The organism is Streptomyces sp. NPDC026515, assembly GCF_055567595.1.
Genome location: NZ_JBVHQD010000016.1, coordinates 56,556 through 110,834 on the forward strand (window position 1 = coordinate 56,556; position 54,279 = coordinate 110,834).

Annotated in this window: 58 protein-coding genes, 1 pseudogene and 1 riboswitch (2 of these 60 running past the window's edge); of the genes and pseudogenes, 26 read left to right on the forward strand and 33 right to left on the reverse strand. The window is 72.0% G+C overall.

The features are described 5' to 3' along the window. A protein-coding gene (locus tag ACZ4O3_RS29915; protein ID WP_467725183.1) for an FAD-dependent monooxygenase crosses the window boundary here: on the forward strand, positions 1-15 show its 3' portion. The gene continues 1,365 nt to the left of window position 1, outside the view; 15 of the gene's 1,380 nt are visible here — the last part of the coding sequence; the start codon falls outside the window, past its left edge; its stop codon occupies positions 13-15. Between the two features lie 246 nt (positions 16-261). Here ACZ4O3_RS29915 and leuE read toward each other — a convergent pair whose 3' ends face one another. Both leuE and ACZ4O3_RS29925 read right to left on the reverse strand, forming a co-directional pair. After that, positions 262-918: a leucine efflux protein LeuE gene (gene leuE, locus ACZ4O3_RS29920; RefSeq protein ID WP_467725185.1), complete on the reverse strand. Its 657-nt coding sequence runs from the start codon at positions 916-918 to the stop codon at positions 262-264. A 100-nt stretch (positions 919-1,018) separates the two neighbouring features. Further along, complete coding sequence (locus ACZ4O3_RS29925) at positions 1,019-2,599, reverse strand: acyl-CoA mutase large subunit family protein (protein ID WP_384989292.1); 1,581 nt, start codon at positions 2,597-2,599, stop codon at positions 1,019-1,021. A 99-nt stretch (positions 2,600-2,698) separates the two neighbouring features. On the opposite strand from ACZ4O3_RS29925, the gene ACZ4O3_RS29930 reads away from it, so the two are divergent. Then, positions 2,699-3,598: a L,D-transpeptidase family protein gene (locus ACZ4O3_RS29930; RefSeq protein ID WP_467725187.1), complete on the forward strand. Its 900-nt coding sequence runs from the start codon at positions 2,699-2,701 to the stop codon at positions 3,596-3,598. Positions 3,599-3,815: 217 nt separating this feature from the next. Here the strand turns inward: ACZ4O3_RS29930 and ACZ4O3_RS29935 are convergent, their stop codons facing one another. Together ACZ4O3_RS29935 and ACZ4O3_RS29940 are read right to left on the reverse strand one after the other, a co-directional pair. Beyond that, entirely contained in the window at positions 3,816-4,868 is a 1,053-nt protein-coding gene (locus ACZ4O3_RS29935) for a coiled-coil domain-containing protein (protein WP_467725189.1), read from the reverse strand. After that, positions 4,868-5,533, reverse strand: a complete 666-nt coding sequence (locus ACZ4O3_RS29940; protein ID WP_362729551.1) for an RNA polymerase sigma factor — start codon at positions 5,531-5,533, stop codon at positions 4,868-4,870. The genes ACZ4O3_RS29935 and ACZ4O3_RS29940 overlap by 1 nt, the downstream gene beginning before the upstream one ends. 466 nt (positions 5,534-5,999) lie before the next feature. Between ACZ4O3_RS29940 and sigK the strand changes: the two genes are divergently transcribed. Then, positions 6,000-6,584, forward strand: coding sequence for an ECF RNA polymerase sigma factor SigK (sigK, locus tag ACZ4O3_RS29945; protein ID WP_362729549.1), 585 nt, complete (start codon positions 6,000-6,002; stop codon positions 6,582-6,584). A gap of 23 nt (positions 6,585-6,607) precedes the next feature. Continuing rightward, entirely contained in the window at positions 6,608-7,342 is a 735-nt protein-coding gene (locus tag ACZ4O3_RS29950) for an anti-sigma factor (protein WP_467725323.1), read from the forward strand. Between the two features lie 33 nt (positions 7,343-7,375). Here ACZ4O3_RS29950 and ACZ4O3_RS29955 read toward each other — a convergent pair whose 3' ends face one another. From ACZ4O3_RS29955 to ACZ4O3_RS29965, 3 genes and pseudogenes are all read right to left on the reverse strand, one after another. Beyond that, positions 7,376-7,723: a hypothetical protein gene (locus ACZ4O3_RS29955; protein ID WP_467725192.1), complete on the reverse strand. Its 348-nt coding sequence runs from the start codon at positions 7,721-7,723 to the stop codon at positions 7,376-7,378. 171 nt (positions 7,724-7,894) lie between these two features. Beyond that, on the reverse strand, positions 7,895-8,056 hold the full coding sequence (locus ACZ4O3_RS29960; protein ID WP_467725193.1) for a hypothetical protein: 162 nt from the start codon (positions 8,054-8,056) through the stop codon (positions 7,895-7,897). Positions 8,057-8,112: 56 nt separating this feature from the next. Further along, positions 8,113-8,427: pseudogene (locus tag ACZ4O3_RS29965) on the reverse strand (RNA polymerase sigma factor); the annotation flags it as partial. A 274-nt stretch (positions 8,428-8,701) separates the two neighbouring features. Between ACZ4O3_RS29965 and ACZ4O3_RS29970 the strand changes: the two are divergent. Continuing rightward, positions 8,702-10,300 (forward strand): sulfite oxidase, encoded by a 1,599-nt coding sequence (locus ACZ4O3_RS29970; protein ID WP_467725195.1) that lies wholly within the window; start codon positions 8,702-8,704, stop codon positions 10,298-10,300. Positions 10,301-10,361: 61 nt separating this feature from the next. Beyond that, on the forward strand, positions 10,362-11,018 hold the full coding sequence (locus ACZ4O3_RS29975; RefSeq protein WP_467725197.1) for a fasciclin domain-containing protein: 657 nt from the start codon (positions 10,362-10,364) through the stop codon (positions 11,016-11,018). A 243-nt stretch (positions 11,019-11,261) separates the two neighbouring features. On the opposite strand, the gene ACZ4O3_RS29980 is transcribed toward ACZ4O3_RS29975, so the two are convergent. From ACZ4O3_RS29980 to ACZ4O3_RS30015, 8 genes are all read right to left on the reverse strand, one after another. Beyond that, on the reverse strand, positions 11,262-12,617 hold the full coding sequence (locus ACZ4O3_RS29980; protein ID WP_467725199.1) for a class I SAM-dependent methyltransferase: 1,356 nt from the start codon (positions 12,615-12,617) through the stop codon (positions 11,262-11,264). Next, complete coding sequence (locus ACZ4O3_RS29985; protein WP_467725201.1) at positions 12,614-13,348, reverse strand: DUF1365 domain-containing protein; 735 nt, start codon at positions 13,346-13,348, stop codon at positions 12,614-12,616. Before ACZ4O3_RS29985 ends, ACZ4O3_RS29980 begins: the two co-directional genes overlap by 4 nt. Then, positions 13,345-14,658, reverse strand: coding sequence for an NAD(P)/FAD-dependent oxidoreductase (locus tag ACZ4O3_RS29990; protein ID WP_362727950.1), 1,314 nt, complete (start codon positions 14,656-14,658; stop codon positions 13,345-13,347). The genes ACZ4O3_RS29985 and ACZ4O3_RS29990 overlap by 4 nt, the downstream gene beginning before the upstream one ends. 179 nt (positions 14,659-14,837) lie before the next feature. Beyond that, entirely contained in the window at positions 14,838-16,310 is a 1,473-nt protein-coding gene (locus tag ACZ4O3_RS29995; RefSeq protein ID WP_362727948.1) for an MFS transporter, read from the reverse strand. A gap of 117 nt (positions 16,311-16,427) precedes the next feature. Further along, positions 16,428-16,808, reverse strand: a complete 381-nt coding sequence (locus ACZ4O3_RS30000) for a hypothetical protein (protein WP_362727946.1) — start codon at positions 16,806-16,808, stop codon at positions 16,428-16,430. A 194-nt stretch (positions 16,809-17,002) separates the two neighbouring features. Beyond that, a complete protein-coding gene (locus ACZ4O3_RS30005; RefSeq protein WP_384989301.1) occupies positions 17,003-17,542 on the reverse strand; it encodes a hypothetical protein in 540 nt (179 codons plus the stop codon). 163 nt (positions 17,543-17,705) lie between these two features. Then, positions 17,706-18,488, reverse strand: a complete 783-nt coding sequence (locus tag ACZ4O3_RS30010) for a DUF4328 domain-containing protein (RefSeq protein ID WP_467725203.1) — start codon at positions 18,486-18,488, stop codon at positions 17,706-17,708. Between the two features lie 76 nt (positions 18,489-18,564). After that, a complete protein-coding gene (locus tag ACZ4O3_RS30015; RefSeq protein WP_467725324.1) occupies positions 18,565-20,187 on the reverse strand; it encodes a beta-N-acetylhexosaminidase in 1,623 nt (540 codons plus the stop codon). A 191-nt stretch (positions 20,188-20,378) separates the two neighbouring features. On the opposite strand from ACZ4O3_RS30015, the gene ACZ4O3_RS30020 reads away from it, so the two are divergent. From ACZ4O3_RS30020 to ACZ4O3_RS30040, 5 genes are all read left to right on the forward strand, one after another. After that, a complete protein-coding gene (locus ACZ4O3_RS30020; RefSeq protein ID WP_467725205.1) occupies positions 20,379-20,951 on the forward strand; it encodes a 2-oxo-4-hydroxy-4-carboxy-5-ureidoimidazoline decarboxylase in 573 nt (190 codons plus the stop codon). A gap of 187 nt (positions 20,952-21,138) precedes the next feature. Further along, entirely contained in the window at positions 21,139-21,519 is a 381-nt protein-coding gene (gene sdhC, locus ACZ4O3_RS30025; protein WP_071659649.1) for a succinate dehydrogenase, cytochrome b556 subunit, read from the forward strand. 5 nt (positions 21,520-21,524) lie between these two features. Further along, complete coding sequence (locus ACZ4O3_RS30030; RefSeq protein ID WP_362714425.1) at positions 21,525-22,007, forward strand: succinate dehydrogenase hydrophobic membrane anchor subunit; 483 nt, start codon at positions 21,525-21,527, stop codon at positions 22,005-22,007. Between the two features lie 19 nt (positions 22,008-22,026). Continuing rightward, entirely contained in the window at positions 22,027-23,781 is a 1,755-nt protein-coding gene (gene sdhA, locus ACZ4O3_RS30035; RefSeq protein ID WP_362714426.1) for a succinate dehydrogenase flavoprotein subunit, read from the forward strand. Further along, the gene (locus tag ACZ4O3_RS30040) at positions 23,781-24,560 is read left to right on the forward strand and encodes a succinate dehydrogenase iron-sulfur subunit (protein WP_362714428.1); all 780 of its coding nucleotides are present in this window, start codon (positions 23,781-23,783) and stop codon (positions 24,558-24,560) included. Before sdhA ends, ACZ4O3_RS30040 begins: the two co-directional genes overlap by 1 nt. Positions 24,561-24,621: 61 nt before the next feature. Here ACZ4O3_RS30040 and ACZ4O3_RS30045 read toward each other — a convergent pair whose 3' ends face one another. Then, on the reverse strand, positions 24,622-25,056 hold the full coding sequence (locus ACZ4O3_RS30045; RefSeq protein ID WP_467725206.1) for a hypothetical protein: 435 nt from the start codon (positions 25,054-25,056) through the stop codon (positions 24,622-24,624). Between the two features lie 133 nt (positions 25,057-25,189). Here ACZ4O3_RS30045 and ACZ4O3_RS30050 point away from each other — a divergent pair, with 133 nt between their 5' ends. The 6 genes from ACZ4O3_RS30050 (at position 25,190) to ACZ4O3_RS30075 (ending at position 27,901) form a co-directional block, all read left to right on the forward strand. After that, positions 25,190-25,600, forward strand: coding sequence for a VOC family protein (locus tag ACZ4O3_RS30050; RefSeq protein ID WP_362714432.1), 411 nt, complete (start codon positions 25,190-25,192; stop codon positions 25,598-25,600). A 94-nt stretch (positions 25,601-25,694) separates the two neighbouring features. Continuing rightward, complete coding sequence (locus tag ACZ4O3_RS30055) at positions 25,695-26,102, forward strand: hypothetical protein (RefSeq protein ID WP_362714433.1); 408 nt, start codon at positions 25,695-25,697, stop codon at positions 26,100-26,102. Next, positions 26,099-26,593 carry a thiol-disulfide oxidoreductase DCC family protein gene (locus tag ACZ4O3_RS30060; RefSeq protein ID WP_362714435.1) on the forward strand — a complete coding sequence of 165 codons (495 nt, stop codon included), beginning with the start codon at positions 26,099-26,101 and terminating at the stop codon, positions 26,591-26,593. Before ACZ4O3_RS30055 ends, ACZ4O3_RS30060 begins: the two co-directional genes overlap by 4 nt. 9 nt (positions 26,594-26,602) lie before the next feature. Further along, a complete protein-coding gene (locus tag ACZ4O3_RS30065; RefSeq protein ID WP_384989312.1) occupies positions 26,603-27,343 on the forward strand; it encodes a TetR family transcriptional regulator in 741 nt (246 codons plus the stop codon). 89 nt (positions 27,344-27,432) lie between these two features. After that, positions 27,433-27,558, forward strand: a complete 126-nt coding sequence (locus tag ACZ4O3_RS30070; RefSeq protein ID WP_467725207.1) for a hypothetical protein — start codon at positions 27,433-27,435, stop codon at positions 27,556-27,558. 43 nt (positions 27,559-27,601) lie between these two features. After that, positions 27,602-27,901 (forward strand): hypothetical protein, encoded by a 300-nt coding sequence (locus tag ACZ4O3_RS30075; protein ID WP_467725209.1) that lies wholly within the window; start codon positions 27,602-27,604, stop codon positions 27,899-27,901. Here ACZ4O3_RS30075 and ACZ4O3_RS30080 read toward each other — a convergent pair. Then, a complete protein-coding gene (locus ACZ4O3_RS30080; RefSeq protein ID WP_467725326.1) occupies positions 27,894-30,302 on the reverse strand; it encodes an MMPL family transporter in 2,409 nt (802 codons plus the stop codon). The genes ACZ4O3_RS30075 and ACZ4O3_RS30080 overlap by 8 nt on opposite strands. A 176-nt stretch (positions 30,303-30,478) precedes the next feature. On the opposite strand from ACZ4O3_RS30080, the gene ACZ4O3_RS30085 reads away from it, so the two are divergent. Continuing rightward, positions 30,479-31,168, forward strand: coding sequence for a response regulator transcription factor (locus ACZ4O3_RS30085; protein ID WP_362714439.1), 690 nt, complete (start codon positions 30,479-30,481; stop codon positions 31,166-31,168). Then, positions 31,165-32,601, forward strand: coding sequence for a sensor histidine kinase (locus ACZ4O3_RS30090; protein WP_467725211.1), 1,437 nt, complete (start codon positions 31,165-31,167; stop codon positions 32,599-32,601). Before ACZ4O3_RS30085 ends, ACZ4O3_RS30090 begins: the two co-directional genes overlap by 4 nt. A 322-nt stretch (positions 32,602-32,923) precedes the next feature. Here ACZ4O3_RS30090 and ACZ4O3_RS30095 read toward each other — a convergent pair whose 3' ends face one another. The 3 genes from ACZ4O3_RS30095 to ACZ4O3_RS30105 form a co-directional block, all read right to left on the reverse strand. Further along, on the reverse strand, positions 32,924-34,465 hold the full coding sequence (locus tag ACZ4O3_RS30095; RefSeq protein ID WP_467725212.1) for an ABC transporter substrate-binding protein: 1,542 nt from the start codon (positions 34,463-34,465) through the stop codon (positions 32,924-32,926). Positions 34,466-34,681: 216 nt separating this feature from the next. Beyond that, positions 34,682-35,896 carry a metallophosphoesterase gene (locus ACZ4O3_RS30100; protein WP_362714445.1) on the reverse strand — a complete coding sequence of 405 codons (1,215 nt, stop codon included), beginning with the start codon at positions 35,894-35,896 and terminating at the stop codon, positions 34,682-34,684. A gap of 16 nt (positions 35,897-35,912) precedes the next feature. Further along, on the reverse strand, positions 35,913-36,152 hold the full coding sequence (locus tag ACZ4O3_RS30105) for an SCO4848 family membrane protein (protein WP_362714450.1): 240 nt from the start codon (positions 36,150-36,152) through the stop codon (positions 35,913-35,915). Positions 36,153-36,243: 91 nt separating this feature from the next. On the opposite strand from ACZ4O3_RS30105, the gene ACZ4O3_RS30110 reads away from it, so the two are divergent. Further along, a complete protein-coding gene (locus tag ACZ4O3_RS30110) occupies positions 36,244-37,530 on the forward strand; it encodes a D-alanyl-D-alanine carboxypeptidase family protein (protein WP_467725214.1) in 1,287 nt (428 codons plus the stop codon). Here ACZ4O3_RS30110 and ACZ4O3_RS30115 read toward each other — a convergent pair. From ACZ4O3_RS30115 to ACZ4O3_RS30130, 4 genes are read right to left on the reverse strand one after another with little or no spacing between them, the layout of a single operon-like run. Continuing rightward, positions 37,478-38,383 carry a YihY/virulence factor BrkB family protein gene (locus tag ACZ4O3_RS30115; protein ID WP_467725215.1) on the reverse strand — a complete coding sequence of 302 codons (906 nt, stop codon included), beginning with the start codon at positions 38,381-38,383 and terminating at the stop codon, positions 37,478-37,480. The two genes, ACZ4O3_RS30110 and ACZ4O3_RS30115, sit on opposite strands and share 53 nt — an antisense overlap. Then, positions 38,371-38,796 (reverse strand): GtrA family protein, encoded by a 426-nt coding sequence (locus ACZ4O3_RS30120; RefSeq protein ID WP_362714456.1) that lies wholly within the window; start codon positions 38,794-38,796, stop codon positions 38,371-38,373. The genes ACZ4O3_RS30115 and ACZ4O3_RS30120 overlap by 13 nt, the downstream gene beginning before the upstream one ends. After that, positions 38,793-39,818 (reverse strand): decaprenyl-phosphate phosphoribosyltransferase, encoded by a 1,026-nt coding sequence (locus tag ACZ4O3_RS30125; RefSeq protein ID WP_467725216.1) that lies wholly within the window; start codon positions 39,816-39,818, stop codon positions 38,793-38,795. The genes ACZ4O3_RS30120 and ACZ4O3_RS30125 overlap by 4 nt, the downstream gene beginning before the upstream one ends. Further along, the gene (locus ACZ4O3_RS30130) at positions 39,815-40,339 is read right to left on the reverse strand and encodes a phosphatase PAP2 family protein (protein ID WP_384989329.1); all 525 of its coding nucleotides are present in this window, start codon (positions 40,337-40,339) and stop codon (positions 39,815-39,817) included. Before ACZ4O3_RS30130 ends, ACZ4O3_RS30125 begins: the two co-directional genes overlap by 4 nt. 159 nt (positions 40,340-40,498) lie before the next feature. On the opposite strand from ACZ4O3_RS30130, the gene ACZ4O3_RS30135 reads away from it, so the two are divergent. After that, positions 40,499-41,899: an FAD-binding oxidoreductase gene (locus ACZ4O3_RS30135; protein ID WP_362721022.1), complete on the forward strand. Its 1,401-nt coding sequence runs from the start codon at positions 40,499-40,501 to the stop codon at positions 41,897-41,899. A gap of 15 nt (positions 41,900-41,914) precedes the next feature. After that, entirely contained in the window at positions 41,915-42,670 is a 756-nt protein-coding gene (locus ACZ4O3_RS30140) for a decaprenylphospho-beta-D-erythro-pentofuranosid-2-ulose 2-reductase (RefSeq protein WP_467725219.1), read from the forward strand. 7 nt (positions 42,671-42,677) lie between these two features. On the opposite strand, the gene ACZ4O3_RS30145 is transcribed toward ACZ4O3_RS30140, so the two are convergent. The 3 genes from ACZ4O3_RS30145 to ACZ4O3_RS30155 form a co-directional block, all read right to left on the reverse strand. Beyond that, positions 42,678-43,256, reverse strand: a complete 579-nt coding sequence (locus ACZ4O3_RS30145; protein ID WP_467725221.1) for a 2'-5' RNA ligase family protein — start codon at positions 43,254-43,256, stop codon at positions 42,678-42,680. A gap of 208 nt (positions 43,257-43,464) precedes the next feature. Then, complete coding sequence (gene trpS, locus ACZ4O3_RS30150) at positions 43,465-44,478, reverse strand: tryptophan--tRNA ligase (RefSeq protein WP_362721003.1); 1,014 nt, start codon at positions 44,476-44,478, stop codon at positions 43,465-43,467. A gap of 122 nt (positions 44,479-44,600) precedes the next feature. Continuing rightward, on the reverse strand, positions 44,601-46,097 hold the full coding sequence (locus tag ACZ4O3_RS30155; protein WP_467725222.1) for a glycine hydroxymethyltransferase: 1,497 nt from the start codon (positions 46,095-46,097) through the stop codon (positions 44,601-44,603). Continuing rightward, positions 46,079-46,168, reverse strand: a riboswitch (ZMP/ZTP riboswitch). (Overlaps the previous gene by 19 nt.) A 406-nt stretch (positions 46,169-46,574) precedes the next feature. On the opposite strand from ACZ4O3_RS30155, the gene ACZ4O3_RS30160 reads away from it, so the two are divergent. The 3 genes from ACZ4O3_RS30160 (at position 46,575) to ACZ4O3_RS30170 (ending at position 48,263) form a co-directional block, all read left to right on the forward strand. Continuing rightward, the gene (locus tag ACZ4O3_RS30160; protein WP_362721025.1) at positions 46,575-47,429 is read left to right on the forward strand and encodes a hypothetical protein; all 855 of its coding nucleotides are present in this window, start codon (positions 46,575-46,577) and stop codon (positions 47,427-47,429) included. 94 nt (positions 47,430-47,523) lie between these two features. Then, on the forward strand, positions 47,524-48,015 hold the full coding sequence (locus ACZ4O3_RS30165) for a DUF2975 domain-containing protein (protein ID WP_362721012.1): 492 nt from the start codon (positions 47,524-47,526) through the stop codon (positions 48,013-48,015). After that, entirely contained in the window at positions 48,015-48,263 is a 249-nt protein-coding gene (locus ACZ4O3_RS30170) for a helix-turn-helix domain-containing protein (RefSeq protein ID WP_467725224.1), read from the forward strand. The genes ACZ4O3_RS30165 and ACZ4O3_RS30170 overlap by 1 nt, the downstream gene beginning before the upstream one ends. A 20-nt stretch (positions 48,264-48,283) precedes the next feature. Here the strand turns inward: ACZ4O3_RS30170 and pdxR are convergent, their stop codons facing one another. Further along, complete coding sequence (gene pdxR, locus ACZ4O3_RS30175) at positions 48,284-49,714, reverse strand: MocR-like pyridoxine biosynthesis transcription factor PdxR (RefSeq protein WP_467725226.1); 1,431 nt, start codon at positions 49,712-49,714, stop codon at positions 48,284-48,286. A 46-nt stretch (positions 49,715-49,760) separates the two neighbouring features. On the opposite strand from pdxR, the gene ACZ4O3_RS30180 reads away from it, so the two are divergent. After that, the gene (locus ACZ4O3_RS30180) at positions 49,761-50,258 is read left to right on the forward strand and encodes a carboxymuconolactone decarboxylase family protein (protein ID WP_362724595.1); all 498 of its coding nucleotides are present in this window, start codon (positions 49,761-49,763) and stop codon (positions 50,256-50,258) included. An 84-nt stretch (positions 50,259-50,342) separates the two neighbouring features. On the opposite strand, the gene ACZ4O3_RS30185 is transcribed toward ACZ4O3_RS30180, so the two are convergent. From ACZ4O3_RS30185 to ACZ4O3_RS30205, 5 genes are all read right to left on the reverse strand, one after another. After that, positions 50,343-51,077, reverse strand: a complete 735-nt coding sequence (locus ACZ4O3_RS30185; RefSeq protein ID WP_362724598.1) for a chaplin — start codon at positions 51,075-51,077, stop codon at positions 50,343-50,345. 198 nt (positions 51,078-51,275) lie between these two features. Next, on the reverse strand, positions 51,276-51,434 hold the full coding sequence (locus tag ACZ4O3_RS30190; RefSeq protein WP_362724610.1) for a hypothetical protein: 159 nt from the start codon (positions 51,432-51,434) through the stop codon (positions 51,276-51,278). A 226-nt stretch (positions 51,435-51,660) separates the two neighbouring features. Further along, positions 51,661-53,073: a condensation domain-containing protein gene (locus tag ACZ4O3_RS30195; protein WP_467725228.1), complete on the reverse strand. Its 1,413-nt coding sequence runs from the start codon at positions 53,071-53,073 to the stop codon at positions 51,661-51,663. Positions 53,074-53,204: 131 nt separating this feature from the next. Then, entirely contained in the window at positions 53,205-54,155 is a 951-nt protein-coding gene (locus tag ACZ4O3_RS30200) for an ABC transporter substrate-binding protein (RefSeq protein WP_362724604.1), read from the reverse strand. Between the two features lie 2 nt (positions 54,156-54,157). Continuing rightward, a protein-coding gene (locus ACZ4O3_RS30205) for an ABC transporter permease (protein WP_467725230.1) crosses the window boundary here: on the reverse strand, positions 54,158-54,279 show its end. Its footprint extends 1,813 nt past the window's final position; the window shows 122 of its 1,935 coding nt (coding positions 1,814-1,935); the start codon falls outside the window, past its right edge; it ends in the stop codon at positions 54,158-54,160.

Here is a 54,279-nt window from a genome sequence, read left to right on the forward strand (position 1 = left end):
GGCGCCGTCGCCTAGAGGGGGTGTTGCGAAAGTCCCGTCGTTCGCCCGGAGGGCGGGCCGTGCGGCGTCAGGTGCGTGCTCCCGTCGTGCCGGGCGGAAGTCCTCGTACGGGATGTACTCGGGCTTTCGCCCGGTGCGGCGAGCGTGCGTGCATGGCGTCGCACCGCAGACGGGACTTTCGCAACACGCCCTGGGTCTCCGGGGCGGGCGGGGCCCGGCGCACGCAACCGCGCCGCCGCCCCGAGCCGCCGGTAGAGCCGCCTACGCGCTGGCCAGCGTCAGCTTCACCGCGAAGCCCAGGAACAGCGCCCCCGCCGCCGAGGTGGCCGTCGCCGCCAGCCGCTTGCGGCGGCGGAAGGCGGCGGCCAGCCTGGTGCCGCTGAATATCAGGGCGGTCAGGTAGAGGAAGCTGGCCAGCTGGGCGAAGGCGCCGAGGACGACGAAGGACAGCGCGGGGTAGGCGTACCCCGGGTCCACGAACTGCACGAAGAAGGCGACGAAGAACAGGATCGCCTTCGGGTTGAAGAGGCTGATCACCAGGGCACGGCGGTAGGGCCGCTCCTGTGCGACGGCGTCCGGTGCCGGAACGCTCTCCTCGGCCGCGCGCTCCCGCCGGGTCCGCCACATGGACCGGGCCGCCCGCAGCATGCCGATCGCCAGCCAGGTCAGATAGCCGGCGCCCGCGTACTTCACGATCCCGAACAGCACGGCGTTGGCCTGGAGCAGCGACGCCACCCCGGCCGCGGACAGCGTCATCAGCACGGTGTCACCGCACCACACCCCCGCGGCGGCCGTGTAACCGGCCCGTACGCCCTGCCGGGCGGCGACCGAGAGCACGTACAGCGAGTTGGGGCCGGGCAGCAGGACGATCAGGACGAGGCCTGCCAGATAGGTGGGGAGATCGATGACGCCGAACATGCGAAGAAGTCTCGCACGCACGTCCGACAACGGACCCCTCCGTGCCGGCCGGCAGGCATCCGGCGGCGTCAGGGCGACGCCAGGCGGCGGGGTGCCGGCGTCAGAAGGTGTCCGCCGGGGTGTAGGTGCCCCAGACCAGGCGCAGCGCGTCGCACACCTCGCCGACCGTCGCGCGGGCCCGCAGGGCCGTCCGCATCGGGGGGAGGACGTTGTCCTCGCCCGCGGCGGCCCTCCGCAGGGCGGCCAGCGCCGAACCGACGGCCCGCCGGTCCCGTTCGGCGCGCAGGCGGGCGAGCCGTTCCGCCTGCCGGGCCTCGATGGCCGGGTCCACGCGCAGCGGCTCGTACGGTTCCTCCTCGTCGAGCCGGAAGCGGTTGACGCCGACGACCACCCGCTCCCCCGCGTCCGTCTCCCGTGCGATGCGGTAGGCGTTGCGTTCGATCTCGCCCTTCTGGAAACCGGCCTCGATCGCCGCCACCGCGCCGCCCAGCTCCTCGACCCTGTCCATCAGGCCGACGGCCGCCCCCTCCAGGTCGTCCGTCATCCGCTCCACCGCGTAGGAACCGGCGAACGGGTCCACCGTCGCCGTGACATCGGTCTCGTGGGCGAGCACCTGCTGGGTGCGCAGGGCGAGCCGCGCGCTCCGGTCCGTCGGCAGGGCGATCGCCTCGTCGAAGGAGTTGGTGTGCAGCGACTGAGTGCCACCGAGGACCGCGGCCAGGGCCTGGACGGCCACCCGGACCAGGTTCACCTCCGGCTGCTGGGCGGTCAGCTGGACGCCCGCCGTCTGGGTGTGGAAGCGGAGCATCAGCGACCTGGGATTGCGCGCCCCGAACCGTTCCCGCATCACCCGTGCCCAGATACGGCGCGCCGCCCGGAACTTGGCGACCTCCTCCAGGAGCGTCGTGCGGGCCACGAAGAAGAAGGACAGGCGGGGTGCGAAGTCGTCGACGTCCATGCCGGCCGCGATCGCGGTCCGCACGTACGCGATGCCGTCGGCGAGGGTGAAGGCGATCTCCTGCGCGGGCGAGGCGCCGGCCTCGGCCATGTGGTAGCCGGAGATCGAGATCGTGTTCCACCTCGGGATCTCGGTACGGCAGTACCGGAAGATGTCCGCGGTGAGCCGCAGGGACGGCCCCGGCGGATAGATGTAGGTGCCCCGGGCGATGTACTCCTTGAGGACGTCGTTCTGGATCGTCCCGGTCAGCCGGCCGGCGTCCACCCCCTGTTCCTCGGCGACCAGTTGGTACAGCAGCAACAGCACGGCCGCCGGCGCGTTGATCGTCATCGACGTCGACACCCCGTCCAGGGGGATCCCGCCGAACAGCACCCGCATGTCGTCGACCGAGTCGATCGCCACACCCACCTTGCCGACCTCGCCGTGCGCCGGCGGGGCGTCGGAGTCGTAGCCCATCTGGGTGGGCAGGTCGAAAGCGACGGACAGGCCCGTGGTGCCGTGGGCGATCAGCCGCCGGTAGCGGGCGTTGGACTCGGCCGCCGTACCGAAGCCGGCGTACTGGCGCATGGTCCAGGGCCGGCCGGTGTACATCGTCGGGTGGACGCCCCGGGTGAAGGGGTAGGACCCCGGGTCGCCGAGCCGCTCGGCCGGGTCCCAGCCCGCGAGGGCGGACGGGCCGTAGACCGGCTCGACGGGCAGTCCTGACTCCGACTCACGGACCATGGTGACCGACCTCCGCGGTGCACCGGTTCCGCCGGTGCGTCTCCCCCTCCCACCATGCCCCCTTGTTCGGCGGCGGTCACGCGGGGAAGCATCCTCGGCATGAAGGTCTCGGGGTACTCAGGGATCGTGGGGCGGCCCGGCGGCACGCTCGCCTCGGCCGCCGTGCTCGCGGCGCTCACCGCGCTCTGCGCCTGCACCGTGCAGCCGCCGGACGGCACGGACGGCAAGGGGAACTCGCCCGTCCATATCGAGCTTCCGCACAGCCGGACGCCCGGCGGTACGGAGGGCCCGGCGCCCGGCGGGGCATCGGGCCGCACGTCCGGCGCGGCCGCCGCCCCGACGCCGTCCGCCGTCGAGACCGTCCCGCCGCACATCGTGTACACCCGCGGCGACACCGGCACCGGCGTGCGCGAACTGCAGGCCCGGCTGCGCCAGGTCGCCTGGCTGTCCGACGGGCCGACGGGGACCTACGACGACCTCACCGCGGAGGCCGTCAAGGGCTTCCAGGGCAAGCGCGGGCTGCCCCGGACGGGCGAGACCGACGCGGTGACCTGGCGGCGGCTGCGGGCCATGACGCACACACCGGGGAAGTGGGAGCTGTACCTGATGGGCGGTCAGCCGGCCGCCGCGCCCGATCCGCGGTGCCTGACCGGGCGGGTGCTGTGCATCAGCAAGACCAGCCGGACCCTGCGCTGGATGGTCGACGGGCGCACGGTGTCGACGATGTCGGTGCGCTTCGGGGCCCAGTACACCCCGACCCGTGAGGGCGTGTTCCACGTCTACTGGAAGTCACGCCACCATGTCTCGACGCTCTACCACTCGCCGATGCCGTACGCGATGTTCTTCAGCGGCGGCCAGGCGGTGCACTACTCGTACGACTTCGCGGCCCGGGGGTACGCGGGCGGCTCGCACGGCTGCGTCAACGTCCGGGACGAGGCGGCGGTCTCGGCGCTCTTCACCGAGGTTCGCAACGGCGACAAGGTCGTCGTCTACTGGTGAGTGCCGGAAGGTTTCTGGGGCGCGGGCGGGACCGGGGGAACGTGTCCCGCCCGCGCCGATGCACAAGCCACGGGTACGGGGGGAACCCCGGCTCTGTGCGACGGCCGATGACCAGTCGGCTCACTCTGTACTGCGCCGCCTCCGCCGAAAACGTCACACCCTGCCGGAAAAAAGTTCAGCGGGTTTCAGAAGTGCAGGTCACAGCGGTACGTAAAGGTCAAAGCGCGCTGTACGCGGGGCTCGGCGAGGCGGCCGGGTTCGGCAGCAGGGGTGCGAAGGCCGTCGGGGCGGGCGGGGCCGCGCCGTCCTGGTGATGGTGGTTGCCGCCGCCCCGGCCACCGCCGTGCCGGCCGGGGCGGCCCTCGTCGTCACCGCCCTGACCGTTGCCGCCCTGACCGTTGCCGCCGCCCGAACCCTGGTTGTGGCCGCCCTGGCCCTCCTGACCGCCGCCGTCGCCCTTGCCGTCGTCGGAGACGCCCCGCTCACCGGCCGCGCCGACGCCGAGGAGGACCTTGCAGAACCTGTCGACCCGTGCGGGGCCGCCCGCCATCCCCTCCAGGGCACGCCTGCGGTCGTTGCCCAGGAACTTGCCGTCCTGGACGTCACGGCAGAACCTCAGGGCACGGTTCCACCTGTTCCCGGGGGTGGCGGACGAACCGGTGCCCCGGTCCTTCGGCCTGCCCGGCGAGTCGGGCGAGGGCAGGACCGGGCCGCGGGGCGTGGCGTCGGCGGAGGGCGCGCCGCTCTCGCCGCCGAGCAAGGACTCGGTCGAGGGCGAGTCCTGCGGGTGCACGGGGGTGCCGGCCGCCGTCACGGAGGCTCCCGGCCTGGGACGGACACCGTCGAACGGCGACGGCAGCACCCCGGTGCCGGCGGCCACCGCGACCCCGCCGAGCATGCCGGCGGTCAGTACGGCGGCCAGGGCGAACCGCGCGGGGCGGGCCCAGCCCGGGACCCGGGACGGCCGGGGACCGGCACCGATACGGATGAGACCCGCGTCGGAGCCCCGGCCCCACCTGCCCGGCTGCCGCGCCACGGAGGTCCACTCGTCCCCGGCGGATTCGCGCGCTTTGCGGAAGGCAGCCAGCGCGGCTTCCTCGCCGGGGAGTTCGGCGGTGGCCGGCACGGTCCGCACGGAGAGCGTGTCCAGCGCCCTGGCAAGGCGTTCTGCCTGGTCACGGGCGGAGTCGTCGACGGCTTCCAGTGACTCACCGCGCAGCAGACGTTCCGCCGTCGCCCGGTTCAGCCACTTGTCCTGCTCGTCGGCCATCACATGTCCTTCTGCGTCCGCGAACGCGTATGCGTCACAGTGGCGGACGTCACCGCACGATCCTTCGGTTCTCTCTGGGGCGGAAGCGCCTCGAGGACGACACCCGCCTGCTCCGGGTCGGCGCCCAGCAGTTCCGCGAGCTTCTTCAGGCCCCGGTGGGCTGCCGTACGGACGGCGCCCGCGCGTTTGCCGAGGGTATCGGCGGCCGACTTGGCGTCGAGGCCCATCACGACCCTCAGGACGACGGCCTCGGCCTGGTCCTGGGGCAGCCGGGCGATGAGGGAGAGGGTGGAGTCGGTGGTCAGCGCCTCGATGGCCTCGCCGGCGGTGTCCGACTCGGCGGCCCGGCCGGTCAGTTCCGTCTCGTCGCCGCCGATCGCGGGGCGGCGGCCGCGCATGCGTATGTGGTCCAGGGCGCGGTTGCGGGCTATCCGGGCGGCCCAGCCGCGGAACCGGTCCGCGTCGCCCTCGAACCGGTCGAGGTCGCGAGCTATCTGCAGCCAGGCCTCGGAGGCGACGTCCTCCGCGTCCGGATCGCCGACCAGTGTGCGGACGTATCCGAGCAGACGCGGCTGCACCGCGCGATAGACGATACGGAATGCGGTTTCGTCCCCGCCCTGTGCCGCACGTACCGCGGCGGTCAACTCCGCGTCGTCCCCCAGCACCCGTCGTTCCCCAGTAAGTGGTCGGTCGCGGCTACGACGCAGCCGCCGATCGTTGCAGTGATCATGCACTCGCGCTCGACGCGAAAGGCACGTTACGGCCTGAAACCGCTCGCCGTCCACGTCAGTACAAAGTGCAACTAACTCGTGACGCCCCGGGGTGTGACAGAAAACGCACTCATGGCGCTGAACGGAGTACGGACCGCCGCGCGGTCCGTGCCGCGCGACGGCCGGGGCCTCTCCTGTGGGGGGTGGCGGCCTCGGCCGTTGCTTCGGTGCCGACGCCCGGTCAAGGCGGTTGGCCTTCGGTCGCGGGAGCCGGACGCCTGCCGCGCACCCCGCAGCGCGAGGCCCTGCCGGGCTTGGTCCGCACCGCCCGCGGGCACCTGGGGTTTTTCGTGTCCGGACCAATCCGCCGTCCCATGGGGATCGGATTACGTCCGGAGATGTCCCAACCGCGGAGGCCCTTGTGCGAGAAGCCGTGTATATCGGCAGAAATCCATCGTCGGAACCGGATCTGCAGGAGCTGGTGGGCCGGGTGGCCCTCGGTGACGAGGACGCGTTCGGCTCCGTCTATGACGCCGTGGCCGGTCCGGTTCTGGGCGTCGTGCGCGCCGTTCTCCGTGACCAGGCGCAGTCGGAGGAGGTGGCGCAGGAGGTGCTGGTCGAGGTGTGGCGGACCGCTCCCCGGTACCGGCCCGACCGTGGCACGGCCGTCAACTGGATCCTCACGCTCGCGCACCGCCGCGCGGTCGACCGGGTCCGCTCGGTGGAGGCCGCGGCCGCCCGGGACCACAAGGCCGCGCTGCTGGAGCGGACCCCCGAGTACGACGAGGTGACCGAGCAGGTCGAGGCCAGGCTGGAACGGGAGCAGGTGCGGCGCTGCCTGCGCACGCTGACCGAGATCCAGCGGCAGGCCGTCACGCTCGCCTACTACCGCGGGCTGACCTGCCGGCAGGTGGCGGAGGCGCTCGCGCTGCCGCTCGGCACGGCCAAGACCCGGCTGCGGGACGGGCTCATCCGTATGCGTGACTGCCTGGGGGTGACCGCGTGAGAGCCACCGCCGATCTGCACCGGATGACGGGCGCCTACGCCCTGCACGCCCTGTCCGACGACGAACTCCACGCGTTCGAGAGCCATCTGGCGGGCTGCGAACCGTGTGCCCAGGAGACCACCGAGTTGTCCGCCACCGCCGCCCGGCTGGGACTGGCCGCCGCCGTGACACCTCCGACGGTCATGCGCGAGCAGGTGCTGCACCGCATCTCGTCCGTCCGGCAGGAGACCCCGGGCGGATCCGCGGCGGGCCGCACCGCCCGGGCCACCGGGGTGCGGGGCCGCCTCCTGCTGTCCCGTTGGGCGCTGGCCGCCTGTGTCGCGGCGGCCGCCGCGCTGGGCGGTACGGCGGTGTGGCAGCACCAGCGGGCCGAGGACGCCCTTGACCAGGCACGTCAGGCCCGGCAGGGGGCGGACGGGATCGCCGCCGTACTGGCCGCGCCGGACGCCAGGACACGGACCGCCGCGCTGGGCGAGGGAGCCACCGGCACGGTCGTCGTCTCGCGCGGCCGGGACAAGGCCGTGTTCGTCGTCTCCGGGATGGCCCGTCCGGCCGCCGGCAAGGTCTACCAGCTGTGGTTCGACGACGCCGGCACCATGCGGTCGGCGGGCCTCATGGATCCCGGCCGCACCGACCAGAGCGTCCTGCTGGCGGGCGGTGTGGACGGAGCCTCCGGCATGGGCGTCACCGTGGAACCGGCGGGCGGCTCGGACAGACCGACCTCCGCACCGCTCGCCCTGCTGGACTTCCCCGCCTGAGCGGCGGTGCGGCGCGGGGTACCCCGGGTCCGGTCAGACCTGACCCGTGATCGTCACCGTCACCCTCGACGCCGGCCGGCCGGAGAGGTGCGCCGCCAGGTGCTCCTGCACGGCGGCGCGGACGGCCCGGGCCACGTCCGCCGCTCTGACCCGGCGTACCCCCGCCACCCGGATGTCGACCTGCCGGGCGTCGGTGCCGTCGGGTGCGGGCGAGCCGCGCACCCCGGCCGTGGGCAGCCGGTCGGCACCGGGGCCGGGGCGGGACCACGCGGAGCGGAGCCGGTCGGCCAGCCCCGGTTCGAGGAAGGCGACGCCCGGCACGTCCTCCGCCACGCCGGCCAGGTCCTCGACGAGCGCGACAGGCGCCGTGCGCGCGGTCATGGGGTACTCCCTTCCCGGCCGTCGGCCGGGGTGTCGACGAGGTCCGTGATCCGGATGTCCACGGACGCGGGCCCATGCCCAGCTGCCGTTCGGCGGCCTCCCGCACCCGCTGCCGCACCCGCTCCGCGACCTGCCGCAGAGCGGTGTCGGCGGGGGCGTGGATGTCGAGGCTCACCGCGACGACCGTGATGCGGCAGGAACCGCGCGCACCCCGTCGACCGTCTCGGCCGCCGAGCGCAGCGCGCGGGCCGCGACCGTCTCCATGACCCGCGGGGTCAGCGGCTCGGCGTCGTACACCGAGTCGTCCGGCGTCTCCTCGCGCAGTCCGCGCACGGCGCTCGCCAGCCGGCCGAGCCCCCTGACGGCCTGCCCGCAGTGCGGGCAGGCCGTCAGGTGGGGGTCGTCCGGCCGCTGTTCCCAGTCGGCCAGGCTCCCAGCGCTCGTGTCAGACAGCGGCGTACGCGAAAGACCCGGGCACGGACGGCCTCCTGGCCGATGCCGACCGCCTCCGCGATGAACTCGTAGGACCGGCCGTCCAGTTCCCGCAGCACCCAGCAGGCGCGCTGTTCGGCGGAGAGCAGGTCGAGAGCCTCCCGCAGTTCACGGACCGCGTCGCGGGCCTCGGTGATCCGCGCGGGGGAGGTCGCGTGCACGGCCCCCGCCGCCTCCAGCGGCGCCAGGGGCCTGCGGGAACGCAGCACGCGGCCGGACCGCGAGCAGCGGGTCGTCGGTGCCGCCCCGAACGTCCGAGGGTGCGGTCGGTCTGCCGGCCCCCGCCACTGGGCTGCTCCTCTCGTCCGGTCTCTCCACGCTGGACACCCGCGCGCCGTGGCCGTGACGCACGCGAGGCGATTCTGTTTTTTTGACGGTTATTTCTTTTTATCCGTAACGGAGCGGCGCACGGATTGGTACGGAAAAAAGATTCACTCGATCGAGGGGACGACCAATCCGGACCCGGCGTGGAACCGGATTCCCCCCGTGACCGACGACGACAGGAAATCGCCCGGGCCGGCCGGCCCGCTCCGCCTCGCGACCGGTGCGCTCGCCGGCGCTCTGGCCGGTTTCACCGCGCTCGCCGTGGCCGAGCTGGCCTCGGCCGCCGTCCGTCCGCAGGCGGGACCCGTGGTCGCGGTGGGCGGCGCGGCGATCGACCGCACCCCGGCCGCCGTGAAGGACTGGGCGGTACGGAATTTCGGCACCGCCGACAAACTGGTCCTGGAATTCGGAATTCTGGGCGTGCTGGCGCTTTTCGCGCTCGCCCTCGGGATTCTCGCGCTGCGATTCCGGCGTGCCGGGGCGGCGGGCGTCGCGGTGTTCGGCGTGATCGGTGCGCTGGCGGCGGCCACCCGGCCCGACTCGCACGCTCCGGGCGACGCGGTGCCGTCCCTGGTGGGGGCGGGCGCCGGAGCCGTCCTGCTGTACGTCCTGGCCGGGCGGCTCGCCCGGCCGGAGCCCGCCGCCGGACCGGCGCCTTCCGGTGCCGGGGACTGGGACCGGCGCGGTTTCGTCCTCATGGCGTCCGCCGCCGCCCTGGCCTCCACGGGGGCCGGGGTGCTGGGCCGGTCCCTGAACGGTGCGAGCGGCCGGAACGCGATCGCCTCCCGGGACCGGGTGATGCTGCCGGCCCCCGCCTCACCCGCTCCTGCCGTGCCCCGGGGGGCCGGGCTGCGGATTCCCGGCGCCGTCCCGTTCATCACGCCGAACAGCGCGTTCTACCGCGTCGACACCGCCCTGGTGGTGCCGAAGGTGGACGCCACGGCCTGGCGGCTGCGCATCCACGGCACCGGAGTCACCCGTCCGGTCACGCTCTCCTTCGACGACCTGCTGAGGCGTGAGCTGGTCGAGCGCGACATCACCCTCACCTGCGTCTCCAACGAGGTCGGCGGGCCCTGTGCGGGAAACGCCCGCTGGATCGGGGTACCCCTGGCCGAGCTGCTGGCCGAGTGCGGGGTGAAGCCGCCCTCGCGGGGCGGTGCGGCCGATCAGCTGGTGTCCCGCTCGGTGGACGGCATGACCATCGGCAGCCCGGTCGAGGACGTCATGGACGGCCGCGACGCCCTGCTCGCCCTCGGCATGAACGGCGAACCGCTCCCCTTCGACCACGGCTTCCCCGTCCGCATGGTGGTGCCCGGCCTCTACGGGTTCGTCTCCGCCTGCAAATGGATCCAGGACATCGAACTCACCACCTTCGACGCCTACGACCCCTACTGGGTCAAGCGCGGCTGGTCCAGGACGGCGCCGATCAAGACCGAGTCCCGGATCGACACCCCCAAGCCGTTCGCGCGGCCCAGGTCCGGCACCGTCATGGTCGCCGGGGTCGCCTGGGCCCAGCACCGCGGCATCGACAGGGTCGAGGTCCGGGTCGACGACGGCCCCTGGCAGCAGGCCCGGCTCGCCGCCGAGGACAGCCGCGACACCTGGCGGCAGTGGTCCTTCCCCTGGCAGGCCGGCAGGGGCGGCCACACCCTCACCGTGCGCGCCACCGACCGCACCGGCCAGGTGCAGACCGCCATACGCGCCAGGACCATCCCCGACGGCGCCAGCGGCCGGCACTCCGTCGTCGTCACCGTCGAGTGACCCCCCTGCCACCTGTCCCCTTCATTGCACGCCCCCTTTCCCTACGCACAGGAGAAACACCATGAACACCCGTATCCGCCGTACCGCCGTCACCCTGGCCGCCGCGGCCGTCCTGCCCCTCGCGCTGAGCGCCTGTTCCGGCGGCGACAGCGACTCCGCCACGTCCGACTCCTCCTCGAAGGCCCCGGCCACCGCGTCGGACGACGGGATGAGCGGCTCCGGCGACAGCGCCGCCACCGCCGACGAGCCCTTCGGCTCCGCCTGTTCGGCCGTGCCGAAGAACGGCGCGGGCTCCTTCGACGGCATGGCCCAGGACCCGGTCGCGACGGCCGCCTCCCACAACCCGGCGCTGTCCACCCTGGTGACCGCCGTGAAGAAGGCGGGTCTGGTCGACACCCTCAACAGCGCCCAGAACATCACCGTGTTCGCGCCCACCAACGACGCCTTCGCCAAGATCCCGAAGGCCACCCTGGACAAGGTCCTCAACGACAAGGCCGAGCTGACGAAGATCCTCACCTACCACGTGGTCGGCAAGAGGCTCACGCCGAAGGATCTGGAGAACGGCTCCTTCGACACCCTGGAGACGTCGAAGCTCACCACCTCCGGCTCCGGCGAGTCGTACACCGTCAACGACAGCGCCAAGGTCGTCTGCGGCAACGTGAGGACCGCCAACGCCGACGTCCACATCATCGACTCGGTCCTGATGCCGACCTCCTGACGGCGCTCCGTACGGGGGGCCGGGACCGGTGCCGGCCCCCCGTCGGCGTTCCCGGGGACGACTTCCCGGCAGCCGCGTCACAGCGAGGGGGGCCGGGCGGGTCTGAAGGTACACAGGCTCATCGGGAAACAGCCGAGCAGGAAGGACGGCGCCATGGCCACGCAGACCGTGACCACCGCCAAGGACGCCCCCGCACCCCGGACGGGTGGGCGGCGCCGGCGGCCCTGGCGGGTGCGGTGCTGGTCATGGGGCGGGGTTCTCCTTGGTGAAGAGGTACTGCTGCACGTCGAGGTAGCCGGCGCGGAACCCGGCCTCGGAGTAGGCGAGGTAGAAGGTCCACAGGCGGCGGAAGGTCTCGTCGAAGCCGAGTGCCCCGACGTCGTGGGCGCGTTCGGTGAAGCGTTCCCGCCACAGGCGCAGGGTCTCGGCGTAGTGCGCACCGAAGGCGTCACGGCGGGTGATGCGCAGCCGGGTGTGGTCGCGGACGGTCTCCTCGATCGCCCGCGTGGAGGGGATGAGACCGCCGGGGAAGACGTACTTGTGGATCCAGGTGAAGGTGTCACGGGTGGCGAGCATCCGCTCGTGCGGCATGGTGATGGCCTGGAGCGCCGCCCGGCCACCGGGGGCCAGCCGCTGGTCAAGGGTGCGGAAGTACACCGGCCAGAACTCGGCGCCGACCGCCTCGATCATCTCCACGCTGACCACGGCGTCGTAGGTCCCGCGCGCCTCGCGGTAGTCGCACAGCTCGACGCGGACCCGGTCGCCGAGGCCCGCCGCGCGGACCCGCTCCAGGGCCAGCGCACGCTGCTCGCGGGAGAGGGTGAGCGAGGTGACCCGGGAACCGCGGGCCGCGGCTCGCAGGGCCAGTTCGCCCCAGCCGGTGCCGATCTCCAGGAGCCGGGTGCCCGCACCCACGCCGGCCAGGTCGAGCAGCCGGTCGATCTTGCGGTGCTGGGCCGCGGCCAGCCGGTCCCAGCTCGCCGGGAAGCCCCGGAAGACGGCCGAGGAGTAGGTCAGCGTGTCGTCGAGGAAGAGGGCGAACAGGTCGTTGGAGAGGTCGTAGTGACGGCTGATGTTGGCACGGGAGCCGTCGGGGGTGTTGCGCTCGTCGTGCGGGTGCCGCGGCGCCCACCAGCGGCGCAGCCGTTGCAGCGGGGCCGGGACAAGGCCGGCGGCGTGCGCGGCGAGCACCGTGAGGACCGCGACCGGGTCGGGCGCGTCCCACTCGCCGGCCATGTACGACTCGCCGAACCCGACCAGGCCACCGGTGCCGACGCGGGCGTGGAAGGCGGCCGGGTCGCGCACCTCCAGCAGCGGCCCGCCGAGCCCGACGGGGTCCGCCCCGTCGAACCGTGCCCGCAGCGGCAGTCCGCGCAGGGCCCGGCGGACCAGGATCCGGGCCACGGCGGTGCGTGCCCGCGAGGCCGGCGGCACCTGGGCGACGTCGGGCCAGCCGGCGGCGTCGACGCGGACGGGGCGCCCGCCGCAACTGCCCGGAGCGGGATCGCCGTGGGCCGGCCGGGCCGGGGGTACACCGGTGGCGGGGCCGGACGGCGCGGTCCGGCCGGCGGCGGGGGTGGCGGGGTCTGCTGCCCTCATGTGGTCTTCTCCGGGGTGCGGTGGTCGTCGGGCCGGGGCTGGACGGGCAGTCCCCGCAGATAAAGGCGGATGCCGTGGAACCTGATGGCGGTCGAGACGGCGAGGGTGGACCAGGGCCGGCGCAGCGCCAGCCGCAGCAGGGCCGCCCCGGTCGCCGGGCGCCGGACGCCCCGTACCGTCGCGGTGAAAGCCCGGCCGCCCGCACGGTCCAGGTGCACGGTCAGGTCGAGCCGCTGCCCCGGTGCCGGCAGCCGCATCCGGTAGCCGCCGTCGACGGGGAAGAACGGCGAGACGTAGAACCGCTTGTCGGCTCGGGCGGTGCCGGCCGCGTCCGGGCGCAGCAGGTAGCAGTGCCGCCCGCCGTACGTGTTGTGCACCTCCGCGACGACACAGCGCAGCTCGCCGCCGGGGCCGTGGCACCAGTACACGGTGAGGGGGTTGAAGACGTACCCGAAAACCCGGGCGTGGCCGAGCATCAGTACGCGTCCGCCGTCCAGCGACACCCCGTGCGCGGCGAGGAAGTCCTCCAGGCCGGCCCGGATGGTCGGCCGGTCGCCGGTGAAGTGGTCGCGGGGGTCGAACCGGGCGAGCGGCCGCAGCGGGCGCGGGAGCCGGGGCGGCTCGTCCGGGTCGACCAGCCACAGGTAGCTGCGGTGCCGCAGCACGTACCGCCGGGGTGAGGTGCGCACGTGGGCGACGGTGCACGGGTAGAGGGCGGGTACGGCGGTCACCAGCGCGCTCCCAGGGCCGCGGCGGCCTCGGCACCGGAACGGCAGCCGTCCTCGTGGAACCCCCAGCCGTGGTAGGCGCCCGCGAACGCGCAGACCGGGCTGGTCAGTTCGGGCAGACGGCGCTGTGCGGCCACCGACTCGGGCGTGTAGACGGGGTGTTCGTAGACCATGCTGGCCAGCACCCGGTCGGGGGCGACCCGGTCCTCGCCGCCCAGGGTGACCACGAACGTCTCGGCGGCGTCCAGGCGTTGCAGCCGGTTCATGTCGTAGCTGACCCGGACCCGGTCGGCGCCGGCCGCGCACGACGGCATCAGGTAGTTCCAGGAGGCGCGGGCGCCCGCGGCACGCGGCAGCAGACGCGTGTCGGTGTGCAGGAGCGTGGCGTTGCGCGAGTAGCGGAACGCGCCCAGCACCTCGCGCTCCCGTGCGGTGGGGTCGGCCAGCAGCCGCAGGGCCTGGTCCGGGTGGACCGCGATCACCACCGCGTCGTACGACCGGCTCGTCCCGTCCGCGGCCGTGACCTCGGCGCCGTCGGCGTGGCGCCGCACGGCCCGTACGGGGGTGCCGGTGCGGACCTCGGGGAGCTGTTTCCCGATCCGTTCGACGTACTCGCGGGAGCCGCCGCGCACCGTGCGCCACACCGGTGAACCGCTCACCGAGAGCATCCCGTGGTGTTCCAGGAACCTGAACAGACAGGCGGCCGGGTAGCGCTGGGCGGTCGCGGCGTCGCAGGACCACACGGCCGACACCACCGGGGTCACGAAGTGGGCACGGAAGTAGCCGGAGAAACCCTCGCCATCCAGGAACGCGCCGAGCGTGAGGGCGTCCCCGTCGCCCTCCGCGAGCAGCCGCCGGGCCGCGCGGTGGAACGCGGGCACCTCGGCCAGCAGCCGCAGGTACCGGCCGCGCAGCAGGTTGCGGGGCTGGGCGAACAGTCCGGCGGGGCCGCGGGCGCCCGCGTACTCGAGCCCGCAGCCCTCGCACCGGACCGACATGCTCATCTCCGACTCCTGCGTGCCGACGCCGAGTTCGTCGAAGAGGCGCAGCAGATGCGGATAGGTACGCCGGTTGTGCACGATGAACCCGGAGTCGACCCGGTGCACCCGCCCGTCGTACGGCGAGGTCAGCTCGTGCGTGTGCGCGTGGCCGCCCAGCCGGTCGTCGGCCTCGTACAGCGTGACGTGGCGGGTACGGCCGAGGATGTACGCGGCGGTCAGCCCCGCCACCCCGGATCCCACCACGGCGGTCCGCCGTGCGTGCCCAGTCGTGTGTTCCGAGGTGTCCGGGCCGTGCCGGGGCGCCCGCTCCATCGTTGTCTCCCGCGCTTGCCGATCAGGCTTCCACGCGTAATCCGGAGCAGCTCGGAGGATGGATTGGCCGCAGTTGCGGGCGGCCGGCCCGGCACCCGCCGGCGACTGCGGCGCTCAGGTCCCGCCGCACCGCGCACAGGCGGCTGAATTGCTGGTCAGGGGGGTCAGAGGCGCTCTGCTCAGGTCACGGACCCGGCCGGTTGCGGGGTTCTTTCCCCGGTCTCCGGGGCGGTGGGCGCGCGGTCCGCGTTCACGACCACCCCGGCGACGAGCGCGCCCAGCAGCAGCACGGCCATCGCCCACCAGGTGGCCACGTTGAAGCCGTGCACCGCGGCCTTCGCCGCCAGCAGCCCCCGGTCGGGAATCGTGGCCGCGTGGGCGGTGGCGTACCGGGTGGTGACGCTCGCGGCGATGGTGTTGAGCAGTGCCGTGCCGATCGAACCGCCGACCTGCTGGGCGGTGTTGAAGGTGGCCGAGGCCGCCCCCGAGTCGCGCGCGGCGACCCCGCCGGTGGCCAGGGAGACACAGGTCATCATGGCCGTACCCATGCCGAGGCCGAGCATCAGCATGCCGGGCAGGATGTGCGAGGCGTACGCCGGTTCGATTCCGACCTGGGCTATCAGCGCCAGCGCCCCGGCCGCGACCAGCAGCCCGGGCACCAGGAGCAGGCGGGGCGGCACCCGGTGCAGCAGCCGGGCGGCGATCTGCGTGGAGCCGGTGACCATGCCGACGGTGATGGGGAGGTAGGCGACGCCGGTCTTCACGGGCGAGTAGCCGAGGACGCGCTGCATGTAGTAGGTCAGGAAGAGGAAGACGCCGAACATGCCGATGGTCACCAGCAGCACGGTGACACAGGCGCCGAGGCGCTGCCGGTCGCGCACGACGGTCATCGGGAGCAGTGGGACCGGGGCCCTGGTCTGCCAGAACCCGAAGACGCCGAGCAGGGCGACCCCGCCGAGGAGCAGCGTCAGGACCAGGGAGTCGTGCCAGCCGCGGGACTCCGCCTCGGAGAAGCCGTAGACCAGGGCGAGCATCCCGCCCGAGCCGAGCAGCGCGCCGGGCACGTCGAGGCGGGCGTCGGGGTGGCGGCCGCCGCCGGGCAGCAGTGTCCAGGCTCCGGCGAAGGCGACCAGCGCGATCGGCACGTTGACGTACAGGCACCAGCGCCAGTCCAGGTACTGGGTGAGGAAGCCGCCCGCGAGCAGTCCGACCGCGGCACCGGCGCCGATGATCGCGCCGAAGATGCCGAAGGCCTTGCCGCGGTCCTTCGGGTCGGTGAACGTCGTCGCGATCAGCGACAGCGCGGCCGGGGCGAGCAGCGCGGCGAACACGCCCTGCAGCGCCCGCGCGCCGAACAGCATCCCCTCGTCGACCGCGGCGCCGCCGAGCGCGGAGGCGGCCGCGAAGCCGACGAGCCCGGTCATGAACGCCGGCTTGCGCCCGGCCAGGTCGCCGATCCGGCCGCCGAGCAGCAGCAGCCCGCCGAAGGCGAGGGTGTAGGCGGTGATGACCCACTGCCGGTTGCCGTCGGACATGTGCAGCGCGGCTTGGGCGGAGGGAAGCGCGATGTTGACGATGGTCATGTCGAGTACGACCATCAGCTGGGCGAGCGCGATGACGACCAGGGCCCACCAGCGTCGGTTGTCGGCCATGGGCCAATCGTGCTCCCGGCCACGCCACTTGGGAACGCCCGCGTCTCTTATTGCGGGGTTTTTGCCAAGTCCCCCGCCGTCAGCCGCCGTTCCCCGCCGTTTTCGGGGCTTTCTCGCCTACCCCATGGCGTCCCGGCACAGCAGCCGCAGCGAGCCGTGGCCGCCGTAGCACCGCCGGGCCTCCTCGACGGGGTCCCAGAGCCGCCCGTCGGGGGTGCGGATCCAGTGGTCGCCGCCGGACGCCCACCACTCGGCGCCGGTGTGACGGACGATCACCTCACCGGCGTAGCACCCGAGGCCGCGCAGCATCTCCCGTACCGCGTCGTACGGCGCGCCCTCCCGGCGTATCTCCTCGATCATCCGGTCGACCCGCCACAGGCTCTGTGCGGAGTAGTCGAGCCGGACCCGCGCGCCCTCGCGCATCATGGCCACCGCGTCCGCGGCCCAGCGGGCCGGTTTGGTGGCGGCGTGCGGCCTGGTCTGCTGCTGTGCTGTCACGTAGTGAACTGTCACATAGGGAAAAGCGAGGTCAGCAAGGGTTTCGTCACTCTGTTCCGGGGTGTTCCGGCAACCGGCGCAGGACCCCCGCAAGTCCGCCGCAGCTCCGCCGCACGGCGCTCACAGGAAGCCTCCCGGACCGGGACCGGCACGGACCCGCGCGGACGGACCCGGCCCGGACCGGCCCGCCCGGTTCAGCCGCGCCCGCGGGCCCTTCGCGACACCACCGCGCGCAGCACCCGGCGGCCCTCGGTGGAGACGTCCAGCGCACGGCGCAGCCCGGCCGTGCCGTGCCCGGCGAGCAGTTCGAGGACGGTGACCTGGCGGCGCAGTTCGGCGGCCACCAACGGGGACATGTCCTCGGTGCCGCCCTCGCGGCGGGTGTCGACGGAGGGCGCCGGGTCCTCGGCGGGGTCGAGGAGCCGGTGGATGCGCAACGAGGCGACGGAACAGGCGTCCGCCCACCGCCGCACCTCGTCACAGGCGTGGTCCGCGGGCGCGGCGTCGAGCATGCGACGGGCGAGGAGTTCGGCCTCGGCCTCGCCGGTGTCGAGCGCGTTTCGGGCCTGCTCCAGGCCGGCACTCCATCCCGAGCCGTCGGCGAGGCTCGTCCACAGCGGCCGCAGCACCAGGTCGTCACCGCCGAGCAGCGGCACGCACCGATCCAAACAAGCCAGTCCGCTGGCGGCCAGTCCGCGCTCGTCAGCCTGAGCGATCAGCTCCACCAGGCTCATCCCACGCCTCCCACAACGGTATGTACCAAGGCGCCGACCTGTACGGAGCCCGCACTCCCCCTTACTGCGTGCAAGGACCCAGGAGTGTCACAGCGGTACGGAGCCCAGCAGATCGAGCGGGCGGAGGAAAGGGTTTTCGGCCAACTGCGGTGACCCGCGGCGGTCAGAGCGCGGGCGGGACGGCGCCCGCCAGCGCCTTCTCGTGCTGCATCCGGGTCAGCCGCACCACGACGAGGACCGCGAGGACGGCCGCGGCGATGTCGAGGGCGTCCGAGACCAGCGCCGCCAGCGCGTCGTCACGGGCCTGGGCCGCGCCCCCGGTGTCGCCGGTGGTCACGGCACGGCCCGCGAACAGCGAGGCCAGCCAGAGCGTCCACCAGGCGTTGACCAGCGCATGCGAACGGTTGGTCCCCCACGGGCTGCTGGCGTCCCAGATGTCGAGGGTGATCCGGCGCGGGAACCACAGGTTCACGACCGGCACGAACCACCCGCCGATCGCCCAGCCCGGCGACTTGCGGTGCCCGGCCGGGCTGAAGACCTGGGCGTTGGCCCGCACCCGCTGGAACCAGCACAGGTACACCACCGCACAGCTGACCAGCGACACGGCCTGGGCGCCGGCGGCGAGCCCGGAGAGCGCGTCGGCACGGTCGGCCCGGCGGAACGCGGCGGCGCCGGTCTCCCCGTCGGCCAGGGCGCCCGTGGCGTCGTACTGCAGCAGGTCCGCCCAGACGGCGAACAGGTCGGCGGCGACGACCGCGCCGAGCAGCACGGCGGCGGCCCAGCCGAGGCCGACGGGCGAGCGCAGCCACGGCCCCGGCGCGCCGACGACCGGGGGGACGGGCTCGGGCGGGGCACCCAGGCACCGGTCGCACAGGGTGGCTCCGGGCGCGGCGGCGAAGTGGTGGCAGCGGGCGCAGATCAAGACGGGTCCCCCGGGGTAGGGCACGCGGCCCTCCCCTGGTCCGCGCGCGGAAGCGGAACATACGGCCCGTCACCGCCGTACGTCCACCTCTGGTCGCGTATCAGCCCAGGTTGGCGGCCAGCGCCTTGAAGTCCGTCCAGGACAGCGCGGGGGTGCCCGGGTCCCAGAGCTTCTGGATCGTGGCCCGCAGCGGCATCCGGATGCCGGCGGCCACCTGGTCCTGCGTCTGCGAGTCGGCGAGGTCGCACCAGACCGCGAAGGACCCGCCGAGGATCTGGGGGTCGTACCGCGTGGCCACGGCGGAGGTGCCGCGCAGCACGCGCGGGGTCCACTGCTGGTAGATCCGCTGCCCGGTCGGATAGACGAAGGTGTTGGGCTCCCCGAGGACGTAGTAGAGGAACTCGTCGTTGTAGTTGAGGACCTGCCGGCCCGCCCTCAGGTACTCCACCGGCTGCCGGGCGCCGATCTCCTTGCCGGTCCAGTAGGCGACCTGGAGATCCCCGGCGGGCTGCACGGAGGTCCCCCGGAAGAAGCCGTCGTTCCAGACCCGCAGGGTGCGGTCGTGGGCGCGGACGGTGTCGGCGCGGTCGTTGAGCCAGCCGGTGGTGAGGTCGGCGACGGTGCCCGAGTCGCCGTACGCCTGCTGGGCGGCGTCCGCCAGCTGCGGGTAGGAGGCCTGCGGATCGGCGACGGTGAGCGCCTGGTACTCGTCGCCGCCGAGGTTCCAGTAGGAGCCGGGGAACAGGTCGGCGTACTCGTCGAGCAGGTCGTCGACGATCTTCGCGGAGTCGTCCTGGGCGATGTCGACGGCGCCCCTGGTGGCGACGCCCTGCGCGTTGCGCAGCTGCAGATCCGGGTGGGCGGCGAGGACGGCGCCGAGGTGTCCGGGCGAGTCGATCTCGGGGACCACCTGGATGTGCCGGCCGGCGGCGAGGGCGACGATCTCCCTGACCTGTGCCTTGGTCAGATGGTCCCGGGAGACGATCTCGGGGTGGGTGTCGGACTCGATCCGGAACCCCTGGTCGTCGGAGAAGTGCAGTCCGAACTGGTTGAACTTCAGGTCGCCCAGTTCCTTTATCCGGCTCTCGATCCAGTCCGCCGTGAACGGCTTGCGCGCGATGTCCAGCATGAACCCGCGCTGCGGCTTGGCCGGCTGGTCCCTGACGACCCCCTCGGGTGCGGCGCCGCCGCCCCGCACCTCCTGCTTGAGCGTCCGGGTGCCGTAGAAGACCCCCGCGTCACCGGGCCCGCTGATCCGCACCGACCCGCCGCGCACGGTCATCGTGTACGACTCCGGGTCGCCCGTCCCGCCGAGGTCGAGCCGCAGATCACCCGGCCTGACGTCCTCGTCCGCCGCCTTCTTCCCGGCGTACGAGAGTCCCAGCTCACTCGCCGTCAGGCGCCCCTCGTCGGCCAGCGCCGCGTCGCTCACCACGACCCGCTCGCCCTTGCGGGGACGCCAGCCGGGTCCGCGGGCGGCGGTGTGGGAGCGCACGGCGGGAATGGTGCGCGGGGCCTGGGACAGGGGGTAGCTGCGGGTCGGCGTGGGAGTGGGGGTGCCGGCCCGGCCGGCGGACGAGCCGGCCGTCCCGGACGGCTGCCGGGCGGCCGATCCGGCCGGGGTCCCGCCGTCGCCCGAGGTGGCGGCCCACACGCCGATGCCGGTGCCGAGCGCGACGGTCGCCACGAAGGCCGCGGCGATCACCGCCCGTCTCCGCGACACCTGGCGTGCCGAGGGCCTGCGCTTGTGCTGGCTCACCGGTCCAACCTACGACGCGTCCACCGCTCAGGCGTCATCCAACCGCTCTGAAACTCTCCCCTTCGGGTGAAACTGAGGCAACCAACCGACACACCGTGAACGTCCTCGATAACGTCTACGACACATCCTTCCCAGCATCCCCTGCCACACCTCACGTGACACGAGGACCCACGCTGCCCGCCCACCGCCTGCCCCACCTCCCCACTCCGCTGGACGCCTTCAACGCCGCCCCGGACGAAGAGGTCGGCGCCCTGCTACTGCACTGCCTGTGCAGCCCGCGCTGGTCCCGGCGACTCGCCGACCACCGCCCCTACCCGGACGTCGCGTCCCTGCTGGCGGCGGCGGACGAGGCGGCCTACGACCTGGGCCGGGCGGACCTCACCGAGGCCCTGGCGGGCGAGTCGCTCCCCGAGCTGCCCGAGGACACCTACTCAGCGGCGCATACGGCCCTGACCGCGGCCCACGCGGCCTACGAGGCCAAGTTCGGACATGTGTTCGTGATCCACTTGGACGGCACCCCGCCCGAGGAGCGCCTGGACCGCGTACTCGAAGGCATCTACTCACGTTTGAAGAACGATCCGGAGGACGAGCGGGTGATGTCCGCGGAGCAACTGCGGCGCCTTGCGCACGGGCGTCTGAGGGACCTGCTCAGGGGCCCGGGGCCGTGCCCGTCGGCGGCTCCGCCACGAGGCACGAACAACCCCCACGGCGCCGCACCCGGCAGATGACCGCGCCCCCGCCCCGAACGCCGCCCGGCTAACCCATACGCGTGCCACTTTGATCACACCGGTAGGCCCGGCGTAAGCCCGGCGGCAGCGCATCGCTACGATGCTGGGGGCCGGTGGACCGTACCCGGCCGGGCCCGACCGACACCAAGCCGGCGCGGCCCCAATCCCCGCTCCCGGAGGGACTTCCGTGCCGGCTGGAACGCTGTACCGCGGCCGGGAAGGAATGTGGTCCTGGGTGGCTCACCGAGTCACCGGCGTCCTCATCTTCTTCTTCCTGTTCGTTCACGTGCTGGACACCGCTCTCGTCCGTGTCTCCCCCGAGGACTACGACAAGGTCGTAGCCACGTACAAGACGCCGATCGTCGCGCTGCTGGAGTACGGCCTCGTGGCCGCCATCCTCTTCCACGCGCTCAACGGCCTGCGCGTCATCGCCGTCGACTTCTGGTCGAAGGGCCCGCGCTACCAGAAGCAGATGCTCTGGACGGTCGTCGGTGTCTGGGTCGTCCTGATGGCCGGGGCCGTTTACCCCGTTCTCGGCCACGCCGCTCGTGTCCTGTTCGGGAGCTGACGCAGATGTCGACCACTGAATCCACCGCAGCCGGCGTCGGCCCCGTCGAGGGCGCCCCCCTCTTCAACGTCGACAACCCGGCTCCCCTCATCGAGGCCCCGCGCCTGCGCACCAAGAAGACCCCGCGCTCCACCCGCGGCAACTTCGAGATGGCCGCCTGGCTGTTCATGCGGCTGTCCGGCGTCGTGCTGGTCGTCCTGGTCCTCGGCCACCTGCTGATCCAGCTCGTGCTCGACGGCGGCGTGTCGAAGATCGGCTTCGCGTTCGTGGCCGGCCGCTGGGCGAGCCCCTTCTGGCAGGTCTGGGACCTGCTGATGCTGTGGCTCGCGATGCTGCACGGCGCCAACGGCCTGCGTACGGTCATCAACGACTACGCGGAGCGCGCGAACACCCGGCTGTGGCTGAAGGGCCTGCTCTACACCGCCACGGTGTTCACCATCCTGCTGGGCACGCTGGTGATCTTCACCTTCGACCCGAACATCCGCTAGGCACGGGGCTGCGAGAATCATGAAGATCCACAAGTACGACACCGTCATCGTCGGCGCCGGTGGCGCGGGCATGCGCGCGGCCATCGAGTCGACGAAGCGCAGCCGCACCGCGGTCCTGACCAAGCTCTACCCCACCCGCTCCCACACGGGCGCCGCGCAGGGCGGCATGGCCGCGGCGCTGGCCAACGTGGAGGAGGACAACTGGGAGTGGCACACCTTCGACACGATCAAGGGCGGTGACTACCTGGTCGACCAGGACGCCGCCGAGATCCTGGCGAAGGAGGCCATCGACGCCGTCCTCGACCTGGAGAAGATGGGCCTGCCGTTCAACCGGACGCCCAACGGGACGATCGACCAGCGCCGGTTCGGCGGGCACTCCCGCAACCACGGCGAGGCGCCGGTCCGCCGGTCCTGCTACGCGGCCGACCGCACCGGCCACATGATCCTCCAGACGCTGTACCAGAACTGCGTCAAGGAGGGCGTGGAGTTCTTCAACGAGTTCTACGTCCTGGACCAGCTGATCACCGAGGTCGACGGGGTCAAGAAGTCGGCCGGTGTCGTCGCCTACGAGCTGGCGACCGGCGAGATCCACGTCTTCCAGGCGAAGGCCGTCATCTACGCGTCCGGCGGCACCGGCAAGTTCTTCCGGGTCACCTCCAACGCGCACACGCTCACCGGTGACGGCCAGGCGGCCGTCTACCGCCGCGGCCTGCCGCTGGAGGACATGGAGTTCTTCCAGTTCCACCCGACCGGCATCTGGCGCATGGGCATCCTGCTGACGGAGGGCGCCCGTGGTGAGGGCGGCATCCTCCGCAACAAGGACGGCGAGCGCTTCATGGAGAAGTACGCGCCGGTCATGAAGGACCTGGCCTCCCGTGACGTCGTCTCCCGGTCCATCTACACGGAGATCCGGGAGGGCCGCGGCTGCGGTCCCGAGGGCGACCACGTCTACCTCGACCTCACCCACCTCCCGCCGGAGCAGCTGGACGCCAAGCTGCCGGACATCACCGAGTTCGCGCGCACCTACCTCGGTATCGAGCCGTACACGGACCCGATCCCGATCCAGCCCACCGCGCACTACGCGATGGGCGGCATCCCGACGAACGTCCAGGGCGAGGTCCTCAGCGACAACACGACGGTCGTCCCGGGCCTGTACGCGGCCGGCGAGGTCGCCTGCGTGTCGGTGCACGGTGCCAACCGGCTGGGCACGAACTCCCTGCTGGACATCAACGTGTTCGGCCGCCGGGCGGGCATCGCGGCCGCCGAGTACGCGCACACCGTGGACTTCGTCGACGTCCCGGAGAACCCGGCCGGGTTCGTCGTCTCGCAGATCGAGCAGTTGCGCACCTCGACGGGGAACGAGCGGGTCGCCACGCTCCGCCGGGAGCTGCAGGACACGATGGACGCCAACGTCATGGTGTTCCGCACCGAGCAGACGATCAAGACGGCCGTGGAGAAGATCGCGGAGCTGCGCGAGCGCTACCGGAACGTCTCGATCCAGGACAAGGGCAAGCGGTTCAACACCGACCTGCTGGAGGCCATCGAGCTCGGCAACCTGCTGGACCTGGCCGAGGTCATGGCGGTCTCCGCCCTGGCCCGCAAGGAGTCGCGCGGCGGTCACTACCGCGAGGACTACCCGAACCGCGACGACGTCAACTTCATGCGCCACACCATGGCGTACCGCGAGGTGGGCGACGACGGAGCCGAGTCCATCCGTCTCGATTACAAGCCGGTCGTCCAGACCCGCTACCAGCCGATGGAGCGTAAGTACTGATGGCAACCCCGACCCTGGAGAAGGCGGACGCGGCCGGCCAGCCCGAGCCCGGCTTCGCCGACTCCCCGTACATCACGGTCACCTTCCGGATCCGCCGCTTCAACCCCGAGGTCTCCGCGGACGCCGTCTGGGAGGACTTCCAGCTGGAGATCGACCCGAAGGAGCGCGTCCTCGACGGCCTCCACAAGATCAAGTGGGACGTCGACGGCACGCTGACCTTCCGCCGCTCCTGCGCGCACGGCATCTGCGGCTCGGACGCGATGCGGATCAACGGCAAGAACCGCCTCGCCTGCAAGACGCTGATCAAGGACATCAACCCCGACAAGCCGATCACGGTCGAGCCCATCAAGGGCCTGACGGTCCTGAAGGACCTGGTCGTCGACATGGAGCCGTTCTTCCAGGCGTACCGGGACGTGATGCCGTTCCTCGTCACCAACGACACCAACGAGCCGACGCGCGAGCGTCTGCAGTCCGCCGAGGACCGCGAGCGCTTCGACGACACCACGAAGTGCATCCTGTGCGCCGCGTGCACGTCGTCCTGCCCGGTCTTCTGGAACGACGGCCAGTACTTCGGCCCGGCGGCGATCGTCAACGCGCACCGCTTCATCTTCGACTCGCGTGACGAGGCGGGCGAGCAGCGCCTGGAGATCCTGAACGACCGCGACGGCGTGTGGCGCTGCCGCACGACCTTCAACTGCACGGACGCCTGCCCGCGCGGCATCGAGGTCACCAAGGCGATCCAGGAGGTGAAGCGAGCGCTGATCACGCGCCGCTTCTGACCTTCACGACGCCGTCCCAGGGCCCTGTCTCCCCTTCCCGGGGAGCGGGGCCCTGCGGTGTTCAGGCGGGCCTGTGCCACTCCCTGGCACCGGCGGCGCGCATCAGGGCCAGGGCCTCATCCGGCGCCCCGGAGACCAGCGGGTGGACGAGTTCGACGTAGTGGATCTGGCCGGTGAGCGATCTGCGCAACTGCCTCAGGCTACGGGCGCCGAAGCAGACGCCGCTCCGGCCGTCCGCGACGCCCGCCGCGCGGGCCAGTCCCGCGATGCCGACCTTGCACACGGTCGACGCGGTCTCCCGGCAGGCGTGGATCTCGATGTCGCCCTGCCACAGGCCGAGCACCACCGTGTAGGTCACTCCGGAGCCGGTGTAGCTGGCCACCGCGAGGTGCCGGTCCGGCTCACCCGCGCCCGGCCCGTCCAGTCCCAGCCGCTGCGCGGCACCGGCGAAGGCGTTCCGCACCTCGCCGTAGAAGGTCTCGGTCCCCGGAGTCATGTCCGCCCCCTCGAGCAGCCGTCGCGCCGACGGCCGCCCAGCGTAGCGAGACGGCGGGCGCTGCCTGAGCCCATTGAGTGACCCCGCGGTCAGCCCGCTCAGCAAGTGACATCCGCGCACCTAATCTGATCGCATGTCAGATGACGAGTCGTACGAACTGCTCGGGTTCGACAACGTCCTGCTCCCCGTCGGGGATCTCGCGGATGCCGTCGGCTTCTACGAACGGGCCGGGTTCACGATCGGGTTCCGGTTCGACGAGGGCGGGATCGCCCTGCTGAAGGTCGGGGGCGAGACGCCCGGGATCCTGCTGCGGGCCGAGGCGGGGCTGGGGCAGCGGACGCCGGTGTGGGCCGCGCCGCGGCTGTGGCTGGAGGTGCCGGACGCCCGGGCGGCCGCGCGGCGGCTGGCCGAGGCCGGGATCACCGTGCTCGACGCCCCGTTCTCCGTCGCCACCGGCTGGACCGTCGAGATCGCCGACCCCTGGGGGAACGTCCTCGGGTTCACCGACTACAGCAAGCGGCCGGAGTTGGCCCGGCGGGCGTGAACGGGGTCACCCCGCAACCGAGTTGAACACGTTCAAAACTGGGTCTACAGTCATCCCTGTCAGCGTTTTGAACGCGTTCAAGAAGGGGTGGGGCATGGACCGCACGGTCATCGCCTACGTCATCTACCTGCTGGTCAGCATCGGTCTGACGGTCTGGGTGGCCCGCACGCTCAGCCGCAACGGACGGATCTTCCTCTCTGACGTGCTGAGCGGCAACGACCAGCTCGCCGACGCCGTCAACCACCTGCTGGTGGTCGGCTTCTACCTGGTCAACCTCGGCTTCGTCGCGCTGTACCTGCACACCAGCGACACCATCGACGACACCCGGGGCGTCTTCGAGGCGCTGTCGGCCAAGCTCGGCGTCGTCCTGCTGGTGCTCGGCGTGATGCACCTCGGCAACGTGTACGTCCTCAACCGGATACGGCGGCGCGGGGCCATGGAGAAGGAACAGCTCCCGCCCGTCCCGCCGCAGGGCTGGACCGCGCCGGCGGCCGGGGCGTGAGCACCGTGCCGGCCGCCGAGGACCGGGGCGCCGCGCGCGTCCCGGTCCGCGGGCTCACCGTTCTCTACGACGCCGAGTGCACCCTCTGCACCCACCTGCGGGACTGGCTCGGGCGTCAGTCGCAGCTGGTGCCGCTCACCCTGGTCCCGGCCGCGTCGGAGGAGGCCCGCGCCCGCTTCCCCGGACTCGACCACTCCACCACCCTCGACGAGGTCACCGTCGTCGGCGACTCCGGGCAGGTCTACCGGTCCGCCGCCGCATGGATCGTCGTCCTGTGGGCACTGCGGGAGCACCGGCCGCTGGCCCACAGGCTGAGCACGCCGGCCGGAGCCCGGCTGGCCCGGGGCGCGGTACTCGCCGCCGCCCGGTGGCGGGGCGCCCAGTGGGGCGGCAAGGTCTACCGGCGCGAGGACGGATGGACGTACGACCCCGGGCTCGGGTGGATCTACAACCCTCCGGGCTGTGCGGGCGACACCTGCGCCACTCGTTAGGCTCTGTCCGTGTCCGCGAAGAACGACGGTCCTGCCGAGGCCGATACGCCGAGCAAGTCCGAGCAGACCCGCGCGCTGATCCTGGAGACGGCGATGCGGCTGTTCCGGGAGCGCGGCTACGAGAAGACCACGATGCGGGCCATCGCCACGGAGGCCGGGGTCTCCGTAGGCAACGCGTACTACTACTTCGCCGGCAAGGAACACCTGATCCAGGGCTTCTACGACCAGCTCGCCGCCGAGCACCGGGTGGCGGTCCGCGAGGTCCTGGACCGGGAGACCGACCTGGAGGCGCGGCTCGCGGGCGTCCTGAAGGTGTGGCTGGACATCGCCCTGCCGTACCACGAGTTCGCGGTCCACTTCTTCAAGAACGCCGCCGATCCCGACAGCCCGCTCAGCCCGTTCTCCCCGGAGAGCGAGCACGCCCGCGCGGAGGCGATCAGCGTGCACCGGGAGGTGCTGGCCGGCGCGAAGACCAAGGTCGCACCCGAACTCCGGGACGTCCTGCCCGAGTTGATGTGGCTCTCGCAGATGGGCCTGGTGCTGTACTGGATCTTCGACCGGACCGAGGGCCGGGAACGCAGCTACCGGCTCGCCGAGCGGGGGGCGCGGCTGACCGCGCGGGGCGTCTCCCTCGCGCGGTTCCGGGTGCTGCGGCCGCTCGTGCTGGAGGTGCACGAGCTGTTCACGGACTTCCTGCCGGGGATGACGCGGGTCCTGCCGGACCCGGCGGTCAAGGCGAAGACCGGGTGATCACTTCCGGGTGAAACGGTTCGAAGGGGACAGCGAGGGCCCGGCTGCCTGCGATGATTTCCTCGACACCAGCTCCTGGGAGGCACGCGATGTCCGCCGCGGCCATCGAGCACCCCTTCGACGACGGGCCGTTCTCTCTCACGGCCGTCGCCGACGAGATCATGGAGCGCCGTCCGGGCTGCCGCGTCGAGATCGTCGGGGCCACCTCCTCGTGACCCATCACCGGATGTGCCGCACGCTCGTGCCCTGACCAGGCTCATGGTCCCTTTCATCGCCGCAGGGCCGGCCGAGGGCGAACCCGACGTCATGCAGGGCGTCGGCCTCCGGCTCCCCGCTGGGGCCGGGGATTACGCCACCTGCGGCCTGTCGATCGTGGATGCCGACATCGACGACCACCACGTCCGGAACAACGCCTGCAACCCGGCCACCGGGGAGAAGTACGGGCACCACCGCCCGTACTCTCCCGGCGAGACCGTCACGCGCCCCGGACCGATCGGCGCCGAGGTCACCCTCGACGTGGATCAGATCCTCAAGGCCGCGCAGAAGAAAGCTAGTTGACCGCGTCCACCTCGTCCCCGGTCAGCTCCACGTCGTACACCAGCGGCCCCTCCGCCACCACCACGTGCCGGGCGCGTGAGCCGTACGACGCCGACGTCACCGCCAGCAGGTAGGAACCCGGCGCCGGGACCGACACGATGTAGGAGCCGTCCGCCAGGGACGTCACACGGTCCAGTTGGCGGCCGCCCTTGGACATCAGGGTCACCGACGCGTCCTCCACCGGGTCGCCGTCCGCCGCACGGACGAAGCCGTGGATCGCCGTGGCCGGGCCGGTCGGCTCCGCGGGCTCCGGGGCGGCCTCCTCCGACGGCTCCACCGCGAGGTGCGGCAGCCGCTTCTCCAACCAGGCCGGCAGCCACCAGTTGGAGTCGCCGAGCAGGTGCATCGCCGCCGGGACCAGCGCCGTACGCAGGATGAACGCGTCGAGCGCCACCGCCGCCGCCAGACCAACGCCCGCCATCGCCGCGCCCGAGTCGCCGCTCAGGACGAAGGCCAGGAAGACACAGACCATGATCAGGGCCGCGCTGTTGATGACCCGGCTGGTCTCCGCCAGGCCGACCCGGACCGCCCGCGCGTTGTCCCTCGTGTGCACCCACTCCTCGTGCATCCGGCTCACCAGGAACACCTGGTAGTCCATCGAGAGGCCGAAGAGGAGGGACAGCATGATGACGGGGAGGAACGCGTTGATCGGGCCCTCCTTGCCGAGACCCAGCAGGTCCAGCCCCCAGCCCCACTGGAAGACCGCGACCAGGACGCCGAAGGAGGCGGCCGCCGCGATCAGGTTCATCAGCGCCGCCGTCAGCGGCACCACCAGGGAGCGGAAGGCGACCAGGAGAAGCAGGAAGCCCAGGCCGATGATCGTCGCGATGAAGAGCGGCAGACGGTCGCCGGTGACGGAGGCGAAGTCCTTGGATACCGCCGTCACGCCGCCCACGTGGGCCTCGGTGCCCGCCTTCGGGATCACCTGGTCGCGAAGGGTGTCGATGAGGTCGTCGGTCTCCTTGGACTGGGGCGAGGTGGTCGGGACCACCTGGATGACGGTGACGCCCTGCGCGGGTGGCAGCGCGGCGACCCGGGCGACTCCGGAGGTCGCCTCGATGCCCTGGACCAGCTTCGCCGTGTCACCGCCCGCGCTGACCACCTGGAGCGGACCGTTGAAGCCGGGGCCGAAGCCCTCGGCGAGCAGGTCGTAGGCCTTCCTGGTGGTCGTGGACGCGTCGTCGTTGCCCTGGTCGGTGGCGCCGAGGCGCAGGGAGAGGACCGGGACGGCGAGGACCGCCATGACGACCACGGCAAGCACGGCGACGCGCCGCGGGCGCTTCTCGACGTTCACCGACCAGCGGGCCGCCAGGCCGCTCGCCTTCTCCGGTTCGGGACCCTCCACGGCCAGCCGGCGGCGCTGCCGGCGGCTGAGGACGCGGGGGCCGAGGAAGCCGAGCAGGGCGGGCAGCAGGGTGGTGGCGGCCAGGACGCTGAGCACCACCGTCAGCGAGGTGCCGATGACCACGCCGTCCAGGAAGCGGAGCCTGGTGACCAGCATGCCGGCCAGCGCGATGCAGACCGTGCCGCCCGCGAACAGGACCGCCCGGCCGGAGGTGTTGAGGGCGGTGACCGCCGACTCCTCCGGGTCCATGCCGCGCAGGATGCCCCGGCGGTGCCGGGTGACGATGAACAGGGCGTAGTCGATGCCGACGCCGAGGCCGATCAGGGAGGCGAGCAGCGGCGCGATGTCCGGGATGTTCGTGGTGTGGCTGAGCAACTGGGTGGAGAACAGCCCCATGCCCACGCCGAAGACGGCGATCGCGATCGGGAGGGTCATCGCGAAGAACGAACCGAACGCCAGAAAGAGGACGACGGCCGCCGCGATGATGCCGACCATCTCGGAGAGGCCCTGCGGGGGCTCCTGGACACGCTGGATGGCCTGGCCGCCCAACTCGACCTGGAGACCGCCGCGTTCCGCGTCCTGGGCGGTGTCGACGACCTTCTGGACGACGTCCTTGGGGATCTCGTTCGCCCGCTGGACGAAGGTGATCTGCGCATACGCGATCTTGCCGTCCTGGCTGATCTGCGCGGCCCCCCGGGCGCCTTCGTAGGGGCCGGCGACCGCCCCGACGCCCTTCAGTTTCGCGATCGAGTCCAGGGCCGGCTGGACGCGGCTCCGGACGGCCTGGTCCCTGACCGAGCCGTCGGTGACCTTCCAGACCACGGTGTCCGTGTCACCGGAGGTGTTCGGGAAGGCCTTCTGCATCAGGTCGTACGCGGTCTTTGAGTCCGTGTCGGGGAGGGAGAAGACGTTCGCGTAGTCCGTGCCCGCCGTCGAGGCCGAGAAGCCCACGCCGAACAGTGCCCCCACCCACAGCAACAGGACCACCAGCCGGTGCCGATAGCACCACCGTGCCAATGCCGTCACGCTCAACAGCTCCTTGAATCAGGTTCGTCCGGTTCGGTTGGTCCCCCAGGTCCTGGGCAACAGGATTGGCGGCGGGAGGCCCGCCGGGACACGGAGCGCGCATGACTCTCAAGGAACTCCAAAGCTGCGCGCCCCCCGCTGTCGGCCCTCGAGCCGATACTGGGGGCATGACAGCTCCAGGCAGCACCGTGCTGATCGTGGAGGACGAACCGAGCATCGCGGACGTCCTCGCCATCGCCCTGCGCTATCACCGGTTCGAGGTGATGACGGCCGGGACGGTCCGGGACGCCCTCGCGCTGGCCGACCGCACCCGCCCCGACGCGGCGCTGCTGGACGTGATGCTGCCGGACGGGGACGGCCGCGCCCTGGGCCGCGAACTGCGCGCCCGCCGGCCGGACCTGGCCCTGGTCTTCCTGACCGCGCGGGACGCTCCGGCGGAGATAGTCGGCGCGCTCGGCTACGGCGACGACTACATCACCAAGCCGTTCAACATCGACGAGGTCGTCGCCCGGATCGGGGCGGTGCTGCGCCGCACCCGTCCGGCCGACGTCATCCAGCAGCGCCCGCCGCTGCGCTACGGCGACCTGGAACTGGACGAGACGACGTACTCGGTGCACCGGGCCGGCCACACGGTCGAGCTGACCCCGACCGAGTACGCCTTGCTTCGCTTCCTGGTGCGCAACGGCGGCCGGATCGTCCCCAAGGAGCAACTGCTCCGGCACGTCTGGCAGTACGAGCACGCGCCGTCCGACTCGACCGTCGTGGAGACCTACATCAGCTATCTGCGGCGCAAGCTGGACGCCCTGGGTGCGCCGGTGATCACCACCCGGCGGGGCGTCGGATACGGCCTGGCATGAACGTCGGGAAGCGGCGCCGGCACCGGCACGGCATGCACTCGCTGCGCGGCAAGCTGACCCTCGCCAACGTCGGCCTGCTCGCCGTCGGCATCGTGGCCGCGACCACGGTCAGCATCATGGGCATGCGGCTCTACCTGCTCGACCAGGTCGACTCCTCGCTGCTCAAGATGCGTACCTCGCTGGGGAGTTCGGGTCTCACCCTGCGGCAGGTCGACTCGCTGGGCACGCTCGGCGTCATCCGCGACCGGGTGGTCCCTGCCGAGTCCGACCCGGCACCGGGTTCGATCTTCGCCGTGGTCGACGCCAGGGGCAGCGCGGTCTCGGTCTTCGACATGACGCCGACCGAGGCCCAGCGCGGGCTGGCGGCCGCCGTGAGCGACCCGCGTGCCCTCGCCGCCGCCCCCGACCCGGGCGATGTCACCGTGCACGGCGCGATGTACCGGGTGACGGCGACCCGGCTCGCCGACGGTCCCTACATCCTGCTGGCCAACTCGACCGAGCTGCTGCACGAGGGCATAGCCAAGGCGCTCCGGCTCGACTTCGCCGTCGGCGCGCTGCTGCTGGCACTGCTGGCCTGTCTGACCATGTTCAGCTCGCGGCGCTGTCTGCTGCCGCTGGAGGACATGGTGGAGACGTCGTCGGCGATCGCCGAGGGCGACCTGACCCGGCGGGTGCCCTCCAGCCAGCATCCGACGGAGGAGGTCGAGCAACTGCGCCTCGCCCTCAACTCCATGCTGCACCAGGTGGAGACGGCGTACCGGACGCGCGAGCGCAGCGCGGCCCAGCTGCGCCGGTTCGTCGCCGACGCGTCGCACGAGCTGCGGACACCGCTCGCCGCCATCCGCGGCTATCTCCAGCTGTACGACAAGGGAATGCTGCGCGAGCCCGGGGAGCGGCGGCGGGCCTGGGACCGGATGCACGGCGAGGTGGACCGGATGGGGCGGCTCGTCGACGAACTGCTGCTGCTGGCACGGCTCGACCAGCGGCCCGAGATCCGGCTCCGGAACGTCGACGTGAGCCGGCTGGTGCGGGACGCGGCGGAGGACCTGCGGGCCCAGCAGCCCGCGCGACGGGTCGCGGTGAGCGCCGAGGGGGCGGTGCTGGTGCGGGCCGACGAGTCGGGTCTGCGGCAGGTGCTGGGGAACCTGGTGGCCAACGTCCGTACCCACACACCGGTCGAGGCGGCGGTACGGCTGGAGGTGGAGCGGTCGGACGGGGTGGTGCGGGTGTGCATCGCCGACGAAGGGCCGGGGCTGACGGAGGAGGACGCGGCACGGATCTTCGACCGGTTCTTCCGGGTGGGGAGCGCGGAGGGCAGCGGGCTCGGGATGGCGATCGTGCAGGGGGTGGTGGACGCGCACGGAGGCGAGGTGGCGGTGAGCACCTCGCCCGGCGAGGGTCTGGCGGTGACGGTGACGCTGAAGTGCGGGTGAGATGCGGGGGCCGGGGCCGGGCCGGCCCAGGAGAGGTCGGCCAGTACCGGCGTCCACACCGTCCTGCCGTGGGTTCCCCTGCTCCGGACGCCCCACGCCGCCGCGACCGTCTCCACCACGCGCCGGCCCCCTGCCCGCCTCGTCGTGCGCCGGCGGACGGCTCGTGCCTCCAGCAGCGGTCCGTGTCCTGCCACGCCGGTGGCCGGCCCGGAGACGAGGAGCACGGACGCCGGATGCCGGTGCGGCCGGAAGGAGTTGCGTCTCCGCCCCTCGCCCCGCGCCCGCCTCCGTCACACGGTGCCGCGCCGGGTGTCCGCCCTCGTCAGATCCAGTCCAGACTCCACAGCCGGAACAGGCCCGTGCTGTCCGTGAGGTACTGGGTGCCGCCGACGTCCTCGCTGCTGACGACGTAGTCCGTACGCTGCCAGAGCGGGATCAGCGGCACGTCGTCCGCCACGTCCGTCTGGATGCTGCGGAAGTCCGCGTCGGCGCGGCCCCGGTCGGCGAACCGCTGGCTGTCCTTGATGAGCCGGTCGACCTCGTGGCTGCTGTAGCCGGTGCTCATCGTCGAGTCGCTGCCGACCAGGGAGGCGCCGAAGGTGTCCGGGTCGGGGTAGTCGGCGACCCAGCCGACCGCCCAGGCGTCCATCTTGCCCGTGGCCCACGACTTCTGGAAGGCGGTCCACTCGTACCCCTTGACGTCGACCTTGAACAGGCCGCTCGCCTCCAGCTGCTTCTTCAGCGCGGCGGCCTCCTCGGCGCCCGCGCCGTGGCCGATGCCGTAGCCGAAGGTGAACTCGACCGGGGTGCTGACGCCGGCCTCCTCCAGCAGCGCCTTCGCCTTGGCGACGCTCTGCGTGGGGTACTGGTCGAAGAAGGACGTGGTGTGACCGGTGAGGCCGGTCGGGATCAGCGAGTACAGCGGCTCCACCGTCCCGTCGTACACGGTGGCGGCCAGGTCCTCGCGGTTGACCAGCCAGGCCAGCGCGCGGCGGACCAGGACGTCGTGCAGGGCGGAGCCCTTGCGCGTGTTGAAGTACAGGTTGCGGGTCTCGGCGCTGTCGGACTCCGAGACGCGCTGGTCGGGGTCGCTCGGCGAGAGCTTGGAGACCATGGCCGGCGGCAGCGTGCGGGTGGCGACGTCGATCTCCTTCGCCTGGTACGCGCTGCTGAGCTTGGCCGAGTCGGGGTAGTAGTCCAGCTTGACGGGACGTCCGGTGCCGTCGAGGCCGCCCTTGTAGCCGCTGTTGGGCTGCAGGTCCGCCTGCTTGCCCTGCGCGTACGACGTCAGGCGGTACGGGCCGGTGCCGTCCAGCGAGTTGCCGGTGCGCAGTCGGTTCGCCGGGTACTTGTCCTTGTCGACGATCGAACCGGCACCGGTCGCCACCTTGAACGGGAACGTCGCGTCCGCGTACGCGAGGTGGAAGGTCACGGTGTTGCCGGAGGCGGTGACCGAGGAGAGCGTCGAGAACAGCGAGGCCGGACCGGTGTCGGAGTTGATCTTCTTGACCCGGTCGAAGGAGAACTTCACGTCCTCCGCGGTCATCGCCCGGCCGCTCGGGAAGGTGATCCCGTCGCGGAGGACGCAGCGGTACGTCTGCAGACCGGTGTCCGTGAACCTGCAGCTCTGGGCCGCGTCCGGGACCGGCTGCACACCGCCCGGCTCGAAGGTGAGCAAGGACTGGAAGACGTTGTTGAACAGCGCCCAGGAGCCGGCGTCGTAGGCGCCTGCCGGGTCGAGTGAGGTGACGGCGTCGGTCGTGCCGACGATGATCGTCTTGTTCTTGTTGTCCTGCGACGGCAGCAGCTGCCAGCCGCCTATCCCCACGATCGCCAGGACGAGAAGCGTCACGAGAATCCGCATGCGAACAGATCGCACGGTTGGTGCCCTCCCCAGGACCCGCACGGGCCCGTTCCAGGCCCTGCCCAGGCCCTCCACAAGCGTCACTCCCCTAAGTGACGCGGCTCACCTAACCACAGGTGTTTCATGTGGGGGAAGAGTGATCTGACTAGATGACGAAGAACTTACCGAGCACCTGTTTCCGCCGGATTTCACAGCTCCTCCACAGGCACGCGGCGTTCATGCCTGCTTCGACGCCAGTTCGACGACCGTGATGTCGGAGGGCGCCCGGACGCGCGTGGGCGGCCCCCAGGCACCGGCACCCCGGGAGACGTACAGCTGGGTGTCGCCGTAGCGGTCGAGGCCGGCGACGGTCGGGTTGACCTCGGTCGCGATGAGGTTGCCGGGCCAGAGCTGGCCGCCGTGGGTGTGGCCGGAGAGCTGGAGGTCGACGTGATGCCGCACGGCCTCGTGGATCTGCACGGGCTGGTGGGCGAGGAGCACACAGGCCCGGGCCGGGTCGCGACCGCCGAGGGCCCGGTCGAAGTCCGGCCCCTGACCGGCGCTTTCACCGGCGATGTCGTTCACCCCGGCGAGGTCGAAACGGTCCAGTTCGGTGCGGGCGTTCTCCAGCGGGCGCAGGCCCAGCCGGCGCACCTCCTCGACCCACTGGGCGGCGCCGGAGAAGTACTCGTGGTTGCCGGTGACGAAGTAGGCGCCGTGCCGCGCCGACAGCCGGGTGAGGGGGGCCGCGGCGGGGCCCAGATCCTTCACGCTGCCGTCGACGAGGTCCCCGACGACCGCGATCAGGTCGGGCTGGGTGGCGTTGATCGTGTCCACCACCCGCTGCGCGAAACCGCGGCCGAGGATCGGACCGAGGTGGATGTCGCTCACCACGGCGATGCGGTAACCGTGGGCGGCTCGGGGGAGTTTGGCGAGGGGGACTGTGACGCGTCTCACCCGGGGGCCGCGGAGCACTCCGTAGGTTCCGTAGCCGACGGTCGCGGCGGCGGCGGTCGCCGCCGCGCCGCCCACTATGCGCGAGACGACGAGGCGACGGGTGGGACCAAGGGCTTCCGGAGTGGTTCCGGCAGGTTGTGACGGTTGCCCCTCGGGGCGCTCCGGCTCGGGGCGCCCGAGACCGAACCGGTCCAGAAGACGGCTGACCAGAGGCCGGAGCGCTTCCCCCGCCACCACCGCCAGCAGCAGGTACAGGGACAGGGCCATCCACAGGAATCCCGGCCAGGCCAGGGTCCGCCGGAGGACGAACGGGGCGTGGCCGACCTCGGCGAACAGGGCCGCGAGCATCAGGACCGGGCCGACGACGAAGACGACCGTGGCGATCTCCCGGGGCCGGCCCCAGGCCGTCGTCGTGTCCCTCACCAGGCGGCGCCACAGGTACCCGTACAGTGCCGCCACCAGGGCCAGGGCGAGGAGCGCGAAGACGATGACCACCCTGCCGTGCCTCTTTCTATGACGTTCGGCGCAGTGCGCGCACCCCGCGCAACCCGATGCCCCCGATGGCCGTCCCCAATACGAAGGACACGACGGCCAGCGTCAGATGGACCCAGAAGTACGCGGTAGGACGGCCGTCGTCGAAGGCAAGCCCGCTGCCGTCCTTGACCAAGTTCTTGACGAAAGTGATCCAGATGAACCAAGACCACACTCCGAACGCGAGCAGGAACCAGGACACCGGGCGGCTGAGCTTCATGCGTTCAGTATCGCCGTCGGCTGTCCGGTTCCGTGTCCGGGGTGGGGTCGGTGGCGGGACTTCGCCGTCCGTGCCGGGTACGTTCTCGTCCGTGTCCGCACCGAAGTCCCCTGTCGGCCGCCATCTGCTGGTCGCCTCCGCCGCCCTGCTGTCCCTGCCGTTCACCGCGCCGGCCGCGCTCGCCGCGCCCACGCCCTCGACCAGTCCGTCGGCCACGCCCCCGGCGCACATGTCGTCGGTCGGGGGCGCCCGGCTGGGACAGCCCGGCACCCAGGTCGATCTGGCCGCCGGGGTGCCGGTGCTGCCGAAGGACATCACGGCCCGTTCCTGGATCGTCTCGGACGCCGAGTCCGGCGAGGTGCTCGCCGCGCACAACGCGCACTGGCGGCTGCCCCCGGCCAGCACCCTGAAGATGCTGTTCGCGGACACCGTGCTGCCGCGGTTCCCGAAGTCGACCCCGCACAAGGTGGTGCCGGCCGACCTCGCGGGCATGGGCGCCGGTTCCAGCCTGGTGGGGATAAAGGAGGGCCAGACCTACACGGTCCACGACCTCTGGCTGGGCGTCTTCCTGCGCTCCGGCAACGACGCCGTGCACGTGCTGTCCGCCATGAACGGCGGTGTCGAGCAGACCGTCAGGGACATGCAGTCGCACGCCGACGACCTGCAGGCCCTGGACACCCACGTGGTCAGCCCGGACGGGTACGACGCGGCCGGGCAGGTGTCGTCGGCGTACGACCTGTCGCTGTTCGCCCGCTCCGGGCTGCAGAAGAAGGACTTCCGGGAGTACTGCTCGACCGTGCGGGCCGCGTTCCCTGGCGAGACGACGGAGAACGCCAAGGGCAGGTCGACGCGTGAGTCCTTCGAGATCCAGAACACCAACCGGCTGCTGAGCGGCGACACGGACGTGCCGGTCTACCAGGGCATCGCGGGTGTGAAGAACGGCAACACCACCAACGCGGGCGCCACCTTCACCGGGGTCGCGGAGCGGGGCGGCAGGGTGCTGCTGGTCACCGTCATGAACCCGGAGAAGAAGGAACACAACGAGGTCTACAAGGAGACCGCCCAGCTGTTCGACTGGGGCTTCCAGGCGGCCGGCAAGGTGACTCCGGTGGGCGAGCTCGTCCCGCCGAAGGGAGCGGTGGACGCCGGTACGCGGCCGGGGGCGGACGCCTCGTCCTCCCCGTCCGGATCCGCGGCCGGTTCCGGGAAGGACTCCGGGGCGAAGCCGGTGGCCGCCGCCTCCGCCGACGGCTCCGGCGGGATCGGGGTGGCGCTGGGCATCGCGGGTGGCGCGCTGGTGCTGCTCGTGGGCACCGCGTACCTGGTCAACCGCCGTTGGCCGCTGCCGGATCTGGTGCGTCGGCGGCCTCGTCCGTGACCTCGGTCTCGCTCTGGGTCGCCGTCCAGGCGGCACAGAACAGGACGAGTTTCGAGGTGAAGTTGATCCACAGCAGCAGGGCGACCGGCACGCCGAACGCGCCGTACATGCTCTTCGTGGCGACGCCCTGGATGTAGCCGCTGAGCAGCAACTTGAGGAGTTCGAAGCCGACCGCGCCGGTCAGCGCCGCGACCAGCAGGCGGCGGCGCGGCGGTTCGACCCCGGGCAGCAGGGTGAGAACGTAGAGCAGCACCAGGAAGTCGGCGACCACCGCGACGACGAACGCGATGATCCGCAGCAGCAGACTGCCCCAGCTGTGCCGGTCGATGCCGATCTGCCCCGCCGTCCAGCCGACGGCCGCCGAGGCGATCGTGGACACCGCGAAGGTGACCAGCAGCGCGCCGCCGAGACCGATCAGGATGCCGGCGTCCTTGGCCTTGGCGACGATCGGGTTCTGGTCCTTGTCGGGCAGTTCCCACACCGTGCGCAGGCAGTCCCGCATCTGGCCGACCCAGCCGATGCCCGTGAACAGCAGAAGGACACCGGCGATGAGGCCGACGGTGCCGGCGTTCTGCACCAGCGAGTTGATGTCCAGCTGGTCGGAGATCCCCGGGATCTGGTCGGCGATCTTGTCCTCGAGCGTGTGCTGCCGCGACTGGCTCAGGGTGGCGGCGGCGACCGCGGCGGCCACGGTCAGCAGCGGGAAGAGCGAGATGAAGCTGATGAAGGTCATGGCGGCGGCCAGCCGGGCCCACTTCACCCGGTCGAGCCGCTCGTACGACCGCCACGCGTGCGTGTGCATCAGCCACCCGACGAGCGGGCCGACGACGGGAAGCCTTCTCAGCCAGTCCATGATCCGACTCTGCCCTCCGCCCGGAACACCCATGTACGGGTACCCCAGAAGCGCAGAACTGTGGCGAGCCCCATACCGACCACCGCGCCGGAGACGGTGTCGGCACGCTGCGAGGTGAGCCCGAGGCCGTAGTGGCTGACGGTGAGGCAGAGCAGCTGGACCAGGGCGCCGGCGAGGTTGACGGCGACGAAGACGAGGTAGGGGCGCAGGCCCGGCGGGCGCGCGTTGCGGTAGGTGCCGCGGGCGTTGCCGAGGTAGGCGACCGTGCAGCCCGCCAGGAAGGACAGGGACTTGGCGGTGAGCGGGTCGAGGGCGGCCGGGCCGCGCAGCCAGCTGAAGAGGGTGAGGTCGGCGGTGTAGGCGAGCAGGCCGACCGCGGCGAAGCCGATCAGCTCCCGCTGGTGCGCGGTCACCAGTGGGCCACCGCGAGGCCGTACATCGCGAGCCAGGCCAGGCCGATCAGGGCGAGGGCGCGGTCGCGCAGGACGACGTCCTCGGGTTCGCCGGCGGTGCCCCGGTCGGCGAAGACGGCGTAGCGCAGGATCGCCAGGATGAAGGCGACCATGGACAGCTGGCGCCAGGGCAGCAGGCCCGCGGCGGCGGTGCGGTGGCCCTCCAGGGCCCACAGGCAGTAGGCGAGGACGGCGACCCCGGCGGCGAGCTGCCAGACGAAGCGGAGGTAGCCGGTGGTGTACTCGGTGAGCAGTGCGCGCGTGGCGCCCGCCTTGCCGCCCAGGTGCACGGCCTCCGAGTAGCGCTTGGCCGACACCATGAAGAGCGCGCCGAAGCCGGTGGTGATCAGGAACCAGCGGGACAGCGGGATGCCGAGCGCGACCCCGCCGATCACCGCCCGCATCAGGAACCCGGTGGCGACGACGACCAGGTCGACCACCAGGACGTGCTTGAGGGCGACGCAGTAGGCGAGTTGCATGCCCAGGTAGGCGATCAGCAGCACCGGCACCAGGGGTGGGGTCAGCCGGACCGCGAGCAGAGGCCCCAGGACGGCCAGGACACCGCCCGCCGCGTAGGCGACGGGGACCGGGACCCGGCCCGCGGCGACCGGGCGGCGGCACTTGGTGGGGTGGGCGCGGTCGGCGTCCGCGTCCCGGGCGTCGTTGATCAGGTAGACGGCGGCGGCGCAGGCGGTGAAGAGGACGAAGGTGAGGGCGAGGGTGAGAAGCGCGGACACGGAGAAGAGCCGGCCGGCGGCAGCCGGGGCGGCGATGACGAGGGTGTTCTTGACCCACTGCTTGGGACGGGTGGTCTTCAGCAGCCCGGTGAGCAGGCCGCCGGGGGTGACACGCGCGCGTGCCGGTCCGTGCGCCCTGGCCGGGTGGCCGCGCTGCTCATGCAGATTCGTGTCCGCGACGCCGTCGGCGGTCGCTCTGCCGGCGCCGGGCGTCGTTTCGGTGGCGGCGTGCGCGGTCTCGGTCATCCGCGCCTCCCCGCGTACGAGGCACCCGGCACTCCCCCGCGCATCCATCCCGCCCCGGCGCGCGCCGTGAGCGCCCCGAGGGCCGCGCCGGCGGCGACGTCCGAGGGGTAGTGCACCCCGGCCACGAGCCGGGACAGGCACATCGCGGCCGCCAGCGGCGCGATGGCGGGCACGCCGAGCGCCCCGAAGGCGACGGCGGCCGCCACCGCGGAGGTGGCGTGCGAGCTGGGGAAGGAGTGCCGGCCCGCGGTGCGTACCCGGGGCCGGACATGAGCGGGGCGCGCACGGCGCACGAGCCGTTTGACGCCGATGCTGCCGAGGTGCGCGCCCGCGACCAGCGCCGTGCCGCGCAACCAGGCCTCGCGGCGCGCGCCGTCCACGGCGGCCCCGGCGAGGCCCGCCGCGAGCCAGAGCGCGCCGTGCTCACCGGCCAGGGAGAGACCGCGCGCGGCCGACGCGACGCGTGGATCGGCACCGCAGGCGTGCAGTGCGGAGAGGATCCGGTGGTCCATGTCGTCCATTGGACTCACTGTTCACCTTGACCCCGCAAAAGCTACGACCGTATTGAGCGACATTCGGATAATCACCCGTTTCGGGGAGTCAGGTGATCTTCCGTAACCAACCGTCAATAGCGCCCATAACACCCATACGGCAGCGATACGGTCATTCCCATGCCTGGAATGCCTGGAGGGGCCGCAGGTCCCGCCGAGTCCGCTCCTTCCACACCCCCCGGAACCGCCGTCCCCGTCACCGGCTGGGGCCGCACCGCCCCCACCGTCGCCCGCCTGATCCGTCCCCGGACCTACCAGGAGGCGGCGGACGCGATCCGGGACTGCGGGGTTCGCGGCGGCATCGCGCGGGGTCTGGGGCGCGCGTACGGGGACGCGGCGCAGAACGCCGGCGGCGCCGTGCTCGACATGACCGGCCTCGACCGCATCCACGCCATCGACGCCGACGGAGGCACCCTCCTGTGCGACGCGGGGGTCTCCCTGCACCGCCTGACGGAGGTCCTGCTGCCGCTCGGCTGGTTCGTCCCGGTGACCCCCGGGACCCGCCAGGTGACGGTGGGCGGCGCGATCGGCGCCGACATCCACGGCAAGAACCACCATGTCTCGGGATCCTTCTCCCGTCACGTGCTGTCCTTCGAACTCCTCACCGCGGACGGCCAGGTCCGCACGGTGAGCCGCGGCACCCCGCTGTTCGACGCGACGGCCGGCGGCATGGGTCTGACCGGAGTGATCCTCACGGCGACCGTCCGCCTCCTCCCGGTCGAGACGTCGTACCTGACGGTCGACACCGAACGCGCCACCGACCTCGACGACCTGATGCACCGCCTGACCACCACGGACCACCGCTACCGCTACTCGGTCGCCTGGATCGACCTGCTGGCGCGCGGGGCGGCCACCGGGCGCGCGGTGCTCACGCGGGGCGACCACGCACCCCTGGAGGCGCTCGGTGAGGGCACACGCGCCGGGCGTGCACCACTCGCCTTCCGCCCCCGTCAGCTTCCGGCCGCCCCCGCCTTCGTCCCCGACGGCCTCCTGGGCCGCACCACCGTCGGTCTCTTCAACGAACTCTGGTACCGCAAGGCGCCACGCGCGCGTACCGGCCAGCTCCAGCGCATCTCGGCGTTCTTCCACCCCCTGGACGGCGTCCCGCACTGGAACCGCGTCTACGGCCGCCGCGGCTTCGTGCAGTACCAGTTCGTCGTCGGATACGGCCAGGAGGACGCCCTGCGCCGGATCGTGGCCCGTATCTCCGAGCGCCGCTGCCCGTCCTTCCTGGCCGTCCTGAAGCGCTTCGGCGACGCCGACCCCGGCTGGCTCTCCTTCCCCGTGCCCGGCTGGACTCTCGCGCTCGACATCCCCGCCGCCCTGACCGGCCTCGGGGCGTTCCTCGACGAACTGGACGAGGAGGTCGCGGCCGCCGGCGGCCGCGTCTACCTCGCCAAGGACGCACGGCTGCGCCCCGACCTGCTCGCCGCGATGTATCCGCGGCTCGCCGACTTCCGCGCGCTGCGCGCGGAGTTGGACCCGCGCGGGGTGTTCGTCTCCGACCTGTCCCGCCGTCTCGGCCTCTAGGAGCTGATCGCTGTCATGAAGGACGCCTTCGGAATGCCCCAGTCCCTGCTCGTGCTCGGCGGGACGTCCGAGATCGCGCTGGCCACCGCGCGCCGGCTGGTCGCCCGGCGCACCCGTGCCGTCTGGCTGGCCGGCCGCCCCTCCCCCGCCCTCGACCAGGCCGCTGAGCAGCTGCGCACCCTCGGCGCCGACGTCCGCACCGTCCCTTTCGACGCGCTCGACCCCGAGTCCCACGACGCCGCCCTCGGCAAGGTCTTCGCCGAGGGCGACATCGACATGGTGCTGCTCGCCTTCGGCGTCCTGGGCGACCAGGCGACCGACGAGCGGGAACCGGTGCAGGCCGTGCGGGTCGCGCAGACCAACTACACGGGCGCCGTCTCGGCCGGCCTGGTCTGTGCGCGGGAGCTGCAGACGCAGGGTCACGGCTCCCTGGTGGTGCTGTCGTCGGTCGCCGGGGAGCGGGCGAGGCGCTCCAACTTCATCTACGGTTCCAGCAAGGCGGGCCTGGACGCGTTCGCCCAGGGCCTGGGCGACGCGCTGCACGGGACCGGCGTCCACGTGATGGTGGTACGGCCGGGGTTCGTGCGGTCGCGGATGACGGCGGGGCTGGCGGAAGCGCCCCTGGCCACGACCCCGGAGGCGGTGGCGACGGCGATCGAGACGGGGCTGCGCAGGCGCTCGGAGGTGGTGTGGGTGCCGGGGGCGCTGCGGGTGGTGATGTCGGCGCTGCGGCACGCGCCGCGGTCGGTGTTCCGGCGCCTGCCGATCTGAGCCGGGGCTACCGGCTGGCGATGGTGCCCCGCTCCGCGTGTCCGGCCTGGGGCGGCACCACGGAGCCGCCGAAGGCGTACTCGTGCAGCTTGCGCCACACACCGTCGCGGCCCTGCTCGTACAGGGCGAACCCGGTGCACGGCCACGCGGCCTCGTACTCCGCGAGCTCGGCGAAGGCCCGGTCCATCGCGGCCTCGTCGATCCCGTGCGCGACGGTCACGTGCGGGTGGTACGGGAACTGCAGCTCGCGGTCGAGCGGGCCGGACGCGTCCCGGACCCGTTGCTGGAGCCATGCGCACTCGTCCGCGCCCTGCACGACCCGGACGTACACCACCGGCGACAGCGGCCGGAAGGTGCCCGTGCCGCACAGCCGCATCGGGAAGGGCCGGCCGGCCGCGGCGACCTCGCTCAGGTGGGCTTGCACGGCGGCCATTGACCCGTCGGGGATCTCCGTGGGCGGCAGCAGCGTGACGTGCGTGGGGATGCCGTGCGCCGCGGCGTCGCCGAAGCCCGCGCGCCGCTCCTGGAGCAGGCTGCCATGAGGCTCCGGGACCGCGATCGACACGCCGATCGTTACGGTCCCCACGTCATCTCCTGTCGGTCGTGGTGGCCGGGCATGTGTCGGGTTCGTACCCGGCCGCCCGGCTATCGACTGTACGACCACGGCCGCCTTCCGGGCAGCCGTGGCCGAAGTGATGTGCAGCGCTCCCGTGCGCTCCCCGGAGCGCCCCGAGCGCCCCCGGCGCCCCGTTCGGCACCGGCGGCGCCCCGCTCGGTACCGGCCGCGGACCGGGTCAGTGCTTGGCGGGCAGGAAGCCCACCCGCTCGTACGCCTGGGCCAGGGTCTCCGCGGCCACCGCGCGGGCCTTCTCCGCGCCCTTGGCGAGGATCGAGTCGAGCGTCTCGGAGTCGTCCAGGTACTGCTGGGTGCGCTCCCGGAACGGGGTCACGAAGTCGACCATGACGTCGGCGAGGTCCGTCTTGAGCGCGCCGTACATCTTGCCCTCGTACTCCCGCTCCAGCTCGGCGATCGGCTTGCCGGTGAGGGTGGAGTAGATGGTGAGCAGGTTGGAGACGCCCGGCTTGTGCTCGGCGTCGTAGCGGATCACGGTGTCCGTGTCGGTGACCGCGCTCTTGACCTTCTTCGCCGTCGCCTTCGGCTCGTCGAGGAGGTTGATGAGGCCCTTCGGCGTGGACGCCGACTTGCTCATCTTGATCGCCGGGTCCTGGAGGTCGTAGATCTTCGCCGTCTCCCTGAGGATGTACGGCTTCGGGATGGTGAAGGTCTCGCCGAAGCGGCCGTTGAACCGCTCGGCGAGGTCACGGGTGAGCTCGACGTGCTGGCGCTGGTCCTCGCCGACGGGCACCTCGTTGGCCTGGTAGAGCAGGATGTCGGCGACCTGGAGGATCGGGTACGTGAAGAGACCGACGCTGGCGCGGTCCGCGCCCTGCCTGGCCGCCTTGTCCTTGAACTGGGTCATCCGGCTGGCCTCGCCGAAGCCGGTCAGGCAGTTCATCACCCACGCGAGCTGGGCGTGTTCCGGGACGTGGCTCTGCACGAAGAGGGTGCAGCGGTCCGGGTCCAGGCCGGCCGCGAGCAGCTGGGCCGCGGCGAGCCGGGTGTTGGCGCGCAGGTCGGCGGGGTCCTGCGGGACCGTGATCGCGTGCAGGTCGACCACCATGTAGAAGGCGTCGTGAGACTCCTGGAGCGCCACCCACTGGCGGACGGCGCCCAGGTAGTTGCCGAGGTGGAACGAGCCGGCGGTGGGCTGGATGCCGGAGAGCACGCGGGGTCGATCAGAAGCCATGCTCACCATTCTCTCAGAGGGCGAGGGCGGGAATGGCCCGGCGGTGGGGGCGGTTCCGGAGCGCGGCGAGTGCGGGTCGCATGTCGTTGCTCGCGCAGTTCCCCGCACCCCTGCGGGGCGCTTCAGCCCAGGTCGATCTCCGGGTACAGCGGGAAGCCCGCGACCAGGTCCGTCGCCCGCTGGGCGATCTCCGTCGAGACCTTCTCGTCGAGGACGTGCGAGGCCTTGGACGGGGCGCCGGACTTCGTCGTACCCGGCTCCGTCGCCGTCAGGACGCGGTCGATCAGGGCGGCGACCTCGTCCATCTCGGCCGTGCCGAGGCCACGCGTGGTCAGCGCCGGGGTGCCGATCCGGATGCCGGAGGTGTACCAGGCGCCGTTCGGGTCGGCCGGGATCGCGTTGCGGTTGGTGACGATGCCGGAGTCGAGCAGGGCCGACTCGGCCTGGCGGCCGGTGAGGCCGTACGACGACTCGACGTCGATCAGGTTGAGGTGGTTGTCCGTGCCGCCGGTCACCAGCGTGGCGCCCCGGCGCATCAGGCCGTCGGCCAGCGCGCGGGAGTTGTCGACGATCCGCCGGGCGTAGTCCTGGAAGGAGGGCTGCCGGGCCTCGGCCAGGGCGACGGCCTTGGCGGCCATGACGTGCGGGAGCGGGCCGCCGAGGACCATCGGGCAGCCGCGGTCGACCTGGTCCTTCAGGGAGTCGTCGCACAGGACCATGCCGCCGCGCGGGCCGCGCAGCGACTTGTGGGTGGTGGTGGTGACGATCTGGGCGTGCGGGACCGGGTCGAAGTCGCCGGTCAGGACCTTGCCGGCGACCAGGCCCGCGAAGTGCGCCATGTCGACCATCAGGGTCGCGCCGACCTCGTCGGCGATCTCCCGCATGATCCGGAAGTTCACCAGCCGGGGGTACGCGGAGTAGCCGGCCACCAGGATCAGCGGCTTGAAGTCCCGGGCCTGTGCGCGCAGCGCGTCGTAGTCGATCAGGCCGGTCGCCGGGTCGGTGCCGTAGGAGCGCTGGTCGAACATCTTGCCGGAGATGTTCGGGCGGAAGCCGTGGGTGAGGTGGCCGCCGGCGTCCAGGGACATGCCGAGCATCCGCTGGTTGCCGAAGGCCTGCCGCAGCTCGGCCCAGTCGGCCTCGGAGAGGTCGTTGACCTGGCGGGCGCCGGTCTTCGCCAGGAAGGGGACCTCGACGCGGTCGGCGAGGACCGCCCAGAAGGCGACCAGGTTGGCGTCGATGCCGGAGTGCGGCTGGACGTAGGCGTGCCGGGCGCCGAACAGCTCACGGGCGTGCTCGGCGGCGAGCGCCTCGACGGTGTCGACGTTGCGGCAGCCGGCGTAGAAGCGGCGGCCGACGGTGCCCTCGGCGTACTTGTCGCTGAACCAGTTGCCCATCGCGAGCAGGGTCGCCGGGGAGGCGTAGTTCTCGGAGGCGATCAGCTTGAGCATCTCGCGCTGGTCGTGGACCTCCTGGCCGATGGCGTCGGCCACCCGCGGTTCGACCGCGCGGATCACGTCGAGGGCCGCGCGGAACGCGGTGGACTCGGTGGAGAGGGGCTCGGACATTCGGGACCTCCGGACATGGCGTTCGGCGTTCACGGTTCGGCCCAGGCGCACGGCACTCGATCGGTCGCGGGCCGCTCCCCGATGGTCCGTCCCATCCCAGCGCGCCAGTCACGGCCCGCTGGTCACACTACCGGGCACACCGGGCCCGGGGGCCGTGGCGTCCACCAGTCGGGCAGGGGCAGAGGCAGCAGGGGGACAACCTCGCCGCGTTCTCCGCAGTCGCCGTGACCACTGCGGAAGTCCTCGTCGCCGGCGGCATTCCACGGCCGTGGGACCACCTTGATCAGTCTCTCGACCGATCACGGGGCACGGGCGGACTTCGGGTCGTACACGCCCGGTTTCGAGATCGTGCCGTACGGCGGCCCGCCGGCCATGCGGCTGCAGGCGGGCGTGGACGCGTGGCCGGCCCCCGCGGATCACGGATCCCGGGACCCGCCGCATCCTCCCCCGCCGCCCTCCTGCGCCCTCCTGCCTGGCGCCGCCGCGCCGCCCGTCCGCCTCCCCTACAGTCCCTCTGTGCTCTTTGGAATGGTGTGCGCTCTCGCCGCCGCGCTCTGCTTCGGCACCGCGACGGTCCTGCAGGCGATGGCCGCGCGGGCGGCCGGTGACGGCGCGGGCGGGGAGGCCGCGCTGCTGCTGCGGGCCGTCCGGCAGTGGCGGTACGTCGCCGGACTCGGGCTGGACGGGCTGGGGTTCGTCTTCCAGATCCTGGCCCTGCGCTCGCTCCCCATCTACGCGGTGAGCGCGGCACTGGCGTCCAGCCTCGCGGTGACCGCGGTGGTCGCGGCCAGGCTGCTGCGGGTGCGGCTGAGCGGGCTGGAGTGGGGCGCGGTGGGGGTCGTGTGCGCGGGGCTCGCGATGCTCGGGCTGGCGTCGGGGCCGGAGGGCGACCGGGCCGGATCGGACGCGCTGGCGTACGCGATGCTCGCGACCGCGGTGGGGGTGCTGCTGCTCGGGCTCGCCGGCGGGCGGCTGTCGGGGCGGTGGCGGGCGCTGCTGCTGGGCCTCGGGGCGGGGTTCGGGTTCGGGGTGGTGGAGGTGTCGGTGCGGCTCATCGACACCCTCTGGCCGGGTGGGCTGCTCACCGACCCGGCCGCCTACGCGCTGCTCGTCGGCGGCGGCGGCGCCTTTTTGCTGCTGACCTCGGCTCTGCAGCGCGGCTCGGTGACCACGGCGACGGCGGGGATGGTGATCGGGGAGACGATCGGCCCGGCGGCCATCGGCGTGGTGTGGCTCGGGGACCGCACCCGCGAGGGGCTGGCCTGGCTCGGGGTGCTCGGCTTCACCGTGGCCGTCGCGGGGGCACTGGCGCTGGCCCGGTTCGGGGAGGCGCCAAAGACGCCGGGGACGGCGGAGACGACGGAGACGGCCGAGGAGGACTGAGACCCCCGGCTCGTCGCTCCGCACCCTGCCCACCCCTTGCCTCACCTATCGAAAATCGATAGATTCCCATCGTAACTCGATGAGAGGACTGGTCGTGGGGAAGCTGACAGTGCGTGCGTTGCGCGCCGTGCTCGCGGTGGTGCTCGCGGGCACCGTGTTCGTCCAGGCGGGAATGGTGTGGGTGCTGGTCAGCGGGAGCGACCCGGAGGACGGCTCGCTCCCGTTGACCGCGTTCCGCGTGATCACGGTCCTGGGCATGGCGTCGGTCCAGGTCGCCCTGGTCAGCGTGTGGCGGCTGGTGACGATGGTGCGACGCGGAACCGTGTTCTCCCACGCCGCCTTCCGCTACGTGGACAGGGTGATCGGCGCGATCGTGGCGGTCGCCCTGCTGTGGTTCGCGGTCACGGCCGTCAACGCGCCGGGCCAGCGGGACGACCCCGGCGTCAGCGTCGTCATGGGCGGGATCGGCCTGGCCGTCCTGGGGGTCGCGCTCATCGTGCTCGTGCTGCGCATGCTGCTCGCCCAGGCCGTCGCGCGCGATGTCGAAGCGACGCAGATGCAGGCCGAGTTGGACGAGGTGATCTGATGCCGATCGCCGTCGACATCGACGTGATGCTGGCCCGGCGGAAGATGTCCGTGGGAGAACTCGCGGACCGGGTCGGGATCACGCCCGCCAACCTGGCGGTCCTCAAGAACGGCCGTGCCAAGGCGGTACGGTTCACGACACTCGCCGCACTCTGCGAGGTGCTCGAATGCCAGCCGGGCGACCTGCTGCGCTGGGAGGCGGAGGCAGCCCAGGAAGCCGAGGAGGCCGAGGAGGCCGCCGCCGGATGAGGTCGGTCCGGGGAGGGGATTCACTCGGCGCCGGTGACGGCGGGGTCCGACAGCACCGTGCACAGGATGTCCAGCGCTCCCGACCAGGCGTGGTCGGCGGGGGTGCCGTAGCCGAGGACGAGGGCGTCCAGGGGCGCGGTGACCGCGTCGGGGTGGCGGTGGCGCGGGGCGAGGCCGTCGAGGGCGAGTCCGTGCGCGGCGGCGGCCCGGATCACCCGGTGCCGGGTGCCCGGCGGGAGCCGCAGCAGCATGTGCAGACCGGCCGCGATGCCGGTGACCCGGATCTCGGGGGCGCGTTCCGCGAGGGCCGCGACCAGGGCGTCCCGGCGCCGCCGGTAGCGGGAGCGGGACGCACGGACGTGCCGGTCATAGGCACCTGAGGTGATGAACTCGGCGAGGGTCAGCTGGTCCGGCGCCCCCAAGGTGTCCACGCCGCCCTTGACCGCCGTCACCTCCTGGGCGACGCCCGGCGGCAGCACCATCCAGGCCAGCCGCAGTCCGGGCGCCAGGGACTTGCTGGCCGTGCCCAGGTAGACGACCTCATCGGGGGCGAGGCCCTGGAGGGCGCCGACGGGACGGCGGTCGTAACGGAACTCGCCGTCGTAGTCGTCCTCCAGGACCAGGCCGCCGCTGCGCCGGGCCCAGTCCACGACGGCCGCCCGCCGGTCGTGGTGCAGCGGCACGCCCATCGGGAACTGGTGGGCGGGGGTCAGCAGCACCGCGGCCGAGCCCCGGGGCAGTTGCCCGGTGTCCGTACCGAGTCCGTCGAAGGGCAGCGGGCGGGTGCGCAGTCCGGCCGCCGTCAGCAGCCGCCAGTGCTCGTCGAGGCCGTACGACTCCACGGCGACCGTGTCGGCGCCACGAGCCCGCAGCAGCCGGCCGAGCAGGCTCAGGCCGTGCGCGAACCCGGCGCAGATCACGATGCGTTCCGGGTCGGCGCGCACCCCCCGGGCACGGGCGAGGTAGGCGGCGAGCGCGGTGCGCAGTTCGACGCGGCCACGCGGATCGCCGTAGCCGAAGGCCTCGTGGGGAGCGGCGGTGAGGGCGCGGCGGGCCGCCTTGAGCCATTCGGCGCGCGGGAAGGCGGAGACGTCGGGGTGGCCGGCGCGCAGGTCGTAGGCGGGGCGGTGCGCGGTCGTCCCGGGGACGGGCGTCGCTCCGTGCCGACCGGCCGGCGACGCCGTCGGCTCCCTGGTCGCGACCCGGGTGCCGGAGCCCTGGCGGGCGGTGAGCCAGCCTTCGGCGACCAGGTCGGCGTAGGCGTCGGCGACGGTGTTGCGGGCGATGCCCAGGTCGGCCGCGAGGGACCGGGAGGAGGGCAGCCGGGTGCCGGGGAGCAGCCGGCCACCGCGGACCGCTTCACGCAGGGCGTCGGTCAGGCCTCGGCGCAGGCTCGGACCGGCCGGTTCCAGATGGAGGTCGATCCCCAAAGTGGCCCATGTTCTCCCCATGGAAATGGACCATACTCCTGGGCTGCCTGACTCCTAGGGTCGAGATATGACCACAGAACACCCGACTGAGTACGCACCTGAACACACCCCCCGTCTGCCCTGGTCGGAGCTGGTGCCCGAGGTCTTCAAGGCGATGGTCCGGCTGGACACCGCCGCCCGGGAGGGCCTCGACCCGAAGCTTCTGGAACTGGTGAAGATCCGGGCCTCGCAGCTCAACCGCTGCGCGCTCTGCGTGGACATGCACAGCAAGGACGCTCTGGCGCAGGGCGAGAGCGTCGAGCGGATCATTCAGCTCAGCGCCTGGGACGAGTCCGAGCACTTCTACACCGAGAAGGAGCTGGCGGCGCTGGGGCTGACGGAGGCGGTGACCGTCCTCACGGACGGTTTCGTGCCGGACGCCGTGTACGAGCGCGCCGCCAAGCACTTCGAGGAGGCGGAGCTGGCGCAGCTGATCGCCGCGATCACGGTGATCAACGCCTGGAACCGGTTCGGGGTGGCCTGCCGTCTGGTGCCGGGTCACTACACGCCTGGGCAGCACGCGTAGGCAGGTCGGGCGACCGTCCGGACCGGCGCCTCGGCGGCGGTCCGGGAGATCGCCGCCGGGCTCCGCCGCGCGGGGCGGCCGGAATCACCGCACGTGATGCACCGTCCCCGGGCGGAAGCGCCGGTACAGCAGCACTCCGGCCGCCAGCGACGCCAGGCTCGCCGCGGCCGGCGCCCACGGGTTGCCCGTTCCGGTGTGCGCGAGCGTGCCGGCCGTCTGGTGGTGGACGACGGGGGCGGGCGGCTCGGGTGCCGGGTGCGCCTTGACCGGGGACGACGGCTGGTGGCGCACGGGAGGCGTGGACGGCGTCGGCGTACCCGGCACGTTCGGCGTACCCGGCACGTTCGGCGTACCCGGCACGTTCGGCGTACCCGGCACGTTCGGCGTACCCGGCACGTTCGGCGTACCGCCGGTCTGGTTGCCGAACACGGGATTGCCGACACCCACCGCGTTCACGCTGTTGCCGACGACGTTCACGGGGGCGTCGACCGGAAGCTGGATGGTGTTGCCGGAGAGAACGCCCGGCGAGTCGTGGGCGGTGCCCACAGCCGTCGCTCCGTCCTTGTCCGTGGACTTGCCGCCCTCGTTGGCGCAGCGGTTGCCCATCGCGGGGTTGAGGATCCCGACCACGTCGACGGTGTTGCCGCACAGGTTGACCGGGATGTTCACCGGCAACTGGATGTCGTTGCCGGACAACACGCCGGGCGAGCCCGCCGCGGATCCGTCCGCGGCGGAGTCGGCCCACGCGGGGCCCGCGACCGCCATCGCACCAGACGCGACGGCGAAGGCGATCACACTGTTCCGGGTAGCCCGTTTCATGGGTCCCTGTCCTTCCAGACACGTCGCGGGCGTTCACCCGCGATCGGTGAAATACAAAAAACGAGAGAAGTACTGGCTTTCGTACCGGCATCGGGACGGTACGAGGTGCCGGGCCGACGCCCCGCCGGCGTCCGGCGCCACGGTTCGCTTCGCGAAGCGGTTGCGCGCACGGCGGCGGAGCACATGACCGGCGGTTCGTCAGAGCGCCTGGTTGTTGCAGCCCATGTCCGAACCGAGGTGGTTCCGCTGCGCGCCCGGGTCGCCCTCGCCGTTCAGCAAGTTGCCCGCCACACCGGTGAGCGCGTCGACACTGCCGGGCATGGCGCCCACGAGGACTGCCTTCTGGAACGTGCGCACGGGTTCTCCATTGGTCGACGCAGGCCACCGGCCGCCGCCATGAGCACGACCTTCTGAAGCTTGCGCATGAAAACCTCGGTTCTTTTCGTGCACATCGAGCACATCGAGCACATCAAGACCAATCGCCTAGCGTGACCACGCAAACACTAGCAGTAGCAGACCGCGAGTTTTTGCTCTCCGTATTCCGTCGCCGATACCAATACGGTCGTATCAGAGGGAAGTTGGGTCAGCGGAATTCCGGCTGCGCGGCCACCAGGTGGTCGCTCGCCGGGACGGAGGCGATCAAGTCCCGTAGTCTTTCGGCATATCGCCGCACGTTCTTGTAGGCGATTTCGGTGTCCGGGTAACGGCAGGCGAACCACAGCCCCTCGTGCAGTCGGCTCACCCAGGCACACACCTGGTCGCCGTACGACACCCGGATCAGCGCGTACGTCTTCTGCTCGGCCCAGTCGGACGAGCCGGGGGTGAGGCGGGCGTCCGTGTACGAGACGATCGAGTACATGTCGGGCGAGGTGGGCCGGAAGTCCTTGCCGAGCAGCCGCAGTACGCGGGCCAGCGGAATGCGCGCCAGCGACCGGTTGGCCCGCAGCTCGGCGCGGACGGTGGCGAGCGCGCCATCGAAGTCCCGTGCCGCCGGCACCTCGATGGGTGCGCCGCCGACGTACCAGCCCACGGAGTCCGACCACTCGGACTTCAGCCGGGTGTGGAACGGCACGACCGTACGGTAGACCGGCTGTCCGCCGAGCTCCTGGACGATCAGGCTGGTCGCGGCCAGGATGCCCACCAGGCTGCCGCCGTAGGCGCGGCAGTGCGCCTCGAACGCGGCGGCGGTGTCCGCGTCGACGAGCGGCTCGCACATCAGCTTCTGGGCGGGCAGCGCGCCGTCGGGTTCCAGGCCGAGGTCGACGGGGAACTCCGGAAGCCGCCCGTCGCAGCGGCCGATGAACTCCCGCCAGCGCCCGACGATCGCGTGCGTGTCGTCGATCCCGTCCGCGTTCACCCGCTCGTGCCGGCAGAAGTCGACGTAACTTCCCACCGGCGCACCGGCGACGGACCGCCCCGTGACGCCCGACGTGTACAGCCCCTGGATCTCGTTCGAGGTGAGCTGGAGGGAGTAGGCGTCGACGTTGGTGTGGTCGAAGGCCATGTACACGCTGGTGGAGTCGTCACGGACGACCGCAGCGTAGATGAGGTTCGGCCAGTCGAGCGCGTCCGCCGCGACGTCGAATCGGTCCTGCAGGTACCGGGTCAGCACCGCCGCGTCGGCGAAGTCGCCGACCACCTCGCGGTGCAGCGTCACGTCGCTCGCGTCCAGCGTGAAGCGGCGCATGTCGTCGCCTTCCCACCGGAAGCCGCTGCGCAGCGTCTCGTGACGCAACGTCCAATTGCGCAGGGCCTCTTCCAGCGCGTCGAGGTCGGCCCGGCCCGGCAGGTCGAACGCCGTGCCGAGCCAGGTCGGTACGAACAGCCCGTCCTCGCGCACCGCTCGCGCCGTTCTGATGTGCGACTCCTGGATGTACGCAGGCGGCCGCGGATCCGGTGGGAGCGCTGTCGCGGCCGCGACGGTCGCCGGGCTGAACGTCCACTCGACTAGCCGTCCGGGCCGGACCTCGCAGCGCTGAATGTCAGAAATTCGCACGATGGCGTCTCCTTCACAGAAGACACCAGCTTGATCAAGTCACGGCCGTGCGCGGGCGATGGCCGCTGTGTCCCCCGCTTTTCAGTGGGACGTGTGACACCTCGAACGGCGAAGCGATCAAGAGCTGTTGCTCAGGACAGCCACTTCTTCCACACCGAGGGGTGAGCGTCCACCCACTTCCTGGCGGCTTCCTGAGGGCTCAGCTTCTGGTCGGCGATCATCAGCGAGACCTCGTTCTGGTCCTCGGTCGTCCACGTGAACTTCTTCAGGAAGGCCGCCGCCCTGCCGCCGCTCCTCGCGAAGTCCGCGTTGAGGTACTTCTGCAGCGGGGTGTGCGGATAGGCGCAGGCGACCTTGGCCGCGTCGGCGTCGCAACCCTCCCGGTACGGCGGCAGCTTCACCTCGGTCATCGGCACCTTCTCGAACAGCCACTGGGGCGAGTACCAGTAGGTCAGGAAGGGCTTCTTCTCCTTGGCGAACTGCTTCATCTGGGTGATCTGGGCGGCCTCGGACCCGGCGAAGACGACCTGGTAGTCCAGCTTCAGGTTGTTCACCAGCGCCTTGTCGTTGGTGACGTACGACGGTGAGCCGTCCAGGAGTTGGCCTTTGCCGCCGCTCTCCGCGGTACGGAAGAGGGAGGCGTACTTGTTGAGGTTCTTCCAGTCGGTGATGTCGGGGTGCTGCCTGACCAGGTAGGTCGGCACGAACCACCCGATGTGCCCGGTGACGCCGAGGTCCCCGCCACGGCCGATGGTCTTCTTGTCCTTCACATATCGCTTCTCCTGGTCCGGGTGTCCCCAGTCCTCCAGGATCGCGTCGACGCGTCCCTGACTGAGCGCGTCCCAGGCCGGCACCTCGTCCACCTGCACGGTGTCGACGCGGTAGCCCAGTTCATGTTCGAGGAGGTACTGGACGACGGCGACGTTGGACTGCGCGCCGACCCAGGACTGGACGGACAGGGTCACGGTCCTCGATCCCCGCGCGTTGGCGAAGGGCGAGGCCTGCTTGGTCATGTCGGCGGCACCGCAGCCGGTCGCGAGGACCAGCACGCAGGCGGCGGCCACCAGGGGCGTACGGCGCATGGTCAGGCTCCCTTCCTGGTACGGCGCTCCGTGGGCTGGGTGACCCGGTCGAGCATCAGGCCCAGGCAGACGATGGCCGCACCGGCCACCAGGCCGGTCGCCAGATCGCCCTGGGCGAGACCGA

Bases quoted from the DNA above. Each gene is read 5' to 3' on its own strand.
- leuE (WP_467725185.1), bottom strand. From the start codon at position 918: ATGTTCGGCGTCATCGATCTCCCCACCTATCTGGCAGGCCTCGTCCTG.
- ACZ4O3_RS29925 (WP_384989292.1), bottom strand. From the start codon at position 2,599: ATGGTCCGTGAGTCGGAGTCAGGACTGCCCGTCGAGCCGGTCTACGGC.
- ACZ4O3_RS29930 (WP_467725187.1), top strand. From the start codon at position 2,699: ATGAAGGTCTCGGGGTACTCAGGGATCGTGGGGCGGCCCGGCGGCACG.
- ACZ4O3_RS29935 (WP_467725189.1), bottom strand. From the start codon at position 4,868: ATGGCCGACGAGCAGGACAAGTGGCTGAACCGGGCGACGGCGGAACGT.
- ACZ4O3_RS29950 (WP_467725323.1), top strand. From the start codon at position 6,608: ATGACGGGCGCCTACGCCCTGCACGCCCTGTCCGACGACGAACTCCAC.
- ACZ4O3_RS29955 (WP_467725192.1), bottom strand. From the start codon at position 7,723: ATGACCGCGCGCACGGCGCCTGTCGCGCTCGTCGAGGACCTGGCCGGC.
- ACZ4O3_RS29975 (WP_467725197.1), top strand. From the start codon at position 10,362: ATGAACACCCGTATCCGCCGTACCGCCGTCACCCTGGCCGCCGCGGCC.
- ACZ4O3_RS29980 (WP_467725199.1), bottom strand. From the start codon at position 12,617: ATGAGGGCAGCAGACCCCGCCACCCCCGCCGCCGGCCGGACCGCGCCG.
- ACZ4O3_RS29990 (WP_362727950.1), bottom strand. From the start codon at position 14,658: ATGGAGCGGGCGCCCCGGCACGGCCCGGACACCTCGGAACACACGACT.
- ACZ4O3_RS29995 (WP_362727948.1), bottom strand. From the start codon at position 16,310: ATGGCCGACAACCGACGCTGGTGGGCCCTGGTCGTCATCGCGCTCGCC.
- ACZ4O3_RS30005 (WP_384989301.1), bottom strand. From the start codon at position 17,542: ATGAGCCTGGTGGAGCTGATCGCTCAGGCTGACGAGCGCGGACTGGCC.
- ACZ4O3_RS30030 (WP_362714425.1), top strand. From the start codon at position 21,525: ATGTCGACCACTGAATCCACCGCAGCCGGCGTCGGCCCCGTCGAGGGC.
- sdhA (WP_362714426.1), top strand. From the start codon at position 22,027: ATGAAGATCCACAAGTACGACACCGTCATCGTCGGCGCCGGTGGCGCG.
- ACZ4O3_RS30040 (WP_362714428.1), top strand. From the start codon at position 23,781: ATGGCAACCCCGACCCTGGAGAAGGCGGACGCGGCCGGCCAGCCCGAG.
- ACZ4O3_RS30045 (WP_467725206.1), bottom strand. From the start codon at position 25,056: ATGACTCCGGGGACCGAGACCTTCTACGGCGAGGTGCGGAACGCCTTC.
- ACZ4O3_RS30050 (WP_362714432.1), top strand. From the start codon at position 25,190: ATGTCAGATGACGAGTCGTACGAACTGCTCGGGTTCGACAACGTCCTG.
- ACZ4O3_RS30055 (WP_362714433.1), top strand. From the start codon at position 25,695: ATGGACCGCACGGTCATCGCCTACGTCATCTACCTGCTGGTCAGCATC.
- ACZ4O3_RS30070 (WP_467725207.1), top strand. From the start codon at position 27,433: ATGTCCGCCGCGGCCATCGAGCACCCCTTCGACGACGGGCCGTTCTCT.
- ACZ4O3_RS30075 (WP_467725209.1), top strand. From the start codon at position 27,602: ATGGTCCCTTTCATCGCCGCAGGGCCGGCCGAGGGCGAACCCGACGTC.
- ACZ4O3_RS30085 (WP_362714439.1), top strand. From the start codon at position 30,479: ATGACAGCTCCAGGCAGCACCGTGCTGATCGTGGAGGACGAACCGAGC.
- ACZ4O3_RS30090 (WP_467725211.1), top strand. From the start codon at position 31,165: ATGAACGTCGGGAAGCGGCGCCGGCACCGGCACGGCATGCACTCGCTG.
- ACZ4O3_RS30095 (WP_467725212.1), bottom strand. From the start codon at position 34,465: ATGCGGATTCTCGTGACGCTTCTCGTCCTGGCGATCGTGGGGATAGGC.
- ACZ4O3_RS30105 (WP_362714450.1), bottom strand. From the start codon at position 36,152: ATGAAGCTCAGCCGCCCGGTGTCCTGGTTCCTGCTCGCGTTCGGAGTG.
- ACZ4O3_RS30115 (WP_467725215.1), bottom strand. From the start codon at position 38,383: ATGGACTGGCTGAGAAGGCTTCCCGTCGTCGGCCCGCTCGTCGGGTGG.
- ACZ4O3_RS30125 (WP_467725216.1), bottom strand. From the start codon at position 39,818: ATGACCGAGACCGCGCACGCCGCCACCGAAACGACGCCCGGCGCCGGC.
- ACZ4O3_RS30130 (WP_384989329.1), bottom strand. From the start codon at position 40,339: ATGGACGACATGGACCACCGGATCCTCTCCGCACTGCACGCCTGCGGT.
- ACZ4O3_RS30135 (WP_362721022.1), top strand. From the start codon at position 40,499: ATGCCTGGAGGGGCCGCAGGTCCCGCCGAGTCCGCTCCTTCCACACCC.
- ACZ4O3_RS30140 (WP_467725219.1), top strand. From the start codon at position 41,915: ATGAAGGACGCCTTCGGAATGCCCCAGTCCCTGCTCGTGCTCGGCGGG.
- trpS (WP_362721003.1), bottom strand. From the start codon at position 44,478: ATGGCTTCTGATCGACCCCGCGTGCTCTCCGGCATCCAGCCCACCGCC.
- ACZ4O3_RS30160 (WP_362721025.1), top strand. From the start codon at position 46,575: ATGGTGTGCGCTCTCGCCGCCGCGCTCTGCTTCGGCACCGCGACGGTC.
- ACZ4O3_RS30170 (WP_467725224.1), top strand. From the start codon at position 48,015: ATGCCGATCGCCGTCGACATCGACGTGATGCTGGCCCGGCGGAAGATG.
- pdxR (WP_467725226.1), bottom strand. From the start codon at position 49,714: ATGGGGAGAACATGGGCCACTTTGGGGATCGACCTCCATCTGGAACCG.
- ACZ4O3_RS30180 (WP_362724595.1), top strand. From the start codon at position 49,761: ATGACCACAGAACACCCGACTGAGTACGCACCTGAACACACCCCCCGT.
- ACZ4O3_RS30185 (WP_362724598.1), bottom strand. From the start codon at position 51,077: ATGAAACGGGCTACCCGGAACAGTGTGATCGCCTTCGCCGTCGCGTCT.
- ACZ4O3_RS30200 (WP_362724604.1), bottom strand. From the start codon at position 54,155: ATGCGCCGTACGCCCCTGGTGGCCGCCGCCTGCGTGCTGGTCCTCGCG.